Origin of the sequence: Sphingobacterium kitahiroshimense (assembly GCF_025961315.1) — a bacterium.
Classification (GTDB): Bacteria; Bacteroidota; Bacteroidia; order Sphingobacteriales; family Sphingobacteriaceae; genus Sphingobacterium; species Sphingobacterium anhuiense.
The window spans coordinates 3,287,279-3,344,949 of sequence record NZ_JAOQNK010000001.1 but is presented as its reverse complement, the minus strand read 5'-3'; the positions used below and the strand labels follow the sequence as shown (position 1 = coordinate 3,344,949).

Here is a 57,671-nt window from a genome sequence, read left to right as displayed (position 1 = left end):
GCGATGTTGTCGACGGTTGTTAGCATCTCATTGAGTCGATTGGAGTAGCTCTCCAAAATAAAATTTCTCCAGGATTTATAATGCCCCATCCAGCCATCTAGATATTGATTGGGTATCATAGCAACTATAGTATCGGTATCAGCAATTGCTCTGATTTCACTTTTTTTTGCCCCAACACAACAAGCTATAGACATGGCGCAAGTATCTCCTTTTTCTAAAAAGTATAATAACAGTTCACCTTCTTTTTTGTCTTCGCGAATAATCTTGATGACGCCATCTAATAGAAGTGGCATAAATTTAATATACTGACCAATGTCTATGATTACTTCGCCTGCTTTAAATTTTTTGACGATGGCAACTTGTTCGATTTCTACGATCAATTCTTTCTCAAAAATTCCAGAAAATGCTTGTTGAACTGTGATCATTTGTTAGTGTTTAATGAGGTAACTTATTTCTTAAAAGGCCATATAACCACGTTCCCAGGAGTGCAAATACCAGTACAATTCCCATGGTCCAATATCCTGCTCCTAGGAGTGTAAACATTGGTCCGGGACATGCGCCGGTGAGCGCCCAGCCTAACCCAAAGATTGTTCCTCCAAGAAGGTAGCGTGTGATACTCCTGTTTTTATCTATGAATTGAATATCTTGGCCACTCGTATCTTTGATATTCTTACGTTTGATTATTTGTACAATTATAATTGCTGTGGTTAAAGCTGTACCAATTATTCCATACATGTGAAATGATCTGAATTGGAACATTTCATATATGCGGTACCAGGAAGCGGCCTCTGACTTATACATGATGATACCAAAGAGTATTCCAATTAATATAAATTTTAACTGTTTCATAAGGATTTAGAAAATAAGTGGGAATATAAATTGAACCATGATGATCCCGCCAATAAAAAAACCGATAACGGCAATCAATGAGGGCAATTGAAAGTTGCTCAATCCGGAGATGGCATGTCCTGACGAGCATCCTCCAGCATAACGGGTCCCAAAACCGATTAATAAGCCACCAATGCTTAAGAGTAAAAACTGAAAAAGTGAGCCATCAAATAGAAACAGACGGTCGGGCATATATCCTTGTAGATTTTCTATAATACCTAACGATTGAAGGTCAAGGACACTTTTGCTGTTAATATCAGGTGTGCTCCCATCACTTAGATAGAAATGCGCTATGAATCCCCCGATTATAGTGCCTAGTACTACTAATAGATTCCAAATCTGTGATTTCCAGTCAAACCGGAAAAAAGAGCTTGTTTTACCTGCCCCTGCTATTGAACACATTGTTCTTAAATTATTGGACATCCCAAAATCTTTGCCCTGTTTTAGTAATAAAAACATGATAAGGGCAATCAATGGACCTGATATATACCAAGGCCATGGTTTTTGAATAATTTCATACATAATAATCAATCCTAATGTGACACAAAGTAAAGGAAGAAAAAAGAGAAAGATTGTAACTTTAGTTACAATCTTTCTCTTTTTATGTATTTGTTACATGTCGTAATATTCTAATTTACTGTCTTTTAGTGATTGACAGAGATTCTTGAGATCATCTTCCGATTCGAATAACTTATTTCTCCAAGCTCTGACGTGCGCTCCGGTTTTTAATTTAATGATGATAAGATTGCCTCCCGATCGTCTTAAATTACGCACATAGTCTATGGTATTGAGCGGTATGATTTTATGAGAAGTGGGATCTTCTATTGTTAGAGATTCATTGTCAATAGTCCAAACTGTTGGTTTTCTTGAGCATTTTACGGCAATATACAAGACAAGAGGCAATGAAAATAAGGAGCCCATTATTTTTACTACTTCGGATAAAGGCAGTCTCGATACGATGTAAACAAGAGCTAGGACAAATAGCATCATGAGCAACATATATCTGCCCCGGTGTAATGTTGCAATCTTAAAGCTCAATTTTTCCATGTTATATTTTTAATGCAAAGAAACAGAAACCTGAGCTAAAACAAAAATGAGACAAGTAATTGCCTCATTTTATTATTATTACTCTGTTTCCATCTTTTGGACGAATTTTCCTTTATGGTCGATATAAAAAAAATCTTCTCCATTTTCTGAGACTAAAGATAACCCAGAATCGAACGGAGCTGCGTACTGATATTTAATGGGCGTGACAGGTTTGCCTTTTAAATCAATGAATCCATATTTTTCGTTCTGCATACAAAGCCAGAGATTCTCTCCACCGTTTGTTATAAATTCGAAAGCTGCACTAAGTTTTTTCTCCTGATGGTCAACTAGGTAATATAGTTCTTCTTCTGATATGACAGCTGTTCCATTTTGAAATTCGTGAATGAGTTCAAATTTAGTAGGAATGATTATCTTCCCAGTCCTGTCAATGACACCTGATCCAGTTTTTGTTGTTACGATGGCATGTTCATTGTCGAATTCACGGGCATAGCTGTATAATGCAGGAATAATGATATGAGCATTCGTATCCATAAATCCGTATTGGTCATTTTTTGAAAATAATAATGGACCATCTTCCGTTCTTGCTAAGTGTTCATATTGACATGGTATAACTTCTTTGCCTTCAAGATTTAATAGACCATAGCTATTATTAGAATCTACAGCTACGGCATATCCTGCAATGTATTCTTGAATAATGCTATATTTAGCAGGTGTAACTTGATTGCCATCCTCATCGGAGATACCAATGTATCCGGTGTTTTCGTCAAAATAGGATACTCTGTTTTCATCTAATTGAGTAGGTTCAAATGTGAATTGTTCTTCAGCTTTTTCGATAAGTTCAAAATCAGCAGGGATTTCAAATAATGAAGGATTTATTTCTGATGCTGTAACTTTAAAAGCTTGAATTCCCATTTCATAGGCTGATATGGATAATGCCGCGCCGGGGATCTTCTCTAAATAACCATATTCTCCCCAGTACATTTTAGGGAGAGCTTTCGTATACCAGACTTCAATAATTGGATTTCCTTCTTCTGTTTCAATTGGAAGTGTGATGATGGCTTTGTTACAGTTGTAGCCTGCAATTGATTTGGATTCTCCTGTTATAAATTCAACCTGTAGATCAGCTGTTGAGATGGGGTCTTCAGTATCAGTGACAGTTAATTTTCCTGATAACAGCTCCTCCTCATAATAGTTTTCATTATCGTAATCTAATGTATAGGCTTTGTGTTTGTTAAAGTCAGATATCTGAACTGTTTTATCCATAAATTTATTTTCTACTCGTAGGAAGTCGCGAGTGGAATAAAGATCTGCTACAGATTCTGCCTCTGCAACTCCGCCCATATGGAGAGCAAATTGAATTTTATACATTTTCTCCTGTGCATTGGAGAAATTAACAAAAATTAATAGCAGGATAAGTGTTTGAAAGTGTTTACTTTTCATTGTTTTTTCTATGAACTGCGAAATTATGCATTTTCTAAATTCTTTTAAGGGGTAAAGTTTGTTGCTGTGATTTTTTCGTTACAGCATTTCTTCAAATTGCTGTTTTAAATCGTTTCTGTATATTTGAAATTCAACCAAAACTAATTCTTTTATAATTCATGAAGAAGACCGCATTATTAATAGTTCTCTGTGTAGCAAAGGTGCTCGCTTTTGCTCAACAAAAGCCAAATATTGTTATTATCATTTCGGATGATCATTCGTACCAGACAATTGGTGCCTATGGTTCTACCTTGGGACATACGCCAAATATTGACAGAATCGCAACAGCAGGTATCCGTTTTAACAAGGCTTATGTAACGAATTCGATCTGTGGACCGAGTAGAGCTACTTTATTAACGGGAAAATATAGTCATAAAAACGGCTTTAAGGATAATGAAACATCAAACTTTGATCATAGTCAAGATTTGTTTGTTAAAGACTTACAAAAGGTAGGTTATAAAACGGCCTGGATTGGAAAACAGCACTTAGGTAATGAACCTCAGGGTTTTGATTATTTTAGCGTGTTGGTGGGGCAGGGACATTATTTTAATCCGACTTTTGTGAACGCAAATAATCAAAGAGAGACCGTTAATGGTTATGTGTCTGATATTGTTACGGATAAGGCAACTCACTGGTTGGATTCTTTAGATAAAAGTAATCCATTTTGTCTTGTTATAGGCCACAAGGCTACCCATCGTACCTGGATGCCTGATCCGCAAGATTTTGGCAAAAATGATGAAAAGGAATTTCCTCTTCCTGCAAATTTTTATGATGATTATGAGGGACGATTGCCTGCCGGGGGGCAAGAAATGTCAATTGACAAAGATATGCAGATGGGATATGATCTTAAAATGTACAACTCTGTAGCTGCAATGAAGAAGGAAGGCAATTTTTCCCGTATGAATGACGATCAGTGGCGTAAATACTTGGCCTATTATAAGCCTATCAAAGAGCAACTGGATATGAAGCAACTTTCTGGAAAAGCTTTGGCAGAATGGAAATATCGTCGTTATATGATTGATTATTTGAATACTGCTGAATCTATGGACCGTAATATTGGTCGCGTGCTGGATTATTTGAAGGAACATGACTTGGAGAAGAATACAATTGTTATTTATTTGTCGGATCAAGGTTTTTATATGGGCGAGCATGGATGGTTTGATAAACGATTTATGTATGAGGAGTCTTTCAGGACTCCAATGATTGCTAAATTTCCTGAAATGATTGCCAAAGGGACGGTATCCGACGCTCAGATTATGAATGTTGATATTGCTCCAACGTTGCTGCAGTTGGCAGGAGTGAAGAAACCCCAGGAGATGCAAGGTCAATCAGTTGTTGATGTGCTCACTGGAAAAGATAAACGGGGACGTCAAAATTTGTACTATCATTATTATGAAAATGGAGAACATGCTGTTTCACCTCATTTTGGTGTGAGCGATGGACATTACAAACTGATCCGTTTTTATAAACGTTTCAATTCTTGGGAGTTATATGATCTTACTCAAGATCCATCTGAAATGAAAAATATTTATACTACTGCTCCCGCAAAGATTGTGAAGGATCTGAAAAAGAAATTAAAACGTGAAATCATGAAAGTGGAGGATCATGATGCATTAACTATCTTTAATAAAAAATTATAATGAAATTGGTAAACCACTATATTATTAGTCTGCTGACTTTAGTTGGCTCTGTTACTCAGGTAGAGGGACAGCAACAGAAACCTAATGTTGTTCTGATCTATGTTGATGATCTAGGATATGGCGACCTAGGAAGTTATGGCGCTACAAAATTAAATACCCCCAATCTGGATGCTTTGGCTTCGGAAGGAATCAGATTTACAAATGGTCATGCTACGGCAGCGACTTGTACGCCGTCTCGATATTCTCTAATGACGGGCAATTATCCATTCAGACAGACAGGTACAGGTATTTTACCAGGTGATGCTAAATTGATTATTCCTCAGGATAAAATAACGTTACCCAAAGTATTTAAAGATGCGGGGTATCAAACCGCTGTGATTGGGAAATGGCATTTAGGTCTTGGAAATCAAGTGGATAAGGACTGGAATGGGAGTGTCAAACCAGGTCCTTTGGAAGTTGGCTATGATTATTCCTTTATTTTTCCAGCTACTGCCGATCGTGTGCCAACTGTTTTCTTGGAAAATCATCATGTACTTGGTGTTAATAAGGAAGATCCGATAATGGTTTCTTATAATAAAAAAGTAGGTAGTGAGCCTACTGGTAAAGAAAATCCGGAGTTGCTGAAGATGAAAAATTCTCTTAATCATGGTCATGATAATACCATTGTGAATGGCATAGGTAGAATCGGATGGATGTCAGGTGGCAAAGAGGCTAAGTGGGTTGATGAAGAATTAACGTTAACATTTGCAGATAAAGCGATCCGTTTTATACAAGATCATTATCAAAAGCCTTTTTTCCTTACTTATAATGCCACCGAACCACATGTGCCTCGTATGCCTGCGACAATGTTTAAGGGTAAAAGTGGATTGGGTTATCGCGGAGATGCTATACTGCAACTGGATTATACTGTTGGACAACTGGTTAAAACATTAAAAGATAATAACGTATACGAGAATACGATTATTATTTTTTCTAGTGATAATGGACCTGTGCTGGATGATGGTTATGATGACGGTGCTGTTAGTCAGTTAAATGGACATAATCCATTTGGACCTTATAGTGGTGGGAAATATTCTGCATTTGAAGCGGGGACGCGTGTTCCTTTTATAATCAGCTGGCCAAAAATGATTAAAAAGGGTACTACATCGGATGCTTTAGTTTGTCAGGTTGATTTATTGAGCAGCTTTGCTTCTTTTCTGAATGTTAAATATCCTAAAGGGGAGGCTGTTGATAGTGAAAATACTTGGAAAAGCTTTATGGGTAAAGATCTGGTAGGAAGACCTTATCTAATAAAAGCATCAGGTACTTTGAGTGTATTAAAGGATAATTACAAATATATTAAGGCTGGTAAGGGCGCAAAAAGAAATAGCCTAGTCAATATTGAGCTTGGAAACGACGAGGTTGATCAATTGTATGATCTGCGCACAGATAAAGGAGAAAAAATCAACATTGCAAAAAATAATCCTGAAAAAGTCAATGAGCTGAAAGCGATTCTTGAAAAGGAAATGAATAAATAATTGACGGGGATTAATTTGATAGCTGGTATAAAAAAACGCATTTTTGCAGGATGTCATTTGCAAAAAAAATAATAGAATGGTATCATGATCATCAGCGTGATCTGCCTTGGCGAAATACAAGGGATGCTTATAAAATATGGTTGTCTGAAATTATTTTACAGCAAACCCGTGTAGAGCAGGGCATGCCTTATTACTTGCGGTTTGTGGATCGATATGCTGATGTTTTAGCTTTTGCTAACGCTTCTGAAGATGATATTTTGCATTTATGGCAGGGACTTGGGTATTATTCCCGTGGCCGAAATATGCATAAGGCTGCAGGAATTGTGCGTGATATGTATCAAGGTGAATTCCCTAAATCGTATGTAGAATTAATTAAACTGCCGGGAGTTGGGGAGTATACTGCAGCGGCGATTTCTTCTTTTTCGAATGATGAACAGCAAGCAGTGTTAGACGGAAATGTTTTTCGTGTTTTATCTCGTTATTTTGGTGTAGAGACGGCTATTAATACTCCTGCGGGTAAAAAAATCTTTACGCAATTGGCAAAGGATAATCTTGATCGAGACTATCCGGCATTGTATAACCAAGCGATTATGGATTTTGGTGCTCTACATTGTAAGCCAAAGGCTCCATTATGTGGTGAATGTGAATTGCAATTAGACTGTTTTGCCTATACGCATGGAATGGTGGCTGATTTACCTGTGAAAATTAAAGCTAAGAAAAGCAGAAATCGTTATTTTCACTACTTTATTATTCAAAAGGACGATGAAATTTTAATGTCTAAGCGTGGCGCATCTGATGTTTGGGAGAATTTGTATGAATTTCCTATGATTGAAACTTCTGAGGCTTTAGAAGGGTTGGAAATAACTGCTCATCCAGAGTTTTTAGCTTTATTTGGGCCAGAAGTTACAATAAGTTTGTTGCAACGGAATAAAAAACATGTTTTAAGCCATCAAAATATTTATGCGACTTTCTATAGCGTGTTAAGCTCTAGGGATTTGGAGCAAAAAAAAGTAAATTGGAATTATGTTTTATTAAAAGATTTGGATAAATTAGCTAAACATAAGCTCATATTTTCTTTTTTAGAAACAGCTAAATTATAACCAAATACCTTATATATTATGTCAGGAGTCAACAAAGTTATTCTAGTAGGCCATTTAGGCAAAGATCCAGAAATTAGATATTTAGACAATAATGTCTCTGTTGCTAGTTTTCCATTAGCAACATCAGAAAATTTTAATCGAGATGGAAAACGTGTAGAGCAAACGGAGTGGCATACAGTTGTTCTTTGGCGTGGATTGGCGGATGTCGCAGCAAAGTATCTGACAAAAGGAAAGTTAGTTTATATTGAAGGACGCTTAAGAACGCGTTCATATGAAGATAAAGAGGGTATAAGACGTTATTCTACTGAAATTGTAGCTGAGAACTTCACCCTATTAGGAAGGAAATCTGATTTTGAACCTCCTACAGCTCCCCCTGCTCAATCTCATGCAGATAAGATTGAGAATAAGGAGGTTGAAGTCGATTTTACAGAGAATGAGAATGATAGTGATCCATTACCGTTTTAGGTGCTGGAATATATTTCGAAAAAGAGCATCTTTTTTAATGATGCTCTTTTTTTGTGATTATTTTTTTGCTCTTGTTACATAAATTTGAACTTCACTTACGAAAACCCTTTATCTTTTATAATATTTTGGTGTATCTTTGAATAATTATGTTGCAAGATAAAATAACGCAGTATACTGAGGAAATTAAGCAATTTGCTCCAACTTCTTCAGCTGATGTAGAAAATTTCAGATTGAAATTTTTAGTTTCAAAAGGTATTGTTAAAAGTTTGTTTGATGAATTTAAAACTGTTTCTGTAGAAGAGAAGCGTGTTTTGGGTATGGTATTGAACGAGTTTAAACAATTTGCTGAAAAAACATACCAAGAGGCTCACGAAAAATTTGGTGCGAATAAATCACAGGCTCAAAAGAGTGAAGGTGATCTTACTTTACCTGGTCAGGGTTTGAAGTTGGGATCCCGTCATCCACTGTCTTTGGTACGTAAAGAGATTGTTGAGATTTTTAAGAAATTGGGTTTTATCGTTTCTGAGGGACCTGAAATTGAAGATGACTGGCATAACTTTTCGGCTTTAAATTTTCCTCCGGAACATCCTGCTCGTGATATGCAGGATACTTTCTTTATTAAAAAACAAGAAGGGAATGATATTACATTGCGTACGCATACCTCATCGGTACAGGTTCGTTTAATGGAAGCTGGTAAGCCACCTTTCCGCGCTATTATGCCTGGTCGTGTTTATCGTAATGAAGCGATTTCTGCTCGTGCACACTGTTTCTTCCATCAAGTGGAGGGATTGTATGTGGATGAGAATGTTTCTTTTGCGGATTTGAAGCAAACATTGTTTCACTTTGTGCAGGAATTATATGGTGAAGGTACACAGGTGCGTTTCCGCCCTTCCTACTTTCCGTTTACAGAGCCATCTGCTGAGATGGATATTTCATGTACAATTTGTAAAGGTGCAGGTTGCCAATTGTGTAAATACTCCGGTTGGGTAGAGATCTTAGGTTGCGGTATGGTAGATCCAAACGTTTTAGATAACTGTGGTATCGATAGTAAAAAATACTCTGGCTTTGCTTTCGGTATGGGGATTGAGCGTGTCACCAATTTAAAATATGAGATTAAAGATTTACGATTGTTTTCTGAAAATGATGTGAGGTTCTTATCTCAATTTGAAAGCGAAATCATTTAATGATAGAACGAATAGATTATTTAATCACATTATCTATACTTTTAATCAAGAAATTGATTTTAAAAGGTATAGATAATGTGATTTCTTTTTTCATTAATGCAAATAAATATGTGTTTGATAATGAAATTTTATTGATGAATAATCGTATTTTAAACGTTGTGGTTGCTCGACGTTTGGTTCATGTACTTAAATTTTCAAGATAAATTTATGGAAGCAGATAAAATTATTGAATCTATCAAAAGATCTGCTCGAGAGCTATTTCGTAAGTACGGTTATAATAAAACCAGCGTTAATGAATTGGCAAAAAGAGCTAATATAGCAAAAGCGACATTCTATAAATATTTTGATAGTAAAGAGCTGATTCTTCACGCTATTTTAATGGAGTATATTCAAGAGAATGTGAAGGATATTCTGAAAAAGAACGTCGGAGAAGAGGATTTGGCAGTTTTTCTGGGAAATACAATTTTGAAAGTTAGCCGCCTTACTTATACAGTCTGTAATGAATTTGTAGGTTGGGAATTTATTCGTGAATCTGCTAATGCGCAGGAGTATTTAAAGACGCTCTCCGATGATTTAGAATTTTTATTGCTGAGTTCTTTTATTCAAAATGATACCATTGCAGCTTCTATCTCCGAAAAGAAGCTGACTTTCCTTATTAAGACGAGCAAAAACATTGTATTTTCATTTGCATTTACAGCGGTTACAGAAGCAGATGTGCGTAAAAATTTCATTTCTTTTCAAAAGGAAATTCTTCCTTATTTAGTTCACGCAACTATTCATTAAAATTCTGATCAAAAAAGCGTAATTTTGCGCCAATATGAGAAGAAGAAATTCACAAGAAAGATTAGTTTTCAACGATATCGCGATTATTGATATTGCAGAAGAAGGTAAGGGTGTTGGAAAAACAGATGATTTGGTATTGTTTGTTGAAAAGGCAATTCCAGGTGATGTGGTTGATGTTGAATTGATGCGCAAAAAGAAAAGCTTTGGTGAAGGTCGTATTCAGACCTTGAAGAAAGCATCTGAATATCGTGTTGAACCTTTTTGTGAGCATTTTGGAGTATGCGGTGGTTGCAAATGGCAACATATGACCTATGATGCACAGCTGTTGTTTAAACAGCAGTCTGTAGAAAATGCGCTCACACGTATTGGCAAAGTTGATACTTCTTCAATGGAGCCTATATTGGCATCTGGGCAGACGGAATATTATAGGAATAAATTGGAGTACACTTTTTCTAATAAGAAATGGTTGACGACTTTGGATGATAATGTGGAAGATATGAATATGGATGCTCTAGGTTTCCACGTTCCGGGAAGATTCGATAAGATTCTTAATGTTAGTCATTGCTATTTGCAAGAAGATCCTTCTAATGTATTGCGTAATAGTGTTCGAGAATTTGCTGTCGCAAATGCGCTATCATTTTATGATTTACGTGATCATAGTGGCGTGTTACGTAATTTAATCATTCGTATTTCTTCAACAGGAGAATTGATGGTGATCGTGGTGTTCGCTTATCCAGAAGAAGGACAAGTTGAGCTATTAATGTCTTTCATTAAGGATAAGTTTCCGTCAATAACTTCTCTTCTTTATATTATTAATCAGAAAAAGAATGATACGATTTTTGATCAGGAAATAGAGATTTATAATGGACGCGATTTCATTTATGAGGAAATGGAAGGTCTTATATTTAAGGTTGGACCAAAGTCATTTTATCAAACGAACTCTGCGCAAGCTTATGAACTGTATAAAATAACCCGAGATTTTGCAGGCTTGTCTGGTGATGAACTTGTATATGATTTGTATACAGGCGCTGGTACAATTGCAAATTTTGTTGCTAAATATGCTAAGGAGGTTATTGGTGTTGAATATGTGCCGTCGGCAATTGAAGATGCGAAAATCAATTCGGAAATAAATGGCGTGAAAAACACGAAATTTTATGCAGGAGATATGAAAGATGTGCTAACGGCAAGCTTTATTGCTAAACATGGCAAACCTGATGTAGTCATTACAGATCCCCCTCGTGCTGGTATGCATACCGATGTTGTTGCACGACTATTAGAAATGGAATCTCCAAAAATTGTTTATGTAAGTTGTAATGCGGCGACTCAGGCACGTGATTTGACTTTATTGGCTGAAAAATATGATGTGGTTCGTATTAAACCTGTTGATATGTTTCCGCATACACAACATGTTGAAAATGTTGTTTTATTAAAATTAAAGGGATAATTATGGAAATAGAAGAGTGGTTTGGGGCATCGAAAAATAATGAAGATGATAGCCAAAAATCTAGTCCCCTAAAGAGTTTAAAGATCGATTTAGATTATTATAGTGATTCGATTAAGGAGATATCTTTAGAAATTATGGCTGAGGGCTTATCTGCGTATCCAATTTTTATAGCGCACCAACATGTTGTTAATGTCGGTGAATTGATTTTAGATCATGTCGAGCTAAAAACAAACTGGAGTATTAACGCTTCTACATTTGAAGAGCTTGTTGAATCAAATATTATTAAAGAGGATAGGAAAGACGCGTTTATCAAAAAGTTTAAGCGTGCACAGGATTTTATGTGTTTGTTAGTTATTGTTCCTGAAGGTGCAAATTTTGTCTTTTATCCTTATAAATAGGAATTCTTAAATATTTAAACTTTTTTAACAATTGATGTGTCAAACTATTATTACTTTTATTTAAATATGTATAGAAAAATAATTTGCCATATCAGTTTGCTTAGCTTCGTGTTCCTGTTTTTTTTAGGCACAAATGTTCAGGCACAACAAATACAGCGTATCTCAGGGATGGTGTTCGAAAAAGGGACTTCATTGCGTCTTCCGGAGGTGAATGTTCGTAATTTGAGGACAAATAAATCTGTTGTGTCCAATTCATTTGGTGTATTTGTAATTGAAGCATCTATTGGAGATAGTTTATCTTTTTCTAAAATCGGTTACGCTGAGGCGAAAACTTTAATTAGTGATCTTAAAGATTTCTATGTTGAATTGCAATCAGGAATTCGACTAGAGACCGTTATTATAGAACGTAAAACTAAGGAAGCGGAATTAAATGAAGCTATGCGTGACTACGGAAAGAAGGGCGTTTATAATGGTGGTAGTAATAAGTTTGGAACCTACTTGGCTAGCCCGGCCACTGCTCTTTATAACCTTTTTGGGCGTGAGGCTAAAAATGCAAAGCGTTTCAGTCGTTTTCTAGACAGTGAAAAAGAACAGTTGCAGGTGGATAAGGTTTTTTCTAAGGACGCTGTCCGAGAAATAACAAAATTGGATGATAAAGATTTAGATTCCTTTATGCGCATTTATAGGCCATCTCCGAATATGGTTGCAAATTGGCAACATTATGATTTTTTGGAGTATGTGCAACGTTCTCTTGCTGATTTTAATAAAAATGGCCGTCCAGAGGGGCTTACTCTTCCAGATATTGAAGTGAAGACACAGGAAAAATAATCAGTTTAATTTTATATCTGTCAACTATTGTCGACATTTTTGTTACTAAAATCGGCGTTTGTTGGCTATTATTTATTTTTTGGCATTCGGTTTGTTTCATATAGCTTTGGAATCACACTGGAAATATTATTTAAGATATTATAATTATGAAAATGAATAAGAAGTTAGCTGTTTTTGGTCTTACAGTGGCTACATCAGCAATGTTATTTGGGAGTTGTTCAACAATTCAAAATACAAATAATACCACAAAAGGTGGCGTAATTGGTGGGGTTGCAGGAGGTGCATTAGGAGCTTTAATCGGTAACAAGGCTGGTAGTACCGCTATTGGTACTATTGCAGGTGCTGCTATCGGTGGTGCTGCAGGTGTCTTAATTGGTAAGAAGATGGACAAACAAGCTGCCGAGATCGCTAAAACTGTTGAGGGTGCTGAAGTTACTCAAGCGGGTGAAGGTATCGTGGTTAAATTTGATTCAGGTATTTTATTTGATTTTAATAAATCTGATTTGAAAGCTTCTGCGAGAGAAAATATTAAAAACTTAGTTGCGACTTTAAATAAAGAGCAAGGTACTGATATCTTGGTTATCGGTCATACGGATAACGTTGGATCTTTAGATGCCAATCAAAAAGTTTCTGAAAACCGTGCTAATGCGGTTCGTGCATTTGCAGTTTCTCAAGGTTTAGCTTCCTCTCGTATCCGTACGGAAGGACGAAATTTCTCTGAGCCTTTGGAGAGTAATGATACTGAAGCAGGTCGTGCAGCAAACCGTCGTGTAGAAATTGTTATCGTTGCTGGTAATCAAATGAAACAAGAAGCTAAGAGCCAAGCTCAATAGGTCTGAAAAATATTTTATATTTAAAAAAGCGCTGATGTATCATCAGCGCTTTTTTGTTGGTTTTTATATTCATTTAGGTGCAATATTAATATGACAAACTGTCATCAATTCAATATTTATTCCTAACTTTGTAGTCTTTGAATTTTGAGCTATGTTAGATTTTGCGCATACAACTAAGGAACACGACGAGACGCGTCAAGGTGAAGCCTTATTGATTGAAAATAATGTTTCCAAAGGTAATGGACGTAAGTTATATATTGAGAGTTATGGTTGTCAAATGAACTTTTCTGATAGTGAAATAGTTGCTTCTATTTTATTGGAGACAGGATTTGAAACAACGAAAAACTATCAAGAGGCAGACGTGGTCTTTATCAATACATGTTCCATTCGTGAGAATGCTGAGCAACGTGTACGGAATCGTTTGAAAGAATTTGAATTTGCTAAGAAAAGCAATCCTGGTATGATCGTGGGTGTGTTGGGATGTATGGCAGAACGATTGAAAGCTAAATTCTTGGAAGAAGAAAAGTTAGTTGATGTTGTTGTTGGTCCTGATGCTTATCGTGATTTGCCAAATTTAATTTCACAGGTGGATGATGGAAATCGTTCTGTTAATGTATTGCTTTCTCGTGAAGAAACATATGCTGATATTAGTCCTGTTCGTTTAAACTCGAATGGTATCACAGCATTTATTTCGATTATGCGCGGATGCGATAATATGTGTTCGTTCTGTGTTGTTCCATTTACCAGGGGTAGAGAACGCAGTCGTGATGCTGAATCTATTGTGAAGGAAGCGCATGATTTGTTCAATGCAGGATATCGTGAGGTTACTTTGTTGGGACAAAATGTTGATTCATATAAATATACTGCCCCTACAATTGAAGGGCAGGAAGAAAGTGCTCCTGTTAATTTTGCGAACTTATTAGCATTGGTGGCTGAAGTGAACCCGTTATTACGTGTTCGATTCTCGACATCTCATCCAAAAGATATTACTGATGAGGTATTGCATACAATGGCAAGCTATGATAACATCTGTAAATACATTCATTTACCTGTACAGTCTGGAAATTCTAGAGTATTAGAATTAATGAACCGTACTTATGATAGAGATTGGTATATTAATCGTATTGATGCAATCAACCGGATTATTCCGGGTTGTGGTATTTCAACAGATATCATTACTGGTTTTTGTACAGAAACGGAAGAAGAGCATCAAGATACAGTGAGCATGATGGATTACGTGAAGTATGATTATGCGTTTATGTTTGCGTATTCGGAGCGTCCGGGTACATTAGCTGCTAAACGTTATGCTGATGATATTCCAGAAGAAATTAAGAAAAGTCGTTTAACAGAAATTGTTGCGAAACAAAGAGCACATAGTTTTGAACGTTTACAGCAATTTGTAGGTAAAAACCAACGTGTTTTAATTGAGGGTTTTTCAAAACGCTCGGATAAAGATTTTGCTGGTCGTAATGATCAAAATGCAATGGCTATTTTTCCTGTAGATGAACGTTATCAGGCTGGTGATTACGTTACTGTAATGATCGAGTCTTGTACTTCGGCTACTTTACTGGGTAAAATAGTAGATTAATTAGAATATAATAGAGGTCTTTATTCTTAAATTTAGAGGATGGATAATCAAGATATTAAGAATCGATTTGGGATTATAGGTAACTCACCTTTACTTAATAGGGCTATAGATATTGCCCGTCAAGTGGCTCCTACTGATATTTCAGTTTTGATCCAAGGGGAGAGTGGTAGTGGTAAGGAGGTGTTTTCACATATTATTCATCAATTAAGCGCGCGTAAACACGGTGCTTTTATTGCTGTTAACTGTGGGGCTATTCCTGAAGGAACAATTGATTCGGAATTGTTTGGTCATGAGAAAGGTTCTTTTACTGGGGCACATGAAGCAAGAAAGGGATATTTTGAGGTTGTTGATGGTGGTACTATTTTTTTAGATGAGGTAGGGGAGTTACCTTTAGGTACACAGGCTCGTTTGCTACGTGTTTTAGAGTCGGGTGAATACATCCGTGTGGGTTCTTCTAAGGTTCAGAAAACTAATGTTCGCGTAGTTGCTGCGACAAATGTTGATGTTTTTAATGCTGTACAAAATGGTAAGTTTCGAGAAGATCTTTATTACAGATTGAACACTGTCCCCCTTCGTATTCCATCATTACGCGAACGTGCGGAAGACATTTATTTGTTATTTAGAAAGTTTGTTGTCGATTTTTCTGATAAATACCGCTCGCCAAGCATACAGCTGACTGACGATGCACAACAACTGTTGAAGACATACAGCTGGCCAGGAAATGTGCGCCAGTTGAAAAATATTGCAGAGCAAATTGCCGTTCTTGAGAAGGAACGAGTTGTGGATGCGCGAATTTTACAAAATTATCTTCCTTCTGAAAACCGTTCTACTTTACCAGCAGTAGTTGCTAATCAAAGTGGAAAGGATGATTTTTCAGAGCGCGATCTTTTATATAAGGTTCTTTTTGATATGAAGAAAGATATGGTTGATTTGAAAAAATTGGTTGTTGAATTGATTCAAAATGGAGTTAATCCTTCCACGTTTGATGAAAATTCTCCCTATATTAATCGATTGTATCAAGAGGTTGAACCTAGTGCTGATCGGCTTCAAGATCATTTGGCCGCTTCACAGACATTGACTATACATCAACCTAATGTGCTGAAAAGTAACCCGGGTCAAGATGGATATTTAAATTATGATACACAAGATGCCGAAGAAGTTGAAGAATCGTTATCTTTAACAGAGAAAGAATCCGATTTGATTAAAAAAGCGCTTAAGAAGCATCGTGGTAAACGTAAAGCGGCAGCGCAGGAGTTGGGTATCTCCGAAAGAACTTTGTACAGAAAAATTAAAGACTTAAATTTAGATTTATAATCTCGTTTATGAAGAAGCTTAGATCAAGTTTGCTACCGGGTTTTATCATGATAGCGATGTTGTTTTTTACAACAAGCTGTGGTGTAAAATATGGTTTTACCGGTGGATCTATTCCTGATGGGATGAAAACAGTGAGCGTATTGTACTTTGAGAATATTGCATCAATGGTTTATCCAACCTTAAGTCAGAATTTTACAGAAGCCTTAAAAGAGCGTATACGTAATCAATCGCGGTTGAGTCAGGTTAATGATAATGCTGATGCAACTTTTGAGGGTTTTATCACGGATTATACGATTAGTCCCGCTGCTGTTGAGGCAGGAACGGATCGTGCTGCATTAAATCGCCTTTCAATAACGATTAAAGTAAATTATCATAATAAAATCGTTGAGAAGGATAATTTTGAACAATCTTTCACAAGGTTTAAAGATTTTTCTGGTCAATTGCAATCGGCTCAAGAGGAAACATTAAATAAAGAAATTATTCTAATGTTGACAGAAGATGTTTACAATAAAGCATTTGCTAATTGGTAGTGGTTTGAGATATGGAAAATAGACGAATTTCAGACGATATAAACTTGTTTCATCAAGCGATTAACAATCCGTTATCTCTTTCGGAATCTGATTTGTTGTCCTTGATTGCCAAATTTCCATATGCGCAGTCTCTTCGTTTTGCTTATGAAAGACACCTCTACTTGCTAAATAGGGAAGTTCATAATATTTCTTCGACATTGCTTTATGCTGCTAATCCAAATTGGTTATATGAGTATCTGCATAAAGCTGTTCCTGTTGAATTACCTATTGAAGTTGAATCGGATGATTATATTGCTTTCGAAGATACAATTGATGATGTACAGGAGGATTCAACTGCAGATCTTGATAATGGAAGAGAGGAACTAAATGCTTTGATTCAATCCGGTGTAGCGCATGATTTTTTTCGATTGGAAAAAACCGATGATATTCTGGAGGAGATTAAAGATGATATTTCTAATGAACCAATGTTATCTGTGGAGTCGACCTTTGTCATAGGTCCTGTGGATGAAGAAGTGCGTGAGGAAGAGCGGATCAGTGTGTATGACGATGAGCTGATGCCTTATAGTTTTTTATGGTGGTTACATAAAACTCGTTTAGAGCATGCAGATACGTACCAGCCATTTTTGAAGGCCCCAAATTATCATGCCCATTCTGCAGAACAGCATGTGACTCGGTTTAAACAGACGATTGATGCTCAAGTTTTGGATCAACAGATTAAGGAGAATATTTTTCATCTGCAGTCTCCTGAGGTTAAGTTAAGCGAGGAATTTAAAAATACGGTACCATTTCAGGTAGAGAAGAAAAATACGGATCATCTGATCGAACGATTTATCAAAGAGGATCCGCAGATAAAACCTCCTCCTGCTGATAAGATTAATCTGGAAAATAAAGCAAGGAAAAGTTCGGAAGATCAGTATTCGCTGGTGACTGAAACTTTGGCCCGAATTTATATCGAACAAGGATTATATCCTAAGGCTATAGAGGTTTACAAAAAATTAGTTTTGAAATATCCAGAAAAAAATGCGTACTTTGCGTCGGAAATTTTAAATTTAGAAAAGAAATTAACTTAATACATATAGAGAAATGCAAGGAATATTAATTGCTCTTATAATTTTGGCAAGTATTTTATTATCATTTTTAGTTTTAATACAAAATCCAAAAGGAGGTGGTTTATCATCAGGATTTGCTGGTGGAACTAATATTATGGGTGTAAAACGTACAGGTGACTTTTTAGAAAAAGGTTCTTGGGGATTAGTGATTGCGATCATGGTTTTTTGTTTAGCATTTAATATCGTAGCTCCAACTACAACAGCTACTGTGGGTGGTGGTTTGGGTAATCAAATTGAAACTCCTGCACAAACTAGTCCATTGAATTTAAATAATACACAACAACCTGCTCCAGCTCAACAAGCTCCGGCACAGAAAACTGTAACAGATTCAACTAAATAGGTTGTTGTATAGAAATTGAAAGCCCCCAAGTAATTGGGGGCTTTTTTTGTATTGTCAGTTTTGTAGCGTGACAGCCTGACAGAATGTGAATGAAATCTGCCAGTGCCTTGTTTTTTCGATGCAAATTTGTCTCAAAAGTCTGCTCTTGGCTCTTTGGCATAATTGCTGATGACATTTAGATATAATTGAAATAGAACTAAAAATAAAATATATTATGGCATTAAACATTAAACCTATCGGTGACAGAGTAGTAGTTGAAGCTGCTCAGGCAGAAGAAAAAACAGCTTCAGGATTATACATCCCTGATACAGCAAAAGAAAAACCATCACAAGGAATCGTTGTAGCAGTTGGAACGGGTAAAGTTGACGAACCTTTGACTGTTAAAGTTGGTGATAAAGTTTTATATGGTAAATATGCTGGAACTGAAATTACTGTTGAAGGTAAAGAGTATTTAATTATGCGTGAGGCTGATATTTACGCGGTTATTTAATTTTTTTATATAGTATCCAAATGTAAATAAATTTGGTCTCTTCTGGGATCAGGTGAAAATTTCAAAAATTTAAAGATAATGGCAAAACAAGTAAAATATAACGTTGAAGCTCGTGAAGCACTTAAAAAGGGTGTTGACACATTGGCAAATGCAGTAAAGGTAACTTTGGGTCCTAAAGGACGTAATGTAATCATTGAAAAAAAATTCGGTTCTCCGGTTATCACTAAAGATGGTGTTACTGTTGCTAAAGAAATCGAATTGAAAGATGCCTTAGAAAATATGGGCGCTCAGATGGTGAAAGAAGTTGCTTCTAAAACTGCTGATCAAGCAGGTGACGGTACAACTACTGCAACTGTTTTGGCTCAGGCTATCGTAGCTCCAGGTATTAAATCTGTAGCAGCAGGTGCTAATCCAATGGATTTGAAACGTGGTATTGATAAAGCTGTAGCAGCAGTTGTTGCGAATTTAAAATCGCAATCTCAAACTGTTGGTCAAGACAATAATAAAATCAAACAAGTAGCATCAATTTCTGCAAATAATGACGAAGTTATCGGAGCTTTAATTGCGCAAGCAATGGAAAAAGTAGGTAATGATGGTGTTATTACTGTAGAAGAAGCAAAAGGTACTGAAACTGAAGTTAAAACAGTAGAAGGTATGCAATTTGACCGTGGTTACTTATCTCCATATTTTGTTACAAACTCTGATAAAATGGAAGCGGAACTTGAAAATCCGTACATTTTAATCTATGACAAAAAAATCAGTAACATGAAAGAGTTGTTGCCGATTTTAGAAAAACAAGTACAAACTGGCAAACCATTAATCATTATTGCAGAAGATTTAGATGGTGAGGCATTAGCTACTTTAGTTGTTAATAAAATCCGTGGTTCACTGAAAGTTGCAGCAGTGAAAGCTCCAGGGTTTGGTGACCGTCGTAAAGCAATGTTAGAGGATATTGCTATCTTAACTGGTGGTACAGTGATTTCTGAAGAAAGAGGTTTCAAATTAGAAAATGCTGAATTATCTTACTTAGGTCAAGCAGAAAAAGTTGTTGTTGATAAAGATAATACAACAATCATTAATGGTGCCGGTAATGCTGAAGATATTAAATCTCGTGTTGCTCAAATCCGTTCTCAAATCGAAACAACTACTTCTGATTATGATCGTGAGAAATTACAAGAGCGTTTAGCTAAATTATCAGGTGGTGTTGCTGTTCTTTATGTAGGTGCTACTACTGAAGTAGAAATGAAAGAGAAGAAAGATCGCGTTGATGATGCTTTACATGCAACTCGTGCAGCTGTTGAAGAAGGTATCGTTGCAGGTGGTGGTGTTGCTTTCATTCGTGCTACTGACGCTTTAAAAGGATTAAAAGGTGCTAATGAAGATGAGACTATCGGTATCGAGATCATCAGACGTGCTATCGAGGAACCTTTACGTCAGATCTGTTTCAATGCTGGTATTGAAGGTGCTGTTATCGTTCAGAAAGTGAAAGAAGGTACAGGGGACTTCGGTTACAATGCTCGTACTGATGTATTCGAAAACCTAATTGGTGCTGGTGTTATCGATCCAACTAAAGTTTCTCGTGTAGCTTTAGAGAATGCAGCTTCTATCGCTTCTATGTTGTTAACAACTGAATGTGTATTAGCTGATGAGCCAGAAGAAAATAATGGTGCTGGTGCTCCTCCAATGGGTGGTGGCATGGGCGGAATGATGTAAGATCATTCTTCTTTACTAAATATAATAAAAAAGCCCTGTTGCAATTTTGCAACAGGGCTTTTTTGTTTATTTAATTAATGACGGCGTCTATACTTCTCGTAATATCCATCGTAATCAGATGGTGAATAGTTTCTTTTTATTCCCCATTCTTGAAGTTCATTGTTGAAAAAGTATAGCCAGTAGATTCTATATCCTGAAGTTGAATCTGCCGCATTTTCTAATTGTGCAGTGCCATATTCATAAATCTCTAATATACCGTCTTGATATTTTTTTGAGGCTACTACGGCATCCGGCTTTCCTAGTTGCTGAACAACCTTCTCTTTGGTCATGCCAACTTGTATTTTTGTAAAGTCAGGACCTTTTAGCATACTGCAGCTCACGATTAAAGTGGCAAAAAATAGCATCATCATTGTTCCGCTGATTGGATACGTATAATTTTTAATCATAAAATCAGTGTTTGTTATATAGAGCTGATATGTTTGTATAAGTTTAATTGTTTTAAAAATAATCTATACTATTTAAAATTTAATATACTAAAAACCTGAAGCGGTATCATCACCCCTCGGATCGGCACCTGTCTGGAGTTTTCCGTTGGATAATATTATGATATTTTCCACTCTGCCTATATTACCTCTGGGTGATATTTTGTACCCTGCATTTTCTAGACTTTTTCTTACTTTGGGAGTTATTGCATTTTTTTCTACATCAATCTGATCGGGTAGCCATTGATGATGAAAACGCGGGGATGAAACGGATTGCTGTGCATTTTGTTGATAGTCAATTACGTTGACTATCGTTTGGAAGACGGAGGTCATAATTGTTGATCCGCCTGGTGTTCCTACTACCATAAATAGCTTTCCATCCTTTTCCACAATAGTTGGTGTCATTGAACTTAACATACGTTTGTTTGGCTCGATGGCATTCGCTTTTCCGCCAACGAGGCCATAGATATTTGGAACTCCTGGTTTAACTGAGAAGTCATCCATTTCATCATTTAATATAAAGCCTGCGCCAGATACAAAGACACGTGATCCATATGAATTATTAAGTGTTGTCGTAATAGAAACGGCATTGCCTTCGGAATCGACGATATTAAAGTGTGTTGTTTCTTCTGATTCATATCCTGGAAATTTCGCGGCCTTTACATCGCTGCTTACGGTTGCTTTGGTTAAGTTTACGGTTTTTAATCTTTCACTGTTGAAAATAGAGTCTGTCAATTCTTTGACAGGTATTCTTATGAAGTCTGGATCACCTAAATACTTTGCTCTATCGGCATAAATACGACGTTCGGCTTCAACCATTACACGTACAGCGGAATCACTTTGGAATCCCCATTTTCCTAATGGATATTGTGCTACTGATTGTAATAGTGCAACTAAGGCTGGTCCACCACTAGATGGAGGTGCCATACATATGATCTTATGTCCACGGTAATATCCTGTAACGGGTTGTCGCCATACTGCTTTATAATTCTCAAGATCATTATAACTGATAATGCCATTGCCTTTATGCATTTCTTTAACAATGAGGTCAGCTGTTATGCCTTTGTAGAAGCCATCACGACCATGATCAGCAATTCTTCTAATTGTGTTAGCCAGTTCCTGTTGCTGGAATAAATCGCCTTTTTTCCAGCTGGTGGTTTTCAGTATAGGGGCGCCACTTGGGTTATATTTTTGAAAGCTTTCTTTATATTCGTTGAATTCCTCTGCCTGTTGTTTTGTAATCGGAAAGCCTTTTTCAGCTAATGCTATAGCAGGATTTAATAAAGTTTTCCAATCTAATTTGCCATACTTTTTGTGAGCTTCAACCATTCCGTCAACTGATCCTGGTACTCCTGCGGATAAATGGCCATATACACTTAGATCTTCTATTACATTTCCCTGCTTGTCTAGGTACATATTAGCATGTCCTTTTTCTGGTGATTTTTCTCTAAAGTCTAAAGCATTGATTTCACCTTTACTACTTCTGTAGACCATAAACCCACCACCACCTATGTTTCCAGCATTAGGGTAAACTACTGCTAATGCAAATTGTACTGCGACAGCGGCATCAATGGCGTTGCCCCCCATTTTTAGGATATCTACACCAACTTTTGAAGCTAAGGGATGCGCGGTAACAACCGCCGCCTTATTGAAGGTCTTGGCTTTTTTATCAAGTTCTAACGAAACTGTGCACGATTGTACTGACAGCGCCGCCGTAATAATAAACAAATAGAATTTGCTTTTTTTCATAATCTTAATTAGGTAGTTGTTCTATTTTTTCAAAATTTCCATCTACATGGTCAATTTTTATTTTGTATCGCTTAATGTTTGAAGGTGCTGATCCCACTCCAATTCCAATCATTCCACCTCCATATCCAAAACCTGATCCTATGCCTGCTGATATCGAGAAGCTCGTACTGTTTTCTTCTGCTAAACCATAGAAATAGTATTCGTCATTTTCCATTACAAGTGGATAATATCCATAACTTGTGGAGACATAGGTTTCGTCATTATCTACCACGGCATATATCTGTGAATCTTTTAATTTTACTTTTTTCCCTTTTTCATTGGTGTAATAATAGTATTTGATTTTGCCTTTTTTATCTTTCTCATCAACTAGCGGATAATCTGGTTTTTGGTTTTTTAGAGTTTCATAGCTCATATAAATCCCGTCCACGAGATGTTCTGCGGCATATAATGGTAATTTCTCTTTTTCCTTGTAATCAATGTTTTGGATATCATGTAAGGTTAATGATTCGGACGATATGTCTTTTACTTTTAAATTTTTACGAATGAATGAATCTATAATGAGGCTTCCTTTTTTTAATAATTTGTTGGAGACATCGATTCCTGAAACTTGAAAGCTACTGTCGATATGATTTAATGGGAAATAATTGTTCCCTTTTTTTTGATATAGATTTGCTCTGAAATCAAAAAAGCCCTTTTCTTTGATTCCACCACCAATTTCAGAAAATGATAATCTTCGAATTTGCAAAAGCAATGTATCTCTCTGCGTATTTCCATTACTGATTGTTTCTAGATATTTCTGCAATTGATCTTCAAGAGCTGGATTTGCAACTACAGTAGCGGATTTTCCTAATAAACCTTTTTGTATGATTCCGTAATGAGTTGTATCTTTTCTTGAATCCAGGATCTGGATCTTTTGGTATTGGCTACCATTAACGATTTCCTGAGGGTCATATTGAAAGGTAAATTCTTTATTTCTATCTTGTGCTGAAGCGTGTGTTAATCCTGTAAGTAAGATTGCTAAAAGCACATGGTGTTTTAATGTATGGACGTAATGTGTTAAATTCATTTCCAGAGGGAATTAATGATCTGCATTAAAGATAAAGAAATTAAAAGGCTGTATCAAGTTTCTTGATACAGCCCTTCAACAGTTTGCATGCAAACTGTATTAAAATTAATTTGATACTTATATAACGAACTAAATTATAGTAATGTTGTATTACTTTAATTTTTCATTGTTTTTATGTCGATCGGCGTCACGGATTGATTTTTTCTCTAAATTTTTTTCTAGCGCATCTGTTAAATCAATACCGGTTTGATTGGCCAGGCACATTAATACAAAGAGAACATCGGCCATTTCATCCGCTAAATTTACTTCTTTATCAGATTTTTTAAATGATTGTTCGCCATACTGTCTTGCCATAATTCTAGCAACTTCTCCAACTTCTTCCATTAGCATTGCTGTGTTTGTTAATTCATTAAAATAGCGAATACCTGTTGTATTGATCCATTTATCAATGGTCTCCTGTGCTTCTTTTATTGTCATAGTATTAGAAATTATCTTTATCCTGTGTATTCATTATGATGGTAACGGGCCCATCATTTAATAAATCAATTTTCATATCTGCACCAAATATTCCCATTTGCACTTCGCTGTTTATTAAAGTGCTAAGATAGTGGGCCATTTGTATGTACATTGGCTGTGCTTTATCTGGTTTGGCTGCACGGATAAAAGAGGGGCGATTTCCTTTTTTTGTTTGTGCGAATAATGTGAATTGGGATATAAGTAATATTTCACCACGTATGTCTAGCACCGATCTATTCATTAAACCGTTTTCATCATTAAATATTCGAAGATTGACGAATTTTTGTGCCATCCATTTCATATCTTCAATTGTATCTTCCTCTTCGATCCCAATAAGGATTAGTAAGCCGTCTTTAATCTGACCTGTTATTTTGCTATCGACCGAACAGCTCGCCCTGGAAACTCGTTGTATTACTGCACGCATAGGACAATATTAAGAAAAAAATGCCAACTATTGAGTTTGATCTGATTAAGTATTGTTGACGTCATGGATCTTGAAAATGCTGTAAAACAACTTGCGCCTTAAAATAATGTTGAAGGCGCAAGTTGTTTTATTAGAATTTTACGTTTAGGCTTAACATAAAATTTGTTGTAGCCTGTGGATAGTAAAAATTAAAATATTTTCGAGATGTACCGTCCATATAACCCCAAGTATATCCGTTGGTTTGATATTTTTCATTTAGGATATTGTTGACAGTAAGTCCAAGGTCTATATTTTTCAAACCTAATATGGAGAAATTATAAATAGCTCTAATATTGTTTACAAATGAAGGGTCTATACTTCTTACTTTGGCTGAACTATTGTCCAGATATTGTCTTGAAATATATTTTGATAATAGTGCAATTTCTACTGAACGAAGAGGGCGATAAGTGAACTCGCTTGATAAAATAGTTGCCGGAGAAAGTGCAATATCTGTTTTTTTAATGAATTCTCCACTCGTTTCATCCGTGTAATTTTTGATTTTGTTCTGACTTAGTCCCGCTGTTGCTTTCCAACCAAAGTACGCTGAAATTTTCCATGCGGCATCTACTTCTAAGCCTATTCTATAGCTATTTGGGATATTCATTCTCAATGGAGAACCTACATTATTAAGTGCTCCGGTCGGAATAAGTTGATCTTTATAGAACATACCATAAAAGTTCGTACCGATGTTAAATGTTTCATTATTGAAGCGGTAGCCAGCTTCGATATCTTGCATTTTCTCTGGTTTGGGATTGTTTCCTTTTAGATCAACAAAGTCATTTCTGACAGGTTCTTTACTAGCATAGGCATATGAGGCGTATAAATTTGAATTTTCATTGATGAGGTAAGTAATTCCTAATTTTGGATTTACAAAATTGAATTTTCTTTTAAAATCCATTCCTTTGATTTTATCGTCATCACCTTTTACTTGGTAATTAATATTACGATACTGTATATCCGCAAATAATAACCATTTTTCGAATGTAAAGTCTGCTTTCAGAAATGTACTGATGTCATCTTTTTTAGCATCATTGAGATAGTATTTATCCCCTAAGTTGCTGGCGGAAGCATATTTTGCCCAGATTATTTCACCGTAATGATCTCCCTTATATTGATTTGCAGCTCCACCCCATGTCAATTTTATTGTCTGTGAAGGATTATAGTTGAAGGAAAAGGTAGTCCCATAGAAGTAATTATCTAACCATCTTCTCCTTACCAAATCGGTTTGTTTGATGGTATCGGTTCCTGAAATGACTGGTGGTAAATTGTATTTTGAAAAGTCGTCTTCAGGTCGGAATTCTTCGTAATAGCCTGCACCTCTGGTGTAATGTAGTGCCGCATTAAAAATTAGTTTTTCATTGATAAAATTGGTGTAATGTAACTGGTGATGTGTTTGCGTGTAGTTGTCTGTTTGGTTTTTATATAGGTATTTGTTGTAAGTGCGACCAGAATTTAATAGATTTTCTGTTTCTAGCTGTGTATAGCCATCATTGACGGCATAATCTTTCATCCCCGCTACATCATTGTTTAATCTTGGCTCTGGTGTTCCGTACCAAGATTGATATGTTTTTTCCTTGCCAGAGAATACAATGGCCTTTAAAATATGTTTGTCACTATAATAACCTCCATCTACATAAAAAGACTTTAAATCGGAAGATGCTCGGTCGATATAGCCATCGCTCAAGATACGTGAGAGACGAACATTAAAGGCAAATTTATTATTTAGTAGTCCTGAACCTACTTTCAAAGTATTTTTCCAAGAATTATAAGAGCCGAAAGAGTTGTTGAATTCTACGTACGGCTCTTTTTCGAGTGTATTGGATTGTATGTTTAGTGATGCCCCGAATGATCCCGCCCCGTTTGTAGAAGTTCCAATTCCTCTTTGAATCTGGATACTCTCGGTAGAGGATGCAAAATCGGGAAGATTGACGAAGAATGAGCCCATACTTTCCGCGTCATTCAACGGAATTCCATTCAATGTTACATTTATGCGGGCATTATCAGATCCTCTTATTTTCATATTTGTATATCCTATACCTGCTCCTGCGTCCGATCCTATGACGACAGATGGTGTTTGATCTAGTAGGTATGGAATATCTTGTCCGAAATTGTTTTTAGCGATATCTTGTTTGCTAATATTTTTATAGGTTGTAGAAGAGTTGTTTTTGGCACGTGTTGCCATGACCAGGACTTCTTCTGTTTTTATAGCACGTGGTTTTAGAAAGATTTCAAGATCAGTATTTTGTACCAGATCAATCTGCTTCTTTTCTGTACTATAGCCTATGTAAGAGATTGTTATGGCGTATTGTCCATCAGGTAATCCTGAAAACTTTGAAGTGCCATTTCGATCAGTTGTTAAATTCTTACTCTGATTTTTTGTCAGAACGATACTTGCGCCCTGTAACGATTTTTTTGTTTCATTGTCTAAGACTTTGATGGATAAAGCGTTTTGAGCTGATACGGATAATGTTATTCCTAGAAATAGCACTGTGCTGATTAAATTTTTAATCATGTTTTTTAATTGAATTTTGAGTTAAACAAACTATTGCTAGGGGTTACAACAGTTTTTCACTTATTTAACTAACCTTTTCCCTCCGCCAGCATTATCTGGATCAGGTGCACAACACATAAATGTATTGTTGGGTATAATCTCAGCCTTTATTCGTGTTCGTAGAACAAGGCACCCCTTATTGATAATGCGAAGGTATTAAATAAAATCTGTACTAAAAATATAATGTAAAAATGGATGTTGAGGAATTGAGTTTTGGAATATCAATTTGTTTTGCTCGTAAAAATAAGTGGAATAGATTTTCGTTTATAGGATTGTATTATGATGAATGTTGTGTTGCTTTATCTTTAGCTTCTTTCGGATTTTAAAGTAGCTGTATTGATCCGGTTTCTTTTTTTAATAACTAAAAGGATGTCCATTTATAATTCCATGATTTATTGATGCTTCACTGACATAACGTCATTGAATCGCTACAAAAATGAATAAAATTGTGGTTTTTAGATAATATATTGGCTGAATTTAAACTTATTCCCTACCTTCAAAAAATATGCTAAAATTCAAACTTTTAGCTCATGTTAATTATTTTTAGCAACAAGGGAGTTTTTATTAAGGTTTAAATTTATGTTACATTCTTATAAGTTAATTTATCTAAAAGTCTTTGATTTTTATCACGATTAAATAATTAAACTAATTGTGTAAATTTGTTTTTTTTAATGGTAATATTTTTTTTACTAAATTTTGGCACGAATTTTAACGTTAATAACCACAGTTCCTTTGCGTTGACCTGAATGCTAAGTAACTATTAAAGTTTTTATAATAATGAAATATTTTAGCGCTACCTATATCTTACCAATTACATCTTTACCTATTAAAGATGGAGTGGTAAAAGTTAATGATGATGGTGAAATCCTTGGGATTTATGAAAGTAAAGACGTAGAATTGAGCGGCCAGCATATTGAAAAATTTGAAGGAGTTATTGTTCCTGGATTTATTAATGCGCATTGTCACTTAGAATTGTCCCATATGAAGGGTACGATTCCGCAAAAAACTGGATTACCAGCTTTTCTTTCTTTGGTTATGACAAGTCGTGGCACTTCTTTAAAAGTGATTGATAAAGCGATGGCTGCTGCTGATGAAGAAATGTACAATAATGGTATTGTGGCAGTTGGAGATCACGTGAATTCTGATAACACATCTAACATTAAGGAGTCTAGTAAGATTCTTTACCACACTTTTGTTGAAGTCTTCGGAGTAGAGCCGGATGAAGCTGATGGTCGATTGCAGGAGGCTAAGGATTTGATTCATGAATTTGATCCAGCACATTCTTCAATTACACCACATGCTCCTTATTCTTGTTCGAAAATACTTCTGAAGAAATTTAAAAAAGCGGTTTCTGATGTTAATATTATCAGTATTCATAATCAAGAGAGTGATGAAGAAAATCGATTGTTTCGTTATAAAACGGGAGGATTTATCGATTTCTTTAAAGTAATAGGGAAAAATCCTGATTTGTTTAAAGCTCAGGCTAGAAATTCAATTCAGTCATATTTACCATATTTACCTCATCCTAATAAGTTGATCTTGGTTCACAATACGTATACGTCATTGAAAGACCTTGATTTTGTGGACCGAATGGGCCGTGATATCGTATGGTGTTTATGTCCGAAGGCGAATCTTTATATTGAAGGTCAATTGCCAAAAGTAATGAACTTTGTAAACGATAATCAAAAAATTGTAATCGGTACAGATAGTTTAGCATCCAATGATAAGCTTTCAATTTTAGATGAATTAAAAGTGTTACATAAACATTTTGATAATTTAGATTTTCAGCAATCTATCCAGTGGGCTACTATTAATGGGGCACAGGCTTTAAATATCGATGATAAATTTGGTTCAATTGAAGTTGGTAAAAAACCAGGTCTTGTTCTATTAAAAAATATGGAACATTTTAGATTATCTGATAAAGTTACGGTGCAAAGATTAGCATAGTAAAATACTCAAAATCTTCTGTACTTTTGTTGATATGAAACATGTTAATATTTCTATCAAAGGAAAAGTACAGGGGGTTTATTTTAGGTTATCTACCAAAGCAGTTGCCGACCAATTGGGTATTAAAGGGTTTGTTAGAAATTTAGCGGATGGTTCTGTTTATATTGAGGCAGAGGGTGATGATTTTGCTCTAGATTGTTTAAAAGAATTCTGTGAAGAGGGACCTGAGCGCGCAGTAGTGGAAGAAGTGATTTGTGAAGAGGGCGTCTGGGAAGATTTTAAGAATTTTGAAGTGCTAAAAAAATCGTCTAAATAAATCTTAATATCTTGTCTGTTTTTAAGAAATTTGCTGGTCAAACCTTGATCTACGGTCTCAGTACTATCATCTCTAGATTACTGAATTTTGTTTTAACGCCAATTTTCGTTCGTAAATTTGAAGCTTCCACCTATGGAATATTTACGAATATGTATTCTTGGGCAGCTATGATCAATGCATTCCTAGCTTTTGGGATGGAAACAACCTATTTTAGATATTTACAGAAAGTTGAGGAGAAGGATAAATCTAAAGTATTCAATAATAGCTTTGTTGTCACCATTTTTACTTCTTTAATTTTTCTATTAACTATTCTTATTTTTTCTAATGACATTGCGCATTGGTTTGCAAAAGAAAATATTGACTCTGTAGGTCAATATAAAAGCTATATTTACTTTGTTGGACTTACTTTAGTCGTTGATGCACTTGCTGTTGTTCCTTTTGCCAAAGTTCGTGCTAATGGTCGGCCATTGCGCTACGGCGTATTGAAGTTAGTCAATATCATCACATTTGTTATTTTAAACTTGACATTCATTGTCTTCATACCTTATTTACTTCAAGATTTTCCGGATACTGAACCATATTTTTCTAGCTGGTATATAAACTCATGGTTGGGTTATGTGTTTATTTCTAATTTTGTAGCGAGTGCAGTGACATTGTTGATGCTGTTGCCCGAGATTAGAACATTTAATTTTAAAATTGATCGGGTGTTGTTAGGTGATATGTTTCGATATAGCTTTCCTATTTTGATCGCTAATATTTCATTTATCATAAACGAAAACCTAGATAAGATTTTAATGCCTGAATTATTACCGAAAAGTATTGCTGACCGAGATGTTGGTATATATGGTGCTATTGCAAAGATTGCTGTTTTCTTAAGCATTTTCGTGCAGGCATTTCGTTTAGGAGCCGAACCTTTTTTCTTCTCCTATGCCAAAAATGATAATTCGAAAAAGGTTTATGCAATGATCATGGAATATTTTGTGATTGCTATGATGGTTGTCATGATCGGATTGTCTGTCAATATTGAATGGCTTAAGTATTTTATTCAAGGAGGATCTGCTTCAGAGAGTGCAGAATATTGGTCGGGTCTATTTATTATTCCTGTTATTTTATTCAACTATGTGATGCTTGGGATATATATGAACCTTTCTGTGTGGTATAAACTTTCTGATCAAACACGATACGGTCTCTATATTTCAGGTATTGGGGCTTTAATTACAATTATATTGTGTTATATCCTGATTCCGCGCTACAGCTATGTCGGTGCAATTTATGTGACGACCATAACTTATGGTGTAATGGTATTTTTATCCTATTTTTGGGGACAAAAGAATTATCCAATTCCTTATAAGATCTTTAAAATTGGGGCTTATATGTTGGTTGGTACTATGATCGTTTATATCCATTACATAGTATTTGACCGGAATTTTTGGATTGGCAATATGATGTTGATTGCTTACTTATTGGGAACCGTTTTTGTCGAGAGGAAAACGGTAATGAAGATGTTGAAGTCTAAAAGTTAGAAGAAGCTATTTTTAATAAATAGCTTCTTCTGCAAAGTTATGTTGTATTTCGTCTAACACTTCTTGGATCTCTTCGAATGTCTGAAGACTGACTAATCGCATTCTGTATTCTTTAAAGTCTGGTATACCTTTAAAGTAGTTTGAATAATGACGACGCATTTCGAAAATACCTGTTTTAGGTCCTTTCCATTCAATTGATTTAACCAAATGTGTTCTGCACACATCTACACGTTCAGCAATTGTTGGACCGGCTAAACGTTCTCCTGTGTTGAAAAAGTGTTTTATTTCTCTAAATATCCAAGGATATCCAATTGAGGCGCGACCAATCATAATACCATCAACTTCATATTCCTGGCGCCATGCAATTGCTTTTTCTAAAGAATCTACATCGCCGTTTCCAAAAATTGGAATTTTAATGCGTGGATTACGCTTAATATCACGAATCATAGACCAATCTGCTTGCCCTTTATACATTTGTGCGCGTGTACGTCCATGTATTGATAAAGCTTTAATACCGATATCCTGTAAACGTTCTGCCACTTCATAAACATTTTTGGTGTCATCGTCCCAGCCAAGGCGGGTCTTCACAGTAACTGGTAGATGTGTTCCTTCCACGACTGCTTTTGTCATTGCGACCATACGATCGATATCTTGCAATAAACTAGCACCTGCTCCACGGCAAGCAACGTTTTTAACTGGACAACCGTAATTAATATCGATTAGATCTGGATTTGCTAATGTGCAGATTTCGGATGACTGTCTCATGTGTTCGATTTCGGAACCGAAGATTTGTATACCTATTGGTCTTTCATACTCGAAGATATCTAACTTTTTACGTGATTTTGCTGCGTCTCGAATTAATCCTTCTGAAGAGATAAATTCCGTATACATCATATCTACCCCATTTTGCTTACAAACAAAACGGAATGGCGGATCACTTACATCCTCCATTGGAGCTAGCAATAATGGAAAGTCTCCTAAATCTATATTTTCGCCAATCTTAACAGACATATTTGATTTTTTTACAAAGATAACAATTTTGAGATAGTTCTATTTATGGTGTTTTTGATATGAATGTCATATGATGATTTAGGAAATTCATGTTTTATTGTTTATTAATATGCAGGGCAGGTTTCTTGCTAAAATGTGCTTCTTCGTAAAGAGATTAATTAGTAAGGATATATGTTCTGAAGTTTTCAAAGTTGTTGGTATTTACAACGCTCGAATAAGTATAAATAGAAAACAGCTATCAATTTCTTTTGATAGCTGTTTTCTATTTATACTGGTGTGGAATATCACCTTTGCATCGTGTTGATTTTTATAATCTATTTTTGATATCTTCCGAACCTGTTGAGCGTTCTTTTGCTCTGTTATCTGAACCTCCAAATCGGTAATTGAATGATAAAATTGCTGTTCTGCTATCTGGATTTGATTTTCCTATTAATCTCACTGCATTGGATACTGTTTCATATCGACGGTTATTGGTATGAAATATGTCGTTAACGACCAGCTTAATCGTTGCTTTTTTACTTAAAATGCTCTTTTGTATTCCACTGTAAATAAGTCCGTAACTTTTGATATTCGTTAAACCAATGGTCAGACCAGAGTTATAATTTCCTCCAATCTCTACAGACCAATCTTTGGGTAGTTTGAAAGTATTTTGTGTATTTAATGATAACGTATTGCCTGATCTTTTGATTAGTTCATTTTCTTGTGGAATCTCATATTCGTTTCTGTAATAGTTTGCAAAATGTGTAGCTGTCCACCAGGAAAATAATTGTGTAGGAGCCATGAATGATACGCCAAAATTTTTGAATGAACCGATATTTTCGGGTCTTTCAAAAGTGATTTGTTTGTTTGTAGGATCTAATCCTATGATATCATTTACGACATTAGATCTGTCTGCATAATTTAACGTAAATATATATTTGTTAGCTAGTGTATAGTTAGCTTCATAAGCGTGCTCGTAAGCAGGATCTAGTTTTGAATTTCCTTCTGAATAGGAGAAGGGGTCTGTATAGACGCGGAATGGGTTTAGACTCCAGAAGGATGGACGCTCGATGCGATAGCTATAGCTTAGTTGTACTTTATGATTGTTATTGATGCTATAAGATAAAAATGCTGATGGGAAAAACTTTAAATAATCTTTAGAGAACTGTTCATTTAAAGTTATTTGATTACCATCGGTAGATGTGTGCTCTGCTCGTAATCCTACTTGTGTTGAAAATTTGCTCCAAGTTTTTGATAGATTCACATAACCTGCTTGTATCGTTTCTTTATAAATGAAGTGATTACTTGTCGATAGATCTGGAACATAACTCTCATTTAGCAATGTATCATACCGCAAATCGTTTTCTGTCCGGATATGACTTGCTTTCCAACCAGTTTCTAGCTTAAAAGTTTCATTAAAAGGGAGGGTATAATCAATTTTTGCAACATAAACCTTACTGTCTGAGGGAATATCGCCAGTGCGTGATGATAAGGGGCGTATATTATTTTGATTTTCATTACTGTATTTAGTATTTAGTGTTTGATCCATTTTGGAATAATGGTCAATCATATCAAAATCCACTTTTAGTTCATGTCCATTTTCGTTGAACTTCAGGTTATAATTGATGTTATATAACATGTCTTCCCATCTTTCTTTTCCTTCGGTTATGGTTGAAGCCGACCAGATGAGATCTTTTGTCGCATAGTTTCTAAAATAATTGGTGGTTGGTTCATATTTTGGATATTTACCAAAGCCTCCATTTACTAGAAATCCCAAAGTCTGTTTTGAACTTAAATAAAAATCCATACCAACTCTGAAATTATTTGAACGCAGTTTCGGTTGAATTTTGTTTTCCTGTTGGGAGTAGGTTTCTGGTTCTGCTTGCGTATCTTTATAAAAGTAGCGTGTTAATGAATTGTAATACTCTAAATTTTGAAAGTATTGATTGTAATTTCCGAAGATATTTATTTTTTCCGTTCTGTAATTTAGGTCTAAACTACCGCCTAGGTGTAATCCGCGACCTGCTCCCATATTTCCGGAAACAGCTCCGTTCAACCCTTGCTTCAATCCTTTTTTTAATACGATATTGATTATCCCTGATGTTCCTGCCGCATCTTGCTTGGCATTAGGATTAGTCATAACTTCAATTTTTGTTATATCGTTTGAGGATGTACTTCTTAACAAATTGGCTAGCTGATCTGCGGAGAGGTAGGTAAGTTTTCCGTTAATCATGATAGAAGCACCAGATTTTCCTTTTAAACTGAAGGTTCCATTATTATCTAGACTTATACCTGGAATTTTGGTCAAAAGTTCTAATCCACTGTTACCATCTGCTAATGCAGAGTTTTCTATGTTGAAAATGGTTTTATCTTGATGTTGTTCTATAAATTGCTTGCGTTTATTGATGACAACCTCACTCAGATAAGCATTGTTTTGAAGCAATACAATTTTCCCAAAATCATATGCATTCACGTGCTCGCTTAATATGAATTGAGATGTTTTAAAATCTTCGTGTGTCATATTTTTTATATGCACATAGTAATTTCCATATGGTGCATTAGGGAAAATAAAATTCCCTATGCTATCGGCAGTAATAATTTTTGCGACAGTTCCATCATGAACGCGATGTAAAGTTACTTGTGCATGGGGTACAGGTTCGTTCTGTTCATCTAGGACACGGCCCATGATTTTAGCAGAATTTTGAGCACTGGCAACAAATAAAGTAAAAACTAGAAATAAACTAAGTAAGTAGTTGCAATGATGAAACATGTCTGCAAGATTAAGATGTTATTGGATGAATAGATTTTGATTTTTTTACTTTTTTTTTCTTTTTCCCCCACCAGATATAGAAACCAGTAATCGGTAATGTTGCGCAAATAAGTGATGCTAAAAAATATATTATTTTAGTAGCCATTCCCCCAATGAATCCTGTATGTAAGGCATAATTTGCGCGCATTAGCCATTCTGTGGTATTGGCATCATCAATGGGACCTTGTTTTCTGCCTGTTAATTCTAGCGTATTACGATCAAAATTTAAGTCACGCCATATACCGTTTTCCATATCTGTACATGCATATACGGATTTATCCTCGGCTTCAGGGTAGTGGACGATAACGGCTTCTTTGTTATGGCGAGCATATTCATGGCGCACTTTATACCAGATTTGATCAGCAACAATCAATGCATCATTCAAGGGCTGATCATCAGGTATTTCTTTTTCAACTTGTTCTACTTTAGGTTTATTCGGGTATCCTCCGCTGAGCCAAACTACTGATTTGCGCATCCACGGGAAGCTCATGATTAACCCTGTAAGGCACATAACTAAGGCTATGGTTAGTCCGTAAAATCCTAATACATTGTGCAGGTCATAATTTACTCGTTTGAACCGCGCTTTCCATTTGATGGTAAAACTCTGCTCACGAGATCTTTTGTTCCATTTTTTTGGCCACCATAAAATAAGACCAGTGATTAGTAGTGAAAAGAATATAAAAGTACTCCAGCCGACTACTTGACGGCCGATCTTGTTCGGCATCCATAGATGACGGTGCCCCTCATCCATGAAATGAAAGAAATCTTCATGATTAACAACAGCTAGGATCTCAGCTGTATAAGGATTGACATAGACTAAACTATCGGAGTGGTCTAAACTTACTTTAACTGATTTATCTAAACCATAATACCAGGAACTAGCTATTTCTTTGTCTGGAATGGCTGTCTTTACAGCTTTGTAGATTGCAGATGGAGGAAGCTGATCTTCTGATCTTTGTGCTTCTACGCGAATATAATTTGTAGTGAATTCTTTGATGTCATGTTCGAAGACAAGTACACAGCCGGTTATACTTAGGATAACAACAGGTATGCCTGCCGCTAGTCCTAACCAAAGATGTAGCCATGCATTAATTTTGCTGAGCATAATAATTTAAAGCGCTATTTATAAAGTGATAAAATTTATTCTGTCAAAGTATTTCTTTGACAGAATAAATGGATTTTTATTTTTAGTAATTGATTTTACTCATGGACGAAACACCAGATACACCGACAAATTTTAAACCTCTTTTGGCTGTTGCATTATTGATGTCAATTGTATAGGTATAATATTGTTTGTCTTCTAAACTCTGACATGCATAGTAAGCTTTACTGCCATCTTTTTCAACAAATACGACGTCCTTATATCCTTGTTGTTCATGGGCAGGAATTTCTTTGATTTCAGTCATCTTTTTTGTCTGAATATCGACGATGTATAATTTTACTAATCCACCTCCTACACCTTCAGCTTGTTCGCCTTTATTATAAACTGTCATTAAGAATTTATCATCTTTAAGATAACTTCCTCTTGCAATTTTGCCATTTCCTAATGATTCAATATCAAAATAATAGTCTTTATCAAATTCATCAGTTCCTTTCTTAATTCGAAGAAATCCTGATTTGTTTTTAGAAGCTAAAGATGCTTCATTTGCTGAAAACCAAACGTATGCATCACCTTTGTTGTCTACAGCAAGACCTTGTTGTGCCCACCAATTTCCAATATGTGAACCACGTCCATCTCTAATTGTTTTTTCGAATTTTAGCTCAGGATAAGAGAAGATACCGATATAAGTAGTGTCGGTGGTTGTGAAATTACCGCCCCAGTTGTTTGATCCGTCTCCAGATTGAAAAGGAACATATATTTTATTTCCTACTTGAAACACGCCGGTCCAGATGGCCATTCTTTTTCCGCCTAAAACTTTGGATAGATCAACGGTGTTTTTATTTGCTATAGAGAAATTTTGAGCATCGTAATTTCTTAGGGTTGCCACTGGATTAACAATACTTCTATTTGTGGTACCTAATATAATATTTTTGTCTCCAAAATGTCCATAAATACCTGATGTCTCAGCATTTACTTGTTCATCTTTAAGTCTCTGGAACTCACCTTTACTATCAATGTTGTAAGGGGTTATCGGTCCTTGACCACCATATGTTAGTCCAAAGATATAGTTGTTCTGATTGATAAAGGATTGTTCTGTCGCTGGCATACCGTTACCTACAATACTGAGTGTTCCATCGCTTACATTATCTGTTGACAGGATATAATTACCTGAAGTTCCAGCTTCTCCACTACCTTGTCCATTTACGATAAAAACAAATTTTTCTCTTTTTCCGGAATTTCCGGTATCACTTCCTCCATCAGAAGGATTGTCTTTTGAACATGCAGTGATGGCTAAAACGCCACATGCTAGGGTCAGCATTTTTAAAGTGTTTAACTTTTTCATTGTATTTATTTATTGAATTGTGATTGTTATTTTGTACGTATAAAGTATCTGAACTTAATATTGAAAGATCTACTTGGCTTTTGCATTTCGAAATTGTCGAAACGTGTTGCATCGGTTAGATTATTACATTCTAAAGCGATATTATATTTTCCAGATGCTAAAGAATAGATGATGTTTACATCATGTGATACTTGTGTTGGGATTCTATATCTTTGAGATGGGGTCGCTAAACTTGGCCAATCTAAAAAGAACTCATGTATATATTGAAGATTATATCCTACCGTTAAAGTATTATTCTGTTTACCGACGTTGTGAAAATAGTAAGCCGCGTCAGCATTACCATATAAATAGGGCATATTTGGCATTCTATCTTTGTAGATACTACTTTGTATAATTTGCGAAGGTTCAACTTTAGTTGTGTTGATCAGGTTTTGGTAAGTCATATTTCCTCCGACTGAAAACAGGTTCTTGAAATAATATTTTAAGTTGATATCAACACTATTGTTTCGTACACTTCTTAGATTAGCACTTTTAAGTTCTCTTTTATTATTGCTGCTTAATGGTCCTACATACTGGCGTATAAAATCTTTAGCATTGCGGAATATGTAATTGGCATCTATGATAATTTGTTGGTTTTTTTGTAATTTTAAAGCATATGATAAACCTAAGTTGATATTATCACTACTCTCGGGTCTTAGACCAGGATTACCACTAATATTGATGGCATCACCAAATAATTCGGTATTATCGGGAAGTCGGTATGCTTTCTCATAGGAAGCTTTTAGTTGAATGTCTGGATTCAGGAAATAGGAAGTTGCTAAGCCATATCCGATTTTATTGATTGATATTTCCACATTCTCATAAGTTTCCTTCTCAAGTTCATTGAAGTATTTTCCATTTTGATTGTAGTTTTTTAGAAAAATATTAGCATCCCAACGATCAAGTATGGAGGTTCTATAGCCGATTCCTGTAATGTTTTTTATTGTTTTGCGTGGGAGCTTATTAACTTCTAAATCTGGATAGTAATGATCTTTTCCTTTTCTGTCAAATGTTGTCAACAAATGATTGATCATAATGCTATTATTCTTGTTAATTGCATAAGAGATATTGGCCGTAAGATTACCATTGTTGTTTTTGTAGCGGTAATCTGTTAAGTCATTTTCTCCTCCTGGAGCATTTGGATCTTTTGGATTTTTAGGTATACTTTCTCCTGTCCAAGTGAATCTTCTTGGGACGGTATCCAAACTTCTTTCCGTACCGAAATTGTATCGAGCGTTTATCGTTACATCTAAACCTGCTGTCAATAAATTTCTCTTGATGTATTTAAAAGTCGGCTGTACAATGTTTCCTTGGCTTTCTCGACCTCCATATACATCTTCCATATGATTACCCGTTTGGATTTCTTTCTTATTCTGGCCGAGGGTAATACCAAAAAGGAGCTGATCAGCGTATTTTTTATTAGAAACGCCCATATTATATACTAATGTTTCATTTCTGTATGCATCGTGGAAACGTTTTCTTCTTTCGGCGGGGTAAAATTTTCCAGTGTCAAAATTGTATGATCTTACATTTACCAAGTAATTGTTGTCCGAGTAATTTTGAAAAGCAGAAAGCATCATTGTAAAACCGTTGTTAGCAATGTATCCGGCATTAACTGAAATTTTGTGGGTGTTAAATGAGCCATATGAATATGAAGCATCTAAATATTTTCCCGGCTGGTTTTTGGTTACAATGTTGACTGCTCCACCTAATGCATCGCCGCCTAGCCATACGGGAACGACTCCTTTGTAGACTTCAACTCGTTCTGCAAAATTGATCGGTATGTTGTTTAACTGAAAGGACGATCCGAAATTATCCATGGGAATTCCATCAACGAATAATTTAACCTGATTGCCCGAAAAACCATTTAAGCTAAAATTCATGTTTGATCCTACGCCACCCGACTCTCGCAGTCTAACACCCGAAACACGATTTAATGCCTGACCAATATCCATTGTTGTATTGTACAATTTCTTCGCATCGATTGCTGTAACATTAAATGGTTGCTTTTGTATTTCTTTTGCTTCGGATCTTGCAACGATTTCGACTTCATCCATTGTTGTCTGTTGTGAAGCCAATTTTATAGATAGCACTTCAGTGTTTTTCTGGCTAATAAGAAAAGTTCTGTCCTTGGCTTTGAATCCAACAGCAGATACTCGTATAGTATAGTTGGCAAAAGCGATATTTTTTATTGAAAATAAACCGCTTTTATCAGCTTGGGTCACTTGATTTGTTTCAAGAATTGTAATAGTTGCACCCTCAATAGGTGTATTTGAGGTGGTACTTATTCTTCCTTTTATTTCTCCTCTCTTTTGTGCGTAAGCAGTAAACGATATGATTACATATAGACTTAACCATATTATTTTTAAATTCGACATCCCTTTATTTAGATTAATTATACATAGAGATGTTGCGTAACTCCAAATATACCGAAGGTCAGAGTGAGAAAAAGATTATAAAATGTGCTATTTGCTTAATTTTTAGGCTAATAAATTTTATACATCTAAATTTATTTAGTTTTTAGGCTACTCAGTTTTGGAATAAATTTATGAAGATAATGTCAAATTGAAATATCATCATTGATTAGCGGCATAAAAAGATAGATAGCGAATTAGGGAGTTAGCAAGAAGAAGAGAAAGGTTTAATACTGTTGTATGGAGACAATATTTCTTGGTCGAAGAGGTTTCAAAGCAAAAATCAAGTTGATTTTAAATTGATTTATTTAACAATATTCAAATGACAAGTGGTAAGATATTCGGAGCGAATTATTTTCAGTTATAAAAACTAATTTAGTTTGTCTATACGGACAATGAAATCTGTCTCTTTGTCTAATTTTAGTCCGGTACTTATCTTTTTAGTTTGAATATTGTATATCCAAACTTGATGATTATCATCTTTATCGTCAATGGTAATATATGCCTTACCATTCTCCACAAGAACAGATTCTTTGCGAGTTCCTTTATCGTAGGGTAGGGTTAGCTTTGTTGCTGTTTGTTTTAATAAATCTACAACATAATATTCAAATTGATAAGTTGAATGATGATCGCTGAAATCGTTATAAAGGTCTTTTCTTTCACTACGAATGATTGCTTCATTATTCCCTAAGTACCACATGCCATAGGCATGATTTTGATTTGTAGCGGTAAGATTAAAGAAATAGCTTGAATCTACTGTTGTTGTATTATTTGGTATTCTAAATATTGCGGTAGGTTTACTGAGATTGTTTCCTAAAGCAATTCCTGGGCAACTCATAAAATAGAAATTTCCTCTCTCATCATGAAAACTGTAAGACTGTACTGTATTGACTCCTCCTGGGTAGGTGGATCGGTTATCTTTTTGTATGCTTTTTATCTTTAGCGTTTGTGGGTCTAATGTTGCAAAATACATGGTGTCAATAGTCGTAAAATCTGTTTCGTTGATTACTTTATTGTATGTATATCCCAGTATGAGATTATTCTGATGTAATGTGCTGAATCCTATTGAAACTATCGGAAATTTACTTGGAGCAACTGGTAAATGTATTTCTTCTTTTTGTAGGATCTCGAACTTCTTTACATCTATTTTATAGTAGTGCAGTTTACTATATGTTTTATTGTCAAGCGTAAAAAGTAATAACGTATCTTTTCCTTGCCAATTCATATTTTCTATATGTTGATTGGACATCGGAATCGCAGCTATTTCTGTTAATGCATTTTCCTGCATTTCGAATTTTATGAATTTTCCACTTTTTATATGATAGAAAAAGCCATTATGTACGATGATGCTTCGATCAAAATATCGTGTTGGTAAGTCGATACCATCTTTCAGAATATTTATTGTCCCCGAATCTATAGAATTAGTTGTTACAATGGTATTTCCCAAATTCTTATTCATAATATACAAGCTGTAGTTGTTGGAACTACTGTTACTTTGGTCTCTACTCGAACAACCAATAAAGAAAACTATTAATAAAAGTAGAAGAGTTTTAGAAATAGGTTTTAATTGCATGGGAATTGAAGTTATTAATAGAGGCTTGTTATATAATGTTAAACTGTAATTTAAGCTGATTCTGAATTGTTGGTGCTAAAAAAGTGAGTTCCGATTGGGAGAGAATAATTTGCTTGCCTGTATTTTTGGAGTTTAGAATGAAATAAGTTTCTCCATTTTTTAATTCCTTTTTTTCTCTAGTTCCAATAAAACTAAATTCGAAATCTTTCTTTGGAATAATAACCATTGTACCCATTGAAAAAAATTCTCCAGTTTCTACATTAATTTTTGCTGTAGCATGCTTTCCTAAAATTAGTTCATAACTATTTTTTTCAAAATACTTTGAATTTGCACTTGTGCTATTATCAAAAATGGCATAACTAATTTCTTTATCTATATTGTTTTTATAGATAAAGAGGCCGAATAAAATTACGATTGAAGCAGCGATACTTATGTAACGTATTAGTCTTTTTCTATTATTATCAACTTTAATCGGGGCTGGTTCAATTATATTAGCGGCAATGTTTTCCCAGATCTGTGATTGGATATGGGACTTGTCAAATTGAGGAAGTGATAGTGGAGAAAAGTCCAAATTATCATCTACAAGCCATTCCTCCACAAGAATTCTTTCTTCTGGAGTGCATTGGTTTAAATGATATTTCTCTATCAACTTTTGATCAACTTTCATCGGCTTATATCCTTAATAGCAAAAATACAGGATTTCTTTTTTATTTAATTAATATATTCGGTTAATTCGGTTTTTAGCGTTTTTAAAGCTTTGGAAATGTGATATTCTACAGCTCGCTCTGATATATATAATTTATGGGCTATTTCTTTATTTGTTAAACCTTGATCTCTGCTCATTTGAAAAACATTTTTACATTGAGCGGGTAATTTATTGACTAATGATGAAATCTTCTCCGATAGTTCTTGAGCAATTAAGGGATGCTCTACATAGTGGTTTTCCGCTGTATTAATTATGTTTTCTAAATGATGTTGGCGCGTAACTTTATTACGTATATATTCAAAGGTTTTGAGTTTAACAGCTCTGATTAAGTATCGCTCAACTTCTAGAAGACGAAGATCATCACGCCGTTCCCATAATGATTTAAAAACTTCTTGAACGATTTCTTTTGCAACTTCTTCATCTTGGATATTTTTGATACAAAATGCAAACATACCTTCCCAATATTGAAGGTATATTTGCTCAAAGCTATCTTTATTTATGATAAAAATTTTTGTGTCCAAAATAAGAAGCGGCTACTTAATCTGTGATTTTAAGAAGCAAATATACTCTTATTTAGATTGGATTTAAATAGTTTTTATATTTCTTTTACAAATTCCAATAATGCTTTCCCCGGGTCAGTTGTTTTCATAAAATTTTCGCCAATAAGAAATGAATTATAACCAATGCTTTTTAATTCACGGATTGTTTGAGGGTCTGAAATTCCACTTTCTGAAACTTTAATATAAGTATCTGGAATTTTATTGACTAAGTCGTAAGAGTGCGCTAATGATACGGAGAAGTCTTTCAGATTACGGTTGTTTACGCCAATGGCATCAACTGTATCAAATAGGTTTCCTTTTAATTCTTCTTCGTTATGAACCTCCAAAAGTACATTCAGACCCAAAGTTTTAGCGTAATTGGAGAGTTCGCTTACCTCTTCATTGGTCAAACATGCCGCTATTAGTAAAATAATATCAGCACCATAGGCTTTTGCTTCAGCGATCTGATATTTATCGATTATAAATTCTTTACGAAGTAAAGGTATGGTTAATACTGATCGGGCTTCTTCCAGATCCTTTAAACTTCCTTGAAAAAAATCAGCATCTGTTAATACTGATATTGCAGAAGCGCCTGCATTTTGATATCCTTTGACAACTTCTGATACCTTGTTAATGTTGTTGATGACGCCTTTGGAAGGGGAGGCGCGTTTGTATTCTGAGATTATCCCCGTACGTTGTGGATCAAGAACGGATTCTTTTAGCGAATAACAAGTTCTACTAAAGAGCGGATATTCACTAAGTTCTTCGATAGAAACTTTTGCTTGAGCTTCTGAGACTTCTACTCGTTTTCGTTCAACTATTTTATCTAAAATTGTCATTTCTATTTTTTTAACCAGTTTTCAATTAGTTTTTTCCCATTCTCTGTCAAAACAGATTCTGGATGAAATTGTAATCCTTTTACGTCAAGGGTCCTATGGGACAGTGCCATGATAACACCATCTTCATCTGTTGCGGTTACTTTTAAGGTTTCAGGAAGAGATGAAGTTTCGACAGCCCAGGAATGATAACGTGCAATTTTACTGTGACTAGCGTAATCTTCAAATAGTTTTTCTGAATGATCTATAATAATTAGATCTGTTGCCACTCCATGTAGCGGTCTCGGCATATTATAAAGTTTACCTCCAAAAACTTCGGCAATGGCTTGTTGGCCAAGGCAAATGCCTAATATACTTTTTGTATCCGCATATGTGCGGATGACATCTAATAACAGACCGGCTTCTTCGGGAATACCTGGACCTGGCGACAATAAAATTTTATCAAAAGCAGCTACCTCTTCTAATTTGAATTTATCATTTCTCCATACTGTATATTCTTGATCACATTCTTGTAATAGATGAACCAAATTGTAGGTGAACGAATCGTAATTGTCGATTACTAATATTTTATGATTGCTCATGGAAAATTTCTGTTTCTTTATTAATGAAGTGATTGATGATTGATTGGAATACACTTTCTACGAGTTTTCCTTCAATTTTAAAATTAGTTGCCCAATCATTTCTTTGCTCGAACATGTTAATTACTCTTTGTTCCGCTTTAACTTCTTCTAATGAAGATTTATATTGAGCGGCTTGTTGTACATATTGCGCCCGTTGTGCAATAAGTTCAATGATTCTATAGTCGATACAGTCAATTGAACTACGAATGTGTGATAGATTGTCACAATATTCTAAAGGTCTAATCATAACGTTTCTGCTAATTCTAATGCTTTTCTCAAAGCTGCTATTTTATTATTTACTTCTTGTAATTCCATCTCTGGATCTGAATCTAATACAATTCCTCCTCCTGCTTGGTAATTCAATAGATTTTGTTTACTTAAAAATGAACGAATCATAATAGCATGATTAAAATCGCCATTAAAACCCATATATCCAATTGCACCGCTATAGAATGATCTTTGTTGGCCTTCATAACGATCTATTAAAGTAAGCGCCATATGTTTAGGGGCACCACTCAGTGTTCCTGCCGGATATGTATCACCCACAACATCAAAAGGATTGACTCCTGGTTTTAATTTGCCTGAAACTTTTGAAACTAAGTGGATTACATGGGAATAGTATTGTGCTTCCTTATAAGATTTTACCTCAACTTGGTTACAATGTCTGCTTAAATCGTTTCTTGCAAGATCTACGAGCATGACATGTTCAGCGGATTCTTTAGGGTCATTTTTAAGTTCTTCGGCTATTTTAATATCCTCCTCCATATTACCGGTCCGTTTAAAAGTACCTGCAATTGGATAAATTGTTGCTTCTCCATTTTTAATGGTCAATTGTGCTTCTGGAGAAGACCCAAATAGTTTGAAATTTCCGTAGTCAAAGTAGAATAAGTAGGGGGAGGGGTTGATGGAACGTAAAGCACGATATACATTGAACTCATCGCCTAGAAAAGGCGTTGAAAATGCGCGTGATGGAACAATTTGAAAAACATCACCTCTTTGAATATGTTCTTTTACTTTTTTGACCAATTCGCGATGTTCTTCATCTGATCTATTGGACGCCTCTTCTCCAGTTCTACGAAATGTATATTCGGGAAAGTTCTTATTTTGTATTAAATACTGTAGTTTATCTAATTCGGATTCTTCATCATTTAATAAATGTTCAAATACAAATAGTTCATTTCTAAAATGGTCTATTGCTATCACGTATTTATAAACATGATACTGTAAATGTGGAATATCCAGTTTTGGACTTGGAGCCGTAGTTAACTTGATATCTTCGAAATGTTCGATGGCATCAAATGTGAAATAACCAAAAAGACCATTTGAAATAATGTTACGTTCTGTTGAAATGGGTTCGCCAAATGCTTTTCTGAATGTAGCTACCTCCTCTTTTAAATTAATTTCTTCCTTATTTTTAAGGATGACTTTTTCGTTCGGATATGCAATTTCTAATTGCGTATTATCAAGTTTGATATGCGCAATGGACTGGCAACAGATGTAACTTATATTGTTGTCTCTGCTGTGGTAATCCGAACTTTCTAGTAAAATGCTATTTGGAAAGACGTCACGTAATCTGAGATAGATGCTAACCGGAGTTGTCGTATCAGCAAGCAATTTTTTGAGATTTGTTTTAAACGTGTATTTCATTTTATTCTTAATTTTTTAAACATAAAAAAACCCGATACTGAGTCGCATCGGGTTTGAACTTCCATAAATGGTTTTGGTTGATTATGAAATATTTTGACAATACCAATTAGTCCCCGATGCTTATTGCTTCAGGCCACCACCAATTTGTATATGTTCTAACTGTCGTCATTGTATCACAAATTTATAAAAAAAAATGATTAAGCAAACTTTTTATGATAAATAATCAATAAAATCTGAAATTTATTAGTCATTTAATAAATCTGGTCTTCTTTCTCGGGTGCGGATAAGCTGCTGTTCGTCTCTCCATTGCAATATTTTAGCTTCATGTCCACTAAGTAATACATCCGGAACTTTATGTCCTTTCCAGTCTGCAGGACGCGTATAAATGGGCGCATCAAGTAATCCGTCTTGAAAAGAATCGGATAAAGCGGAAGTTTCATCTGATAAAACTCCAGGTATTAATCTTATAATGGCATCTGTTAAAATTGCCGCTGGTAATTCTCCTCCAGATAAAACATAATCACCCACAGAAATTTCTTTTGTAACATAGATATCTCTAATTCGTTGATCAATACCTTTGTAGTGGCCACAAAGAATCATCATGTTACCTTTTGTAGATAAATTATTCGCGATTTCTTGATTGAGTGTTTCGCCATCAGGAGACATGAAGATAATTTCATCATACGTGCGTTCTGCTTGTAGTTTTTCTATACAAGCCGCAAAGGGCTCGATCTGCATAACCATACCAGAACCTCCTCCATAGGGATAATCATCAACACTTTTCTGCTTATTTGTCGCGTAATCACGTAGATTGTGTACAACAATTTCTGCTAAACCTTTTTTTTGTGCCCGTTGCAAAATAGAATGTGCAAAAGGACTATCTAATAGACTTGGAAGTACGGTAATTATATCAAATCGCATGAGGCAAAGATACACAAAATTGAAAATTACTATTATTATTTCTTTTATAGGAAATGATATTCAATTATCAATAAAGATATATGCTGAAAATTATTGACCATAATTCTTGTTTTTTCTTGTAGTTGTTAGGTATAATCATCCATAAAAATGGTGGGTACTATATTTATAAGATTGATTCGCTTATCTTTGCGGAAAATATAAGCGAATAAAAGTGATTAACGTAAATAATATTTCAGTTTCCTTCGGAGGAACAACTCTTTTTAGTGATGTGTCATTCTCAATCAATGAAAATGATAAGATTGCTTTAATGGGAAAAAATGGTGCAGGTAAATCAACATTATTGAAGATTATTGCTGGTGCAGGTAAACCTACAACAGGTAATGTTTCGGGACCGAAAGATGCAGTTATTGCATACTTACCCCAACATTTATTAACAGAAGATAATGTTACTGTTTTTGAAGAGACATCTAAAGCATTTGGAGAAGTTTATCAGATGCGGGATGAGTTAGAGGAACTAAATGAACAACTTAATGTAAGAACAGACTACGAAACTGATGATTACATGAAGCTGATTGAAAGAGTGTCTGAACTAAGTGAAAAGTTTTATTCAATTGAAGAGGTTAATTACGATGCTGAAGTCGAGAAGGTACTAAAAGGATTGGGATTTGAACGCACAGATTTTACTCGTCAAACTTCTGAATTTTCTGGAGGATGGCGCATGCGAATTGAACTGGCGAAGATTCTCTTGAAAAAACCAGATTTAATTTTATTGGATGAACCGACCAATCATATGGATATTGAGAGTATTCAATGGCTAGAGGATTTCTTGATGAATTCTGCAAAAGCTGTCATTGTTATTTCTCACGATAGAGCTTTTGTCGATAACATTACAAATCGAACAATTGAAGTAACGATGGGTCGTATCTATGATTATAAGGCTAAGTACAGTCATTATCTTGAGTTACGTAAAGATCGTCGTCTACACCAATTAAAGGCTTATGAAGAGCAACAAAGATTTATTGCTGATAATCAAGAATTCATAGACCGTTTTAGAGGAACTTATTCAAAGACGCTCCAAGTACAATCACGTGTTAAAATGTTAGAGAAATTGGAAGTAATTGAGATCGATGAGGTTGATACATCTGCTTTGAGATTAAAATTTCCACCTTCACCTCGTTCAGGACAATATCCTGTTATGGTTGAGGAGCTTACAAAAAAATATGATGAACATGTTGTTTTTCAAAAAGCAGATATGGTTATTGAACGTGGCGAAAAAGTTGCTTTTGTGGGTAAAAATGGAGAAGGAAAATCAACTATGATTAAAGCAATTATGGGAGAGATTGATTACGAAGGAAGTTTGAAAATTGGTCACAATGCTAAGATTGGCTATTTTGCACAAAATCAGGCCGCGTTATTGGATGGAGAACTTACTGTTTTCGACACGATTGATCAGATTGCAGTAGGTGATGTCCGCGTGAAAATTAAAGATTTGCTCGGCGCTTTCATGTTTAGCGGAGATGATACTACAAAAAAAGTAAAAGTCTTGTCAGGAGGTGAAAAAACTCGTTTGGCCATGATTAAATTGCTATTGGAACCTGTAAATGTTCTTATACTAGATGAGCCTACCAATCACTTGGATATGAAGACTAAAGATATTATTAAAGATGCTCTTCAAGATTTTGATGGAACATTGATCTTGGTGTCTCACGATCGAGATTTCTTAGATGGATTAGCTCATAAAGTCTTTGAATTTGGAAATAAACGTGTTCGTGAACACTTTACAGATATTAAAGGTTTCCTAGAATATAAAAAGATGAATAGCTTAAAAGATATCGAAAAATAATTTTTCTAATCTTTTAATCGCTAATTGAGAGGTAAGTATCCAAAATACTTACCTCTTTTTTTTGAATGTATTGATATCGAGTAGCCTTCGTTGCGATATTTTATTTATGAAGAATATTAAATGTTTTTTGGTTCAAATTAAAATACTAAATTTAGTTTATGTCAAGAATTTTTAAAAAAATTATTTTCACAGTTCTTACCCTTGTATTAATTCATGGGCCCTCATTTTCTTTTGCTCAATATGGCATTGAAGATCTTCCTAATCCTAAAATTAAGGGACAAAATTATTTTGTTTCAAATCCGGATCAAATTATTTCTAATCATGTAGTAGCAGAACTAGATGCTATTTCTTGGCAGGTCGATTCGATCACAAAATGTGAATTTGCGATTGTAATAGTTAATGACTATGTCGGAGATAGTGATTTTGATTTTGCATTAAATTTATTTAATGCTTGGGGAATTGGTAAAAAAGAGAGTAATAATGGATTACTTCTTTTTATTGCTAAAAACAGACATGAGTATCGATTTATATCTGGATATGGTATGGAGGGTATATTGCCGGATGCCTATCTTAAGCGGATAGGTGAAAAGTTTTTAGTTCCCAATTTTAAAGCGGAGGATTATGATCGTGGCGTTTTAGAATGTTCACGATTTATCCAGACTATCCTGACTGCTCCAGATGCACGAACAGAATTGGATCGCTTAATGCCAGAAACAATACCTTTCTGGAATTTTAAAAATCCACATTTAAAAAATTCATTACTAGTTCTTTTTGCTTTTGTAATCTTATATGTTTGGATATCAGTTGTGACTAAAATGACAAAGGGAAAGATTACAAAAAAAAGTAGTTATTTTCCTCCGTTAGTAAGCGGTTGTGGGTGTATGGGTATGCTGATGTTTTTACGTCTTTTATTTTTGCATTTGTTTTTGAAAATTTTGAACAAGTTTATCAAGTTAGGAATTTACCTTATTTCATTCTCGTGTTCGGTATCATAACTCTTGCTATGAAGTATAATGCGGGCGTAACGACTGTTATGAATTCTTATAAGGATGAGGAAAATATTCAGCAAGCAATTCGTAAATTTTTGAGATGGAACTTTCTTCCAATATTAGTAAGTCCTTTGGCTTGGATAGATTTTGGCAAGTCAAATAAAAGATTATATAAATATGAAGGACGGTTATTACCCCCAGATAATTCTGGTAATTGGTTGCGTATAAATAGAGATAATGCGGATTCAAAAATGAGAAATTACCTGGATGCAGGTCAATTAATGGAAGAGAAAATTAATAGCCGTGATTATGAAGTCTGGGTTAATAGTAAAACTAATGAGACTAAATTGATTCCCTGGGATGAAAATAAAACTATCGAACTATGTCCACAATGCCATTATAAAACATTTGAAAAAGATTTACGTAAAACTATTACAAAGGCGACCTATAGTTCTGGTGGATTGGAAGAAAAGTATGATCTATGTAAATATTGTGGTTATACAATCTCTCATGGAACTCAGAGTACGCCGAGATTGGTGAGATCATCATCAAGCAGTTCAAGTGGTGGATCGGGCAGATCTAGTGGTTCGGGTGGTGGTAGTTTTGGTGGAGGATCTTCTGGAGGTGGAGGCGCGGGAGGGCGATGGTAAAGCATTGTCCATTAATGTGATAGATGAATTTAGTATTTCATTAAATAAAAGGGATTTCCTAAAATATAGATCTATAAGTCTATATTATTGTTACAATTATCCAATTTTTCAAATTAAATTTCAAAGCTCTTTATTGTGCTCTAAGAGTATAAAACATCATTTCTTTCTGATTTTTTATTTTATGCTTTAGCATTTGTTTAATTTTAAAATATATTGTCTGATCTTTATTTTAAATTAACGTAATTTTATTTATTTTAAACTTATAATTTTATGAAGAAATTGATTTTATCTGCTGCGGCTGCGGTGATTATTTTTGCGTCATGTAATAATACGGATAGCAAAAAAGTAGAAGTAAAAGATACAACTACTCAAGTTAACACTGATAATGGTGTTGCGACAACAACTACTACAGAGACTACTTCGACAACTACAGTACCTAAATTTAGTTCTCCGGAAGTACAGCAATTGGCTGATGATTATACAAAATTTGTGAATGAGTATGTTGCCGCCGCTAAAGGTGGTGATGCGACTAAGCTTCAAGAATTAGCAACTAAACAACAAGAGTGGGCTACTAAAACAGCTACCGCTGCTAGTAAGTTTACAGCTGATGATGCTAAATTGTGGGCTGAATATACTCAAAAATTGGCTACTGAAATTACTGGAGCAGCGACTAAGTAAATCTTACAGCAATAAAATAGAAGAGGCATTCATTTTAATGATTGCCTCTTTTATCTTATGAAGATAGAATAATCTTAATCTTTATTATGTTACCGATTTTATTTCTTACTGATAGCATTGATTATGCCCTGTAAGTTTTCATTAAATTCCAATAATTGAACAAACATTTTATCATCTTTACCTAGAGCACCATGCTTATTGTCTTTTTGAAAAACCTTTTTGATTGCTTCCCAGCGCTCTTTTTCCTCTTTTGTTAAGATATCTGCTAACTCTTTAAGCTTTAATAAATTTGATTCTGTATCTGCAGTAAGCGTTTGTGATTCACTTTCATAATGTGTTAAAATAAGCTGATTAATTTCTTGATCGTTCATCATAGGAACGACTTGGGCGACCAGTTTGCTCATATTTCGATAAGAACCCTGTAATTTAAAGGGAGGCTCTGTTCGATAATTATCTTGCATAGCAGCACTGTTGATGTAGCTTTGATTTACTTTTATGACGATATTACGAATCTTAAGAAGATGCTGCGAGACTGCAAGGAAGTCATCAACGTCTTGCTTCAAATAGTTTCCTTCTAACTCTGGTAATTGTTCTTCTCTATTTTCTATATACCGTATGAGCGCGTAAAAATCGTTGAAACTTTTACCTGCAATTTTGTCAATTGCAGGATTTTCAACAGCAGCATTTTCAATTAAGCTTAAATTGAATAAGTAATCTGTATCTCCTATAACATCTCCTAAGTTGTATACATCAGCGCGATTGGCTAGCATATCAGGGATTCTAAATTTTGAGCCACTCTCTGTATAAGGATTTCCCGCCATTACGATACAAAATCGATTTCCGCGAAGATCGTAAGTCTTGCTTTCTCCTTCAAAAATACCGTCAATCTTTCTTTGTCCATCGGCTAGTGATATGAATTTTTGAAGAAACTCAGGATTGAGATGTTGGATGTCATCCAGGTACAGCATCACATTGTCTGCCATTTCAAAGGCTAGATTAATTTTTTTAAGCTCCTCTCGTTCACCAGATGTTTTAGCTTCAGAAGGATCGATCGATGTAATGGTGTGACCGATTGTGGGACCATTGATTTTCACAAAGTGTAGCCCCATTGTTTTTGCTAAATACTCCATCAATGTTGTTTTACCATACCCGGGAGGAGAAATGAGAAGAAGCATTCCCATTTTTGCTGTACGTTTATTTTCTCCAGCCACACCTAATTGCTTTGCAAAATTTGTTCCTATTAAAGGAAAGTAAACATCATTAATCAATTTATTTCGAACAAACGAACTCAATACTTTTGGTTCGAATTCGTTTATTTTTAGTTCTTTTTTATAGGCTGTGCTTAATTTTTCTTTTAATATGTTAAATGACTCGAAACGAGGTATATCTATATCGTGAAATTTTTCTAATTTTTGAATGAAAGAGTGAAAATCTATTTGATAACTTTCATTTGTGATCACTGGATGACTTCCTTTCAAATTCGCTACTGAAAGTTGATCCTTGGCTATAATAAGTTCGTAATCAATCTGATCAAACAAGATTAATGCTGCGGTTTCATTAATGTATTTTTCAAATTTAATTAAATGATCATTGCTCTCAATAAAAGCATATAGCCAGTTCTGAATTAAATAATAACGATCTATAAGACTGAAACCTTCATTGTTTATATCTCCTTCAAAATCTTTTAGGGTCTTTCTATCATGTAGGTAACGCGTAAACTCTTGTTTTAAATGATCGGCAAAGTCGGACAATGATAATTTATTGAATTTGCTAAATGTTTTAAAAAGGTATTTTGCAATGTTCTCTTTGTTTATTTGCGATAGATCCAGGTGTGTTTCCCAACGATTGACCTCATCATTCATTTCCTTTAGTATACTTTCGTATCGATTTGAATTTGGAAAATTCTTAAGGATTTGATTAGATGATCGGATAAGAGCTATTAATTTAGAACGAACGGATTGGTCCAATTGCTGCCAAAAAAAATGGGCTAATGTTCTTGTTTCAGGATCAAACTTTAATACATCTAATTTTTCCCCTAGGGTGTGAAGTTGTTCGTAGATCTGAAGGGCATCAAAATTGTGAACACCTTTGATATAAGATTCTACATAGTTTTGTTCTACAGCTTGATTAATGAATTTTTCTGCATTAAAATTGCTTTTGGATTGTGATGCTAGGAAAGTTTTATAAGCTAAATATTCGGCACGATACACAAGTTTGTTCTCAGAAATAATTTCTTGTTCCCAAATATCTTTATAAATATTGATCTCTTGGGCGGTCACTTTTTGATAGAAACTAGTTCCTGTCAAATGATAATATAGTTCGTCTTGACGCCGTATTAATGTTAAACCTAAGCGTTGGTTATTAACTGTGAATTTGTTTTTGCCAAGTTTAATTATATTTTCACCTTCAACATATAGTTCGGACTTATCTCTTAAAACTCTTAACGCATCTTCTTGTGATTTCTTAAGTAAATTCTCAAGGCTTTCGGCTTTAGATACATCTTGTATTGTTTTCAGTTCTGAAATAATATGACGAATCTTGTCGATCATTAAGTCGGTCGAGTAAAAACTTAAAATCTCTTCTTTCGTGAGTAAAGATTTTGCCTTATTTTCGATGTTTTTAAGGACACGCAGTGCTATCTGTTCAAGAGAAGAGGCGCGTTTATTGATTTGTTCAATAATATATTCGCGTTTCCCGTTGAAAGCTTTAATGATTTCATCGCGCTTATCAGCGATTTTTAAAGCAAATTCGTCAAATTCAGAAAACTTGCTTTCGAGTTCTTCTAAGTTTACAACAATCTTAGTATAATACTCGTCAACTTTTTCTGCCGAAGTTGATAATTCCAGGTAGTTAACAATTGATTGCTCTAACAAAGTGAGTTGAGCCGAAAATTCTGCAATGGCTTCAGAACTTTTTAGTGTATTTAATTTACGTGTTAATTGGGCTCGAACCTCATTTAATGAAGCGAAAATAACTGATATTTTTTCAATTATCTTTGTTGTATGTGTTGTGTCATCAATCTTTAAGCTATGAAGTATATCAATTAATAATTCCAAATCACTAGAAATAGCTTTACATCCATCCTCTATGGCTTTGGCATCGATAGCTTTTGTTACTTTGTCGACTTCATTCTTTTGGATGACAACCTTCTGTTCATATGATGTAAGTGCAGCTTCCTGTAATAAGAACTGTATTGTTTTCTCAGAAAGATTAGTCGCTATGTGGTGAAGCTGTTCCTCTAGTTCATTTATCCGATTGTTTTCAATATACTTTACATTGCGCAAGTCAATGACCTCACCTTGTAATTTACGTGTATGTGATAAATTATGTACCAGTTGATCTAACTGTTCATAAATCGAACTATTGACTTTAAAAACAAGATCTTCTATTTTTTTTTCTATTGCTGTTAGAATCTCTTCCGCATGTTTACGCTGAATCTGTACCTTAACGAACTCGTCGATCGCTGTGTTCGCAATTTCTTTTATATGTTGTAATGGTGTACCAAGATTTTGAAGAGCCTCATCATGGACCCAGAAGTACGAATCAATGATGGAATTTGATTTTTTTAGAATATCCTCATATAGGCCTTCATAGGAATCTTCTTTGTTAATCAGTTGAATGACTTCTTGAACTTCAGACATCGCTTGGACAATATCTTTATTGCCAATTTTGTATAAGGGATCATCTCTGCGCGATGCATTTTCTTTCAGAACAGCCATGTATGGAGTCTCCCATATTTGTACTTGATGGTGGCGCGTCGCTTCATTTTCTGTACGAAAATAGATTAAGCTTCCATCTTTAAATATGGTAAATCCATTGCAAACGATTGGGGTTTCTACAGATTGTTGAATAATATTGTAAGACATTAAAATGTATGTATTCGACTGCTCATGAGTGAAAACATATAGGTAGTCTTCTCCGTTAGGAGAGATTACTTTTTTTAGAAACTGAACATTTTCAAGGTTATTCTCAAAGGTTTTATGTGTGCCATTTTGAAGATAATATCCATTTGAGAAAATAATACCTTGATTATCTGGTAGCAAAATAGCAGATTCATTGAGCGTTTTTAGGTTGACAACCTCTTTAGTTCTGATGTTGAAAATGTAAGCGCGAAATTCTTCTTGAAAGGGTTTGATCCTAAGAGCAATCATATTACCTAAGTCAGCATAATGGTATTCTGCATCATCTAGCTGTTGATCAAGATTACTAACCTTTTCAGAATAAATTCCTTTACCTGACTCTGTATTATTTTCAATTTTAAATGTTATATCACCATGAATTGCTTCAATAAATACCTTATCTAAGATAGAAATATGGGGAAACCGACCCAATCTTCGATCTTCAAGGGTAGTTTTTGTCCAATCAAATTCATGTTGATTTGCTTTTTTAACTTCATGTATACTTCGATCATCTAAATAAGTTAATTTTCCATCTTTAATCAACCATTTAAATGCTTTTAGATCTTGTTCATTCTTGGTGGTTTGAAAGATCATATATAAATAGTTCTCTGTTTTTCTAAATTTGGAAAAAATTGAATCTCTATAATATTTGTATAGATTTTGGTAATCATTAACAAAATTTATATCATTTATGAAATCAAGATCTTGGGGAATAAATTGATTATCTTCAAATAAATAGATGCTAAATACGTCTTGTAACTGAATTTCGGTTCGTAATCCAAAATGTACATTATATCCGAATATGCAGATATTACCAATTGCTAAAATACCTCTTGATACGCAGTTATTATCTGTTGATATACGTTGATTTGCCTTTAATATAAAGTTGGTCGAATTAAATATTTCTTTTCTGGCGGTATTTAATAATTGTAATTTATCGGAAAGCGTTTCTTTTTGATGTTGAAGACGTTTTCTGATAATTTCGTAAGATCCAGAGTCTAAAGTATCGTTGTTCGCTTGTGTTTCTTGCATAATTCGAAAATAATCGTGGACTATTTAATCCGTGTTGAATTCTAATTTCTACCTGTGTTAGTATATAGTTAATGTATTGACTTTATGATTTTCATTTGGTGAAGTCAATGTTACATTTACAATGGTGAAAATCTAAATCATCTTTGGAAAATACTATATTATGAACAGTGTAATAAAGCTAATTATATCGTTGTCAACTTGAAAACAATCCGTTATCAAGTTGACATATGTGTAAAAATTAGATCAATTTTTTGTTTGATATTCCTAAGTTTTTGGCTAAACCGAATAACGAGTTGATGAAATTAGTATCTTCATTATCATCCGCATTTTTGGCTGCTTGTTGTAATTGAACCAAGGCAGCGGAGACAGTTAGATTTTTGATATCATTAGATGAAATACCATATTTATCGGCTAAGCCACGTACTTTTTCTGCCAGATCACCTTTTCCGTCTGGACCCAACAATGAATTTTTGATGTCTGTTGCATGTTTTGAATTATTGATTAAATGATCAAATCCTTTGGAATTAGAAACTTGGCGTACAATGTTTTCGAAGAACATAGTCTCACCTCCAACGATATCAATTTTTGCAGTTTTTAACGCTTCTGCCAATACAGATGCTTGTGAAGCTGCGATATCTTTTTGAATGCCTATTTGAGCCAATTCAATATCTTTTTCTTTTTGTAGTTGAAGCTTGAATTCTTCGTGATCTCTTCCAACACCATCTAACTTTTTCATTGCTTCAGCTTTTTCTTGAATACCCGTGGCTTCAGCAATTGCTTTCTCTCGCGTTACCTCTGCCTCCATTATTCCCTGCTTACGGCTTGCTTCAGCTTTTTTCTCGATGATAGATGCCTCTGCAGTACCCTGTATTTGAATTGCTTCTGCTTTCGCTATCATAACTTCTGCCTCAGATAGACCTAAAGCAGCATCCTCTTTCGCTTGTGCTTCGGCAATTATTTTACGACCTTCTGCTTCTTTTACTGATGCTTCTTTTTTCGCATCAGCATCGATTAATAACTCTTGCGCTTTTTTCTCGGCAACTTTTCTGCGGGACTCCGCAAAAATAACATCTTGCTCAGCTTTTTGTTCAGAAGCTATTTTATCTGCTTCAGCAGCTTTGACAGTTGATATTAGACGCTCTTCGGCTTCTTGTGATGCCGCAATAACACCTGCTTGTTTTTTTCGTTCAACTTCACGGAATACCTCTATATCTTTGACACCTTGTTGTTCTTCTACAACACCTTTTTCGAGTTGAACACGCTCTTTGATTACATTTTGAATATTTTTCTTTTCGATTTCAATTGAACGTTCCTTATCAATTTGTGCTAATGTGACAATTCTTATTCGCTCTGTCTCTTCCAGTGCACGATCTTTTTCCACACGTTCAGTTTCAACCGCACTAGTACGTAATTTGTTTTTCTCTGCAATGATAATCTGACGAAGCTTATTTTCTTCTTGAATAGCTAACTGTTCTTCTGTAGAGATGCGGACAGTTTCGGATTTTAGACGCTCTTCTTCTCTAACTTTCGCTATTTCAGCATCTTCACGAGCTTTAATATTGTCGATTTCGCGACGTTGTTTCTCTTCTTTTTCAGCTAATTGTCGATCTAACTCAAGTATTGCCTCACGCGTTTCTACATTCTGTTTTTTAATTACTTTTTCTTCATCACGACGTATTAAATTGGCATGAATATTCTGAGCTGCAGTTAGTTCAGTGATTTTACGGATACCCTGTGAA

Annotated in this window: 50 protein-coding genes and 1 riboswitch (2 of these 51 running past the window's edge); of the genes, 24 read left to right on the top strand and 26 right to left on the bottom strand. The window is 34.9% G+C overall.

The genetic code is table 11. The annotated features are described in order from the left end of the window. The 5 genes from M2265_RS14860 to M2265_RS14840 form a co-directional block, all read right to left on the bottom strand. Positions 1 to 425, bottom strand: the 5' portion of a protein-coding gene (locus tag M2265_RS14860) for a Crp/Fnr family transcriptional regulator (protein WP_132771596.1). Its footprint begins 199 nt before the window's first position; only the first 425 of its 624 coding nucleotides appear in the window; the start codon lies at positions 423 to 425; its stop codon lies off the left edge, out of view. Positions 426 to 435: 10 nt separating this feature from the next. Continuing rightward, positions 436 to 849, bottom strand: coding sequence for a DUF6691 family protein (locus M2265_RS14855; protein WP_021192210.1), 414 nt, complete (start codon positions 847 to 849; stop codon positions 436 to 438). A 6-nt stretch (positions 850 to 855) separates the two neighbouring features. Further along, positions 856 to 1,410, bottom strand: coding sequence for a YeeE/YedE family protein (locus M2265_RS14850; RefSeq protein ID WP_021192209.1), 555 nt, complete (start codon positions 1,408 to 1,410; stop codon positions 856 to 858). Between the two features lie 90 nt (positions 1,411 to 1,500). Then, positions 1,501 to 1,935 carry a hypothetical protein gene (locus tag M2265_RS14845; RefSeq protein ID WP_132771595.1) on the bottom strand — a complete coding sequence of 145 codons (435 nt, stop codon included), beginning with the start codon at positions 1,933 to 1,935 and terminating at the stop codon, positions 1,501 to 1,503. Positions 1,936 to 2,013: 78 nt separating this feature from the next. Beyond that, complete coding sequence (locus M2265_RS14840; RefSeq protein WP_132771594.1) at positions 2,014 to 3,375, bottom strand: WG repeat-containing protein; 1,362 nt, start codon at positions 3,373 to 3,375, stop codon at positions 2,014 to 2,016. 158 nt (positions 3,376 to 3,533) lie between these two features. On the opposite strand from M2265_RS14840, the gene M2265_RS14835 reads away from it, so the two are divergent. From M2265_RS14835 to groL, 17 genes are all read left to right on the top strand, one after another. Further along, on the top strand, positions 3,534 to 5,054 hold the full coding sequence (locus M2265_RS14835) for a sulfatase (RefSeq protein WP_132771593.1): 1,521 nt from the start codon (positions 3,534 to 3,536) through the stop codon (positions 5,052 to 5,054). After that, complete coding sequence (locus tag M2265_RS14830) at positions 5,054 to 6,571, top strand: sulfatase family protein (RefSeq protein WP_132771592.1); 1,518 nt, start codon at positions 5,054 to 5,056, stop codon at positions 6,569 to 6,571. Before M2265_RS14835 ends, M2265_RS14830 begins: the two co-directional genes overlap by 1 nt. Before the next feature lie 50 nt (positions 6,572 to 6,621). Next, on the top strand, positions 6,622 to 7,671 hold the full coding sequence (gene mutY, locus M2265_RS14825; RefSeq protein ID WP_021192204.1) for an A/G-specific adenine glycosylase: 1,050 nt from the start codon (positions 6,622 to 6,624) through the stop codon (positions 7,669 to 7,671). 18 nt (positions 7,672 to 7,689) lie between these two features. After that, complete coding sequence (locus M2265_RS14820) at positions 7,690 to 8,136, top strand: single-stranded DNA-binding protein (protein ID WP_021192203.1); 447 nt, start codon at positions 7,690 to 7,692, stop codon at positions 8,134 to 8,136. A gap of 146 nt (positions 8,137 to 8,282) precedes the next feature. Next, positions 8,283 to 9,320: a phenylalanine--tRNA ligase subunit alpha gene (gene pheS, locus M2265_RS14815; RefSeq protein WP_132771591.1), complete on the top strand. Its 1,038-nt coding sequence runs from the start codon at positions 8,283 to 8,285 to the stop codon at positions 9,318 to 9,320. A 207-nt stretch (positions 9,321 to 9,527) separates the two neighbouring features. Further along, positions 9,528 to 10,103 carry a TetR/AcrR family transcriptional regulator gene (locus tag M2265_RS14810; RefSeq protein ID WP_031289705.1) on the top strand — a complete coding sequence of 192 codons (576 nt, stop codon included), beginning with the start codon at positions 9,528 to 9,530 and terminating at the stop codon, positions 10,101 to 10,103. 34 nt (positions 10,104 to 10,137) lie between these two features. Then, positions 10,138 to 11,547: a 23S rRNA (uracil(1939)-C(5))-methyltransferase RlmD gene (gene rlmD / locus M2265_RS14805; RefSeq protein WP_132771590.1), complete on the top strand. Its 1,410-nt coding sequence runs from the start codon at positions 10,138 to 10,140 to the stop codon at positions 11,545 to 11,547. Between the two features lie 2 nt (positions 11,548 to 11,549). Then, the gene (locus M2265_RS14800) at positions 11,550 to 11,945 is read left to right on the top strand and encodes a hypothetical protein (protein ID WP_021192201.1); all 396 of its coding nucleotides are present in this window, start codon (positions 11,550 to 11,552) and stop codon (positions 11,943 to 11,945) included. 66 nt (positions 11,946 to 12,011) lie between these two features. Beyond that, positions 12,012 to 12,773, top strand: a complete 762-nt coding sequence (locus M2265_RS14795) for a hypothetical protein (protein ID WP_132771589.1) — start codon at positions 12,012 to 12,014, stop codon at positions 12,771 to 12,773. Between the two features lie 152 nt (positions 12,774 to 12,925). Next, the gene (locus M2265_RS14790; RefSeq protein WP_231577295.1) at positions 12,926 to 13,606 is read left to right on the top strand and encodes an OmpA family protein; all 681 of its coding nucleotides are present in this window, start codon (positions 12,926 to 12,928) and stop codon (positions 13,604 to 13,606) included. A 151-nt stretch (positions 13,607 to 13,757) separates the two neighbouring features. Continuing rightward, on the top strand, positions 13,758 to 15,194 hold the full coding sequence (gene miaB / locus M2265_RS14785) for a tRNA (N6-isopentenyl adenosine(37)-C2)-methylthiotransferase MiaB (protein WP_132771588.1): 1,437 nt from the start codon (positions 13,758 to 13,760) through the stop codon (positions 15,192 to 15,194). Positions 15,195 to 15,233: 39 nt separating this feature from the next. Next, on the top strand, positions 15,234 to 16,508 hold the full coding sequence (locus tag M2265_RS14780) for a sigma-54 interaction domain-containing protein (protein ID WP_132771587.1): 1,275 nt from the start codon (positions 15,234 to 15,236) through the stop codon (positions 16,506 to 16,508). An 8-nt stretch (positions 16,509 to 16,516) separates the two neighbouring features. Next, the gene (locus M2265_RS14775) at positions 16,517 to 17,038 is read left to right on the top strand and encodes an LptE family protein (protein ID WP_132771586.1); all 522 of its coding nucleotides are present in this window, start codon (positions 16,517 to 16,519) and stop codon (positions 17,036 to 17,038) included. 11 nt (positions 17,039 to 17,049) lie between these two features. Further along, complete coding sequence (locus M2265_RS14770) at positions 17,050 to 18,108, top strand: tetratricopeptide repeat protein (RefSeq protein ID WP_132771585.1); 1,059 nt, start codon at positions 17,050 to 17,052, stop codon at positions 18,106 to 18,108. 13 nt (positions 18,109 to 18,121) lie between these two features. After that, on the top strand, positions 18,122 to 18,487 hold the full coding sequence (secG, locus tag M2265_RS14765) for a preprotein translocase subunit SecG (protein ID WP_132771584.1): 366 nt from the start codon (positions 18,122 to 18,124) through the stop codon (positions 18,485 to 18,487). A 214-nt stretch (positions 18,488 to 18,701) separates the two neighbouring features. Further along, positions 18,702 to 18,977 carry a co-chaperone GroES gene (gene groES, locus M2265_RS14760; RefSeq protein ID WP_021192191.1) on the top strand — a complete coding sequence of 92 codons (276 nt, stop codon included), beginning with the start codon at positions 18,702 to 18,704 and terminating at the stop codon, positions 18,975 to 18,977. Positions 18,978 to 19,052: 75 nt separating this feature from the next. Next, positions 19,053 to 20,690 carry a chaperonin GroEL gene (gene groL / locus M2265_RS14755; protein WP_207898652.1) on the top strand — a complete coding sequence of 546 codons (1,638 nt, stop codon included), beginning with the start codon at positions 19,053 to 19,055 and terminating at the stop codon, positions 20,688 to 20,690. 74 nt (positions 20,691 to 20,764) lie between these two features. Here groL and M2265_RS14750 read toward each other — a convergent pair whose 3' ends face one another. From M2265_RS14750 to M2265_RS14725, 6 genes are all read right to left on the bottom strand, one after another. Further along, positions 20,765 to 21,136, bottom strand: a complete 372-nt coding sequence (locus M2265_RS14750; RefSeq protein ID WP_031289700.1) for a DUF3192 domain-containing protein — start codon at positions 21,134 to 21,136, stop codon at positions 20,765 to 20,767. Between the two features lie 87 nt (positions 21,137 to 21,223). Then, positions 21,224 to 22,921 (bottom strand): gamma-glutamyltransferase, encoded by a 1,698-nt coding sequence (gene ggt / locus M2265_RS14745; protein WP_132771582.1) that lies wholly within the window; start codon positions 22,919 to 22,921, stop codon positions 21,224 to 21,226. A 4-nt stretch (positions 22,922 to 22,925) separates the two neighbouring features. After that, positions 22,926 to 23,987: a hypothetical protein gene (locus tag M2265_RS14740; protein WP_132771581.1), complete on the bottom strand. Its 1,062-nt coding sequence runs from the start codon at positions 23,985 to 23,987 to the stop codon at positions 22,926 to 22,928. Between the two features lie 150 nt (positions 23,988 to 24,137). Continuing rightward, the gene (locus M2265_RS14735) at positions 24,138 to 24,464 is read right to left on the bottom strand and encodes a nucleotide pyrophosphohydrolase (RefSeq protein WP_021192353.1); all 327 of its coding nucleotides are present in this window, start codon (positions 24,462 to 24,464) and stop codon (positions 24,138 to 24,140) included. A gap of 4 nt (positions 24,465 to 24,468) precedes the next feature. Then, positions 24,469 to 24,927, bottom strand: coding sequence for a D-aminoacyl-tRNA deacylase (dtd, locus tag M2265_RS14730; protein WP_132771580.1), 459 nt, complete (start codon positions 24,925 to 24,927; stop codon positions 24,469 to 24,471). A 130-nt stretch (positions 24,928 to 25,057) separates the two neighbouring features. After that, positions 25,058 to 27,478, bottom strand: a complete 2,421-nt coding sequence (locus tag M2265_RS14725) for a TonB-dependent receptor (RefSeq protein WP_132771579.1) — start codon at positions 27,476 to 27,478, stop codon at positions 25,058 to 25,060. Positions 27,479 to 27,538: 60 nt separating this feature from the next. Then, positions 27,539 to 27,664, bottom strand: a riboswitch (TPP riboswitch). Positions 27,665 to 28,294: 630 nt separating this feature from the next. On the opposite strand from M2265_RS14725, the gene M2265_RS14720 reads away from it, so the two are divergent. The 3 genes from M2265_RS14720 to M2265_RS14710 are packed head-to-tail and all read left to right on the top strand — an operon-like array spanning position 28,295 to position 31,303. Continuing rightward, entirely contained in the window at positions 28,295 to 29,464 is a 1,170-nt protein-coding gene (locus M2265_RS14720) for an amidohydrolase family protein (protein ID WP_243655460.1), read from the top strand. A 34-nt stretch (positions 29,465 to 29,498) separates the two neighbouring features. Next, positions 29,499 to 29,780 (top strand): acylphosphatase, encoded by a 282-nt coding sequence (locus M2265_RS14715; protein WP_021192356.1) that lies wholly within the window; start codon positions 29,499 to 29,501, stop codon positions 29,778 to 29,780. An 11-nt stretch (positions 29,781 to 29,791) separates the two neighbouring features. Next, positions 29,792 to 31,303: an oligosaccharide flippase family protein gene (locus M2265_RS14710; RefSeq protein WP_132771577.1), complete on the top strand. Its 1,512-nt coding sequence runs from the start codon at positions 29,792 to 29,794 to the stop codon at positions 31,301 to 31,303. A gap of 12 nt (positions 31,304 to 31,315) precedes the next feature. Here M2265_RS14710 and dusB read toward each other — a convergent pair whose 3' ends face one another. The 13 genes from dusB to trmD all read right to left on the bottom strand — a co-directional run bounded on the left by dusB (position 31,316) and on the right by trmD (position 46,841). Next, positions 31,316 to 32,314, bottom strand: coding sequence for a tRNA dihydrouridine synthase DusB (gene dusB / locus M2265_RS14705; RefSeq protein ID WP_132771576.1), 999 nt, complete (start codon positions 32,312 to 32,314; stop codon positions 31,316 to 31,318). Between the two features lie 307 nt (positions 32,315 to 32,621). Continuing rightward, a complete protein-coding gene (locus tag M2265_RS14700) occupies positions 32,622 to 35,063 on the bottom strand; it encodes an outer membrane beta-barrel family protein (protein WP_132771575.1) in 2,442 nt (813 codons plus the stop codon). A gap of 10 nt (positions 35,064 to 35,073) precedes the next feature. After that, positions 35,074 to 36,207 (bottom strand): PepSY-associated TM helix domain-containing protein, encoded by a 1,134-nt coding sequence (locus M2265_RS14695; protein WP_132771574.1) that lies wholly within the window; start codon positions 36,205 to 36,207, stop codon positions 35,074 to 35,076. Positions 36,208 to 36,289: 82 nt separating this feature from the next. Then, entirely contained in the window at positions 36,290 to 37,546 is a 1,257-nt protein-coding gene (locus M2265_RS14690; protein WP_132771573.1) for a DUF4374 domain-containing protein, read from the bottom strand. A 26-nt stretch (positions 37,547 to 37,572) separates the two neighbouring features. Beyond that, the gene (locus M2265_RS14685) at positions 37,573 to 39,963 is read right to left on the bottom strand and encodes a TonB-dependent receptor (protein ID WP_132771572.1); all 2,391 of its coding nucleotides are present in this window, start codon (positions 39,961 to 39,963) and stop codon (positions 37,573 to 37,575) included. Between the two features lie 406 nt (positions 39,964 to 40,369). Further along, positions 40,370 to 41,458: a DUF4374 domain-containing protein gene (locus tag M2265_RS14680; RefSeq protein WP_243655459.1), complete on the bottom strand. Its 1,089-nt coding sequence runs from the start codon at positions 41,456 to 41,458 to the stop codon at positions 40,370 to 40,372. Positions 41,459 to 41,600: 142 nt separating this feature from the next. Then, positions 41,601 to 42,239 (bottom strand): hypothetical protein, encoded by a 639-nt coding sequence (locus M2265_RS14675; RefSeq protein ID WP_021192364.1) that lies wholly within the window; start codon positions 42,237 to 42,239, stop codon positions 41,601 to 41,603. 44 nt (positions 42,240 to 42,283) lie between these two features. Continuing rightward, a complete protein-coding gene (locus M2265_RS14670) occupies positions 42,284 to 42,799 on the bottom strand; it encodes an RNA polymerase sigma-70 factor (protein WP_021192365.1) in 516 nt (171 codons plus the stop codon). Between the two features lie 74 nt (positions 42,800 to 42,873). Further along, entirely contained in the window at positions 42,874 to 43,656 is a 783-nt protein-coding gene (gene trpC / locus M2265_RS14665; RefSeq protein ID WP_132771570.1) for an indole-3-glycerol phosphate synthase TrpC, read from the bottom strand. A 2-nt stretch (positions 43,657 to 43,658) separates the two neighbouring features. Then, a complete protein-coding gene (locus tag M2265_RS14660; RefSeq protein WP_132771569.1) occupies positions 43,659 to 44,234 on the bottom strand; it encodes an anthranilate synthase component II in 576 nt (191 codons plus the stop codon). Beyond that, positions 44,221 to 44,520, bottom strand: a complete 300-nt coding sequence (locus M2265_RS14655) for a chorismate mutase (RefSeq protein WP_021192368.1) — start codon at positions 44,518 to 44,520, stop codon at positions 44,221 to 44,223. Before M2265_RS14655 ends, M2265_RS14660 begins: the two co-directional genes overlap by 14 nt. Next, entirely contained in the window at positions 44,517 to 45,920 is a 1,404-nt protein-coding gene (locus M2265_RS14650; protein ID WP_021192369.1) for an anthranilate synthase component I family protein, read from the bottom strand. Before M2265_RS14650 ends, M2265_RS14655 begins: the two co-directional genes overlap by 4 nt. A 243-nt stretch (positions 45,921 to 46,163) precedes the next feature. Then, the gene (gene trmD, locus M2265_RS14645; RefSeq protein ID WP_021192370.1) at positions 46,164 to 46,841 is read right to left on the bottom strand and encodes a tRNA (guanosine(37)-N1)-methyltransferase TrmD; all 678 of its coding nucleotides are present in this window, start codon (positions 46,839 to 46,841) and stop codon (positions 46,164 to 46,166) included. A gap of 211 nt (positions 46,842 to 47,052) precedes the next feature. Here trmD and M2265_RS14640 point away from each other — a divergent pair, with 211 nt between their 5' ends. The 4 genes from M2265_RS14640 to M2265_RS14625 all read left to right on the top strand — a co-directional run bounded on the left by M2265_RS14640 (position 47,053) and on the right by M2265_RS14625 (position 51,001). Beyond that, positions 47,053 to 48,684 carry an ABC-F family ATP-binding cassette domain-containing protein gene (locus M2265_RS14640; protein ID WP_132771568.1) on the top strand — a complete coding sequence of 544 codons (1,632 nt, stop codon included), beginning with the start codon at positions 47,053 to 47,055 and terminating at the stop codon, positions 48,682 to 48,684. A 158-nt stretch (positions 48,685 to 48,842) separates the two neighbouring features. After that, positions 48,843 to 49,679, top strand: coding sequence for a TPM domain-containing protein (locus M2265_RS14635; RefSeq protein ID WP_132771567.1), 837 nt, complete (start codon positions 48,843 to 48,845; stop codon positions 49,677 to 49,679). An 8-nt stretch (positions 49,680 to 49,687) separates the two neighbouring features. After that, positions 49,688 to 50,323 (top strand): hypothetical protein, encoded by a 636-nt coding sequence (locus tag M2265_RS14630; protein ID WP_197086249.1) that lies wholly within the window; start codon positions 49,688 to 49,690, stop codon positions 50,321 to 50,323. Positions 50,324 to 50,593: 270 nt separating this feature from the next. Further along, the gene (locus M2265_RS14625; RefSeq protein WP_132771566.1) at positions 50,594 to 51,001 is read left to right on the top strand and encodes a hypothetical protein; all 408 of its coding nucleotides are present in this window, start codon (positions 50,594 to 50,596) and stop codon (positions 50,999 to 51,001) included. A 98-nt stretch (positions 51,002 to 51,099) separates the two neighbouring features. On the opposite strand, the gene M2265_RS14620 is transcribed toward M2265_RS14625, so the two are convergent. Together M2265_RS14620 and M2265_RS14615 are read right to left on the bottom strand one after the other, a co-directional pair. Beyond that, positions 51,100 to 55,932 (bottom strand): DNA repair ATPase, encoded by a 4,833-nt coding sequence (locus M2265_RS14620; RefSeq protein ID WP_132771565.1) that lies wholly within the window; start codon positions 55,930 to 55,932, stop codon positions 51,100 to 51,102. 238 nt (positions 55,933 to 56,170) lie between these two features. After that, positions 56,171 to 57,671, bottom strand: partial view of a flotillin family protein gene (locus M2265_RS14615; RefSeq protein ID WP_132771564.1) — the 3' portion only. Its footprint extends 617 nt past the window's final position; the window shows 1,501 of its 2,118 coding nt (coding positions 618–2,118); its start codon lies beyond the right edge, outside the window; it ends in the stop codon at positions 56,171 to 56,173.

What these genes read in the sequence shown, in the direction of transcription:
- M2265_RS14855 (WP_021192210.1), bottom strand. Translation starts at nt 849, where the DNA reads ATGAAACAGTTAAAATTTATATTAATTGGAATACTCTTTGGTATCATC.
- M2265_RS14850 (WP_021192209.1), bottom strand. Translation starts at nt 1,410, where the DNA reads ATGTATGAAATTATTCAAAAACCATGGCCTTGGTATATATCAGGTCCA.
- M2265_RS14845 (WP_132771595.1), bottom strand. Translation starts at nt 1,935, where the DNA reads ATGGAAAAATTGAGCTTTAAGATTGCAACATTACACCGGGGCAGATAT.
- M2265_RS14840 (WP_132771594.1), bottom strand. Translation starts at nt 3,375, where the DNA reads ATGAAAAGTAAACACTTTCAAACACTTATCCTGCTATTAATTTTTGTT.
- M2265_RS14835 (WP_132771593.1), top strand. Translation starts at nt 3,534, where the DNA reads ATGAAGAAGACCGCATTATTAATAGTTCTCTGTGTAGCAAAGGTGCTC.
- M2265_RS14830 (WP_132771592.1), top strand. Translation starts at nt 5,054, where the DNA reads ATGAAATTGGTAAACCACTATATTATTAGTCTGCTGACTTTAGTTGGC.
- mutY (WP_021192204.1), top strand. Translation starts at nt 6,622, where the DNA reads ATGTCATTTGCAAAAAAAATAATAGAATGGTATCATGATCATCAGCGT.
- M2265_RS14820 (WP_021192203.1), top strand. Translation starts at nt 7,690, where the DNA reads ATGTCAGGAGTCAACAAAGTTATTCTAGTAGGCCATTTAGGCAAAGAT.
- pheS (WP_132771591.1), top strand. Translation starts at nt 8,283, where the DNA reads ATGTTGCAAGATAAAATAACGCAGTATACTGAGGAAATTAAGCAATTT.
- M2265_RS14810 (WP_031289705.1), top strand. Translation starts at nt 9,528, where the DNA reads ATGGAAGCAGATAAAATTATTGAATCTATCAAAAGATCTGCTCGAGAG.
- rlmD (WP_132771590.1), top strand. Translation starts at nt 10,138, where the DNA reads ATGAGAAGAAGAAATTCACAAGAAAGATTAGTTTTCAACGATATCGCG.
- M2265_RS14800 (WP_021192201.1), top strand. Translation starts at nt 11,550, where the DNA reads ATGGAAATAGAAGAGTGGTTTGGGGCATCGAAAAATAATGAAGATGAT.
- M2265_RS14795 (WP_132771589.1), top strand. Translation starts at nt 12,012, where the DNA reads ATGTATAGAAAAATAATTTGCCATATCAGTTTGCTTAGCTTCGTGTTC.
- M2265_RS14790 (WP_231577295.1), top strand. Translation starts at nt 12,926, where the DNA reads ATGAATAAGAAGTTAGCTGTTTTTGGTCTTACAGTGGCTACATCAGCA.
- miaB (WP_132771588.1), top strand. Translation starts at nt 13,758, where the DNA reads ATGTTAGATTTTGCGCATACAACTAAGGAACACGACGAGACGCGTCAA.
- M2265_RS14780 (WP_132771587.1), top strand. Translation starts at nt 15,234, where the DNA reads ATGGATAATCAAGATATTAAGAATCGATTTGGGATTATAGGTAACTCA.
- M2265_RS14775 (WP_132771586.1), top strand. Translation starts at nt 16,517, where the DNA reads ATGAAGAAGCTTAGATCAAGTTTGCTACCGGGTTTTATCATGATAGCG.
- M2265_RS14770 (WP_132771585.1), top strand. Translation starts at nt 17,050, where the DNA reads ATGGAAAATAGACGAATTTCAGACGATATAAACTTGTTTCATCAAGCG.
- secG (WP_132771584.1), top strand. Translation starts at nt 18,122, where the DNA reads ATGCAAGGAATATTAATTGCTCTTATAATTTTGGCAAGTATTTTATTA.
- groES (WP_021192191.1), top strand. Translation starts at nt 18,702, where the DNA reads ATGGCATTAAACATTAAACCTATCGGTGACAGAGTAGTAGTTGAAGCT.
- M2265_RS14750 (WP_031289700.1), bottom strand. Translation starts at nt 21,136, where the DNA reads ATGATTAAAAATTATACGTATCCAATCAGCGGAACAATGATGATGCTA.
- ggt (WP_132771582.1), bottom strand. Translation starts at nt 22,921, where the DNA reads ATGAAAAAAAGCAAATTCTATTTGTTTATTATTACGGCGGCGCTGTCA.
- M2265_RS14740 (WP_132771581.1), bottom strand. Translation starts at nt 23,987, where the DNA reads ATGAATTTAACACATTACGTCCATACATTAAAACACCATGTGCTTTTA.
- M2265_RS14735 (WP_021192353.1), bottom strand. Translation starts at nt 24,464, where the DNA reads ATGACAATAAAAGAAGCACAGGAGACCATTGATAAATGGATCAATACA.
- dtd (WP_132771580.1), bottom strand. Translation starts at nt 24,927, where the DNA reads ATGCGTGCAGTAATACAACGAGTTTCCAGGGCGAGCTGTTCGGTCGAT.
- M2265_RS14725 (WP_132771579.1), bottom strand. Translation starts at nt 27,478, where the DNA reads ATGATTAAAAATTTAATCAGCACAGTGCTATTTCTAGGAATAACATTA.
- M2265_RS14720 (WP_243655460.1), top strand. Translation starts at nt 28,295, where the DNA reads ATGAAATATTTTAGCGCTACCTATATCTTACCAATTACATCTTTACCT.
- M2265_RS14715 (WP_021192356.1), top strand. Translation starts at nt 29,499, where the DNA reads ATGAAACATGTTAATATTTCTATCAAAGGAAAAGTACAGGGGGTTTAT.
- dusB (WP_132771576.1), bottom strand. Translation starts at nt 32,314, where the DNA reads ATGTCTGTTAAGATTGGCGAAAATATAGATTTAGGAGACTTTCCATTA.
- M2265_RS14700 (WP_132771575.1), bottom strand. Translation starts at nt 35,063, where the DNA reads ATGTTTCATCATTGCAACTACTTACTTAGTTTATTTCTAGTTTTTACT.
- M2265_RS14695 (WP_132771574.1), bottom strand. Translation starts at nt 36,207, where the DNA reads ATGCTCAGCAAAATTAATGCATGGCTACATCTTTGGTTAGGACTAGCG.
- M2265_RS14690 (WP_132771573.1), bottom strand. Translation starts at nt 37,546, where the DNA reads ATGAAAAAGTTAAACACTTTAAAAATGCTGACCCTAGCATGTGGCGTT.
- M2265_RS14685 (WP_132771572.1), bottom strand. Translation starts at nt 39,963, where the DNA reads ATGTCGAATTTAAAAATAATATGGTTAAGTCTATATGTAATCATATCG.
- M2265_RS14680 (WP_243655459.1), bottom strand. Translation starts at nt 41,458, where the DNA reads ATGAATAAGAATTTGGGAAATACCATTGTAACAACTAATTCTATAGAT.
- M2265_RS14675 (WP_021192364.1), bottom strand. Translation starts at nt 42,239, where the DNA reads ATGAAAGTTGATCAAAAGTTGATAGAGAAATATCATTTAAACCAATGC.
- trpC (WP_132771570.1), bottom strand. Translation starts at nt 43,656, where the DNA reads ATGACAATTTTAGATAAAATAGTTGAACGAAAACGAGTAGAAGTCTCA.
- M2265_RS14660 (WP_132771569.1), bottom strand. Translation starts at nt 44,234, where the DNA reads ATGAGCAATCATAAAATATTAGTAATCGACAATTACGATTCGTTCACC.
- M2265_RS14655 (WP_021192368.1), bottom strand. Translation starts at nt 44,520, where the DNA reads ATGATTAGACCTTTAGAATATTGTGACAATCTATCACACATTCGTAGT.
- M2265_RS14650 (WP_021192369.1), bottom strand. Translation starts at nt 45,920, where the DNA reads ATGAAATACACGTTTAAAACAAATCTCAAAAAATTGCTTGCTGATACG.
- trmD (WP_021192370.1), bottom strand. Translation starts at nt 46,841, where the DNA reads ATGCGATTTGATATAATTACCGTACTTCCAAGTCTATTAGATAGTCCT.
- M2265_RS14635 (WP_132771567.1), top strand. Translation starts at nt 48,843, where the DNA reads ATGTCAAGAATTTTTAAAAAAATTATTTTCACAGTTCTTACCCTTGTA.
- M2265_RS14630 (WP_197086249.1), top strand. Translation starts at nt 49,688, where the DNA reads ATGAAGTATAATGCGGGCGTAACGACTGTTATGAATTCTTATAAGGAT.
- M2265_RS14625 (WP_132771566.1), top strand. Translation starts at nt 50,594, where the DNA reads ATGAAGAAATTGATTTTATCTGCTGCGGCTGCGGTGATTATTTTTGCG.
- M2265_RS14620 (WP_132771565.1), bottom strand. Translation starts at nt 55,932, where the DNA reads ATGCAAGAAACACAAGCGAACAACGATACTTTAGACTCTGGATCTTAC.